This window comes from Arthrobacter sp. TWP1-1 (assembly GCF_049897845.1).
Lineage (GTDB): Bacteria > Actinomycetota > Actinomycetes > Actinomycetales > Micrococcaceae > Specibacter.
Map to the genome: position 1 here is coordinate 334,137 of NZ_JAFCXC010000001.1, position 57,671 is coordinate 391,807.

Genomic DNA, 57,671 nt, shown 5'->3' on the forward strand with positions numbered 1-57,671 from the left:
CCACGTTACACCCCCCCCCCCCCGGCGGCCCCCCGCCCCCCCCCCCCGGGGGGGGGGGCCCCCACTGTTGGTGCCCCCCCCCCGCCCCACTCTTGCGTCATTTTGGGATGACCATAATTGTCTGCGGCGCTGGATCCCGTGCCCAGGGAGCTAGCTCCGTGGAGTACTAATGTGTGAATCACCATCGACCAACTTCCAGGCGGCGTCCTGATTCAGCCTCACTCGTGGCAGACTCCAGCTCCTCCAGCACTCGGACTTGACCTGTGTTCGCTAAGGACAACGTCGCGGGCCCTATGGAACCGACACGCTTTGGACCAAAGCGTGCTGTGGCCCCCTCGCAGGAGTTCGAATCTCCATAGCTCCACACGAATGGCCCTCTGATCCGCGGTAAACCGTGGGTCGGGGGGCTTTTTGTTTGCCTACTTTGGGTCCAAGGAGACGGAAGTGGAGCGCTTTGGAGCCGGAGACGCGCATTGATTTGAATCCATGCGCAACGCCGAGCGCGTAGCGCAGTCCATTCGAATGCTGCTGACACTTCGCCTATTTTTTACGACAGGCCGTTTTATGTGTAGCGAGGTTATGCCGAGATGTTTGCCTGAGGATCAAGGGTGTCTAGAACCGATTCCGCTTAGCAGTGACCTGTAGCCTTCGATGTAGCTCGGGAACGTGAACTGGAAGTCGCTGGCTTTCAGACGACTGTTTGAACAGTATTTGTCGCCGCCGCGGGTGATGGGCACTGGCCCTGTCGGTGGTTCGTCGCAGGCCATTTCGTGAGCAAGGAACCGCAAGACTTCGCCCAGATCTACAGGATGTTCGTCTACGCCGAGATAGAGGTCATTAGGGTTCGGAACCGTGAGAAGGTGAACTGCCGCGGCTGCGGCGTCGTCGCGATGAATCCGGTTTGTCAGTCGAGGGCTGTTCGGGATGACGGCTGTTCGGTTCTTGACGAGATCGATGAGTCGCGTCCGGCCCGGACCGTATATTCCAGCCAAGCGTAAGACGATACTTTTCGTGGAATTTTCCGCGTATCGAGCGTGAAGCAGTTCCTCTGCTTCTAGGGTAATTTTGCCGCTGAAAGAGTTGGGTGTTGCGGGCGAGGTTTCATCGACATGGCCGGTCGTGTTTCCGTAGACAGTTGTAGATGAGATCAGAAGCACTCTTTCCGGCATAATCTGGTCCCGTTCGAGAGTATTCAGCACATTTGTCAGCCCCGCGATATGCGCTAAGTGATAGGCCTCTTCGGAGTGACTATCAGGGGCGACGGTCACGACAACGGTGCTGACGCTCTGAGGGATAGTTGGGAGCTTGTCAGCCAGATCCGCCGATACACGCTCAAATTCTTGGGGGAGTACATCGGCTTTGCGGCGCCAGGCAACGACGTCCTGCCCCGAGGCGACGAGTCGAAGCCCTATTTCGGTGCCGAGATCTCCGCATCCCACAATCAAAATAGCCATACGGTCATCCTGTCAGAAAGTGCACTGCAAGCGTCCCCTTGACAGCACGGAGGTAACGCGCGTAATCTAAATCACATCATCTAGTTGCGCGCGTTACTAGATGAGTATTACTGGAACACACCTAGCGCTGAAAGCTGGCACTACGTCCAGCATCAACGAAGATCATCGGAGCTTTCAATGGCGAATACCACCAACCTGAGCAAGGCCGCGGCCGTGCGTCAGCGGGCGGTCACCATGAAAGATGTCGCCAACCATGCTGGCGTCTCCAGGACAGCCGTCTCCTTCGTTCTAAATAATCGTCAAGACGCCAGTATCTCCGAGGACACCCGGGCCCGGATCAAAGATGCCGTGCAGGCTTTGGGGTACCGCCCCAACGCCGGCGCCCGTGCACTGGCCTCCCAACGCAGCGACTGGTACGGAATTGTCACTGAGATTGTGACGGCCCCCTTCGCCGTTGACACCATCAAAGGCGCCCAAGACCAAGCCTGGTTGGATCGCCGCTTCCTCCTGATTGCACCTTCTGACCAAGCCGATGCCGTAGGGCCAAACAAAGGCATGGAAGATGCAGCAATCGAAAAACTGCTGGAACAGCGCGTCGAAGGTCTGCTCTACGCTGCAACTTTCCACCGTGGTGTCCATGTTCCCCAAAGCGCACATGAAGTTCCCACCGTGCTGATCAACTGCTTTGATGTTGATGGCAAACTCCCCTCGATCGTTCCGGATGAACACGGAGGCGGCCGAGTGGCTATTGAACGCTTACTCAAGGCGGGTCACCAGCGCATTGGGGTAATCAACTTAGATCCCACCATTCCCGCCTCCGTTGGCCGCTTGGCAGGCGCCCGCGAAGCCCTTGCTGAAGCTGGCCTGGAACTGGACCCGGAACTTGTCGTGACCGGACATGCCACTGCCGACGGCGGCTATGACGCTGCGTGCCAGATTCTTGATCGCTACCCGGAAAAGGACCGCCCAACGGCGCTGTTCTGCCTCAATGACCGTATGGCCATGGGCGCTTACGACGCGATCAAGGAACGGGGATTACGAATCCCGGAGGACATTGCCGTGATCGGTTTCGACAACCAAGAGCTCATTGCGGCCTATCTCAGGCCCAAGCTCACAACGGTTGCGTTGCCCTTCCAAAAAATGGGCGCCCTCGGCGTCCAAACGCTCGCCATCCTTACAGCAGGACAGCCGATTATTGCCGACCAGCAACTAGTCGACTGTCCGCTGCTAGAACGCTCTTCGGTCTGACCGCGAAATCAATTTCGAAGAGCTAAACCCCCACCCACCCCTTCACCTTGCTGATGAAGAATAGGAAAGAGATAACTCCATCATGGCACAACTCAGATTTTTGACGTCTGCCCGCATCGCCGCGGCTGGACTGGCAGTCGGCGCAATGTTGCTGACAGGCTGCGTGGCCACCGTCGACAAACCCGCCGGCGCGGACGCCGCAGCGAACGCGAGTGCATTCCTCACCATTCCTCGCGAAGACATGAGCACCTTTGACAAGAACTTCAACCCCTTTGCCCCGGCCGTGAACCCCATGGTCAACCAGGCAATCTACGAACCCATGATGGTATTCAACCCGGCCAAGGGAGACACCACTCCGTGGCTCGCCACCGAATGGAAGCCCGCCGCTGATGGCAAATCCATTACCTTCACCCTGCGTGACGGTGTGAAGTGGTCTGATGGCAAGCCGCTCGTTGCTGACGACGTTGCTTACACCTTCGAGCTTCAGAAGAAGCTCAAGGGTGGTTTCGAATACCTCGTCGCCGCCAAGGCAGAAGGCGCCAACAAGGTTGTGTTCACCTTCAACAAGGCGTGGTCTCCAGCCCTCTACGAAGTAGGCCAGCTGCCCATCCTGCCCAAGCATATTTGGTCAGCAATCGCCGACCCGGGCAAGGACCCCAACGCCAAGCCCGTTGGCACTGGCCCGTACACCGAGGTCGACTCTTTCCAGGCTCAGTCATACGTGCTGAAGAAGAACCCCAACTACTGGCAGCCGGAGAAGCAGAAGATTGCCGGCATCAAGATGCTCGCCATGTCAGGCAACGATGCAGCCAACTTGGCAAGCGTAAGCGGAGACGTGGACTGGTCCAACCAGTACATCCCGAACATTGAAAAGACCTTTATCTCCAAGGATAAGGATCACCGCCACTACTGGTTCCCTCCCACAGGTTCCATGATCAACTGGCAGCTGAACACCACCAAGGCCCCGTTCAACGACCCCGAGGTCCGCAAGGCCTTGAGCATGGCCGTTGACCGCGACCAGGTGACCAAGATTGGTATGAGCGGTTACGCCCAGCCGGCTGACTGCACCGGCCTTTCCGGCAACTATGACAAGTGGAAGAACCCGGCAGTTAAGGACAACTGCACGTGGACCAAGCTGAACGTAGATGAGGCCAACAAGGCCCTCGACGCTGCCGGCTACCCCAAAGGGTCTGACGGCAAGCGCACCTTGAAGGACGGGAAGCCGTTCGAGTTCAAGATCTCCGTTGGTTCTTCCTCCTCGGATTGGCTCTCAGTAGCCAACGTGATCGCCCAGAACCTCCAGACAGTTGGCGTCACAGCCAAGGTTGACTCCCCTGACTGGGCCTCGGTTGTTGCCAGCTACGAGCAGGGCACCTTCGACACCGGTATTGTCTGGAGTGCCAACGATCCCAGCCCGTTCAAGTACTTCAACAACGCCATGGGCAGCGCCACCGTCAAGGCTGTTGGCACCCAAACCTTCGACAACTACCACCGTTTCGGCGACGAGAAGGCAGATGTGCTTTTGAACGAATTCGTTGCCGCCGGTGACGAAGCCAAGCAAAAGGACATTGCCAACAAGCTCCAGGAAGAATACAACGCCGCCGCCCCGCTGGTGCCGTTGTTCTCCGGTCCTGAATGGGGCAACTACACGGACATCCACTTCAGCGGATGGCCCACAGAAGAGAACCCCTACGCGACTCTGAGCGACCGTTCTCCCACCACGGTGCTAGTTCTCACCACCTTGGAACCCAGCAAGTAGCATTACCGCCGCCCGGTGGCGCGCCACTCACTGCACGTGAGCCGCGCCGCCACCGGGCGCGCACCATTACCGTCTCAAACACCAAACTTCTTGAGCCACAGCGTAATGGTCTCCCATCTATTCCGGCCGTGAACTCCCGCGGTTCCGGCCACCCGCACTTACCGAACGGAGGGAATCCGTGCGCTTTATCCTGCGCCGTCTGGGTTTCTACCTGATCGCCTTCTGGGCCTCAATCACCCTAAACTTTTTGCTTCCCCGCTTTATGCCGGGCGACCCCGTCTCACGCATGTTCGCCCGCACGCAGGGCAAGATGCAGCCGGAACAGCTCGACGCACTCCGCAAGTTACTCGGTGTGGACGACCGTCCCATTTGGGAACAATATATCGACTACCTGCACAACATCGTCACCGGCAACATGGGCATTTCCATTTCCCGCTTTCCCACCCCGGTCACAGAAGTCATCGCCGGACAGATTGGCTGGACGCTCCTCCTTGGCGGAACCTCACTGGTGATTGCCGCCGTTCTCGGTAACCTTCTCGGTATTTTGGCCGCATGGCGACGCGGCGGGACTATTGACTCCGCATTGCCGCCCATCTTGATCTTCATCGGATCCTTTCCCTACTTCTGGCTCGCCATGGGCGCCCTGTACCTTTTCGGTGTGATTCTGGGCTGGGCCCCGCTGCGGCACGCATTCAGCGACGGCCTGGAACCGAGCTTCTCGTTGGAATTCCTTTCCGACGTCGGAGCCCACCTTGTGCTCCCAGCATTGACGATAGTTTTGGTCTCCGTCGGTGGGTGGATGCTCGGTATGCGCAACACCATGATTGCCACCAACTCCGAGGACTACATCACCATGGCCGAGGCCAAGGGCCTTCGCCCGGGACGCATCATGTTCCGTTACGCAGCTCGCAACGCCATGCTCCCTTCCGTCACAAGCTTCGGCATGAGCCTTGGCTTCGTAGTCGGTGGCGCCATGCTCACCGAGGTGGTCTTCGCTTACCCCGGTGTTGGCTACCAACTCCTCACCGCAGTACAAGGCCTGGACTACCCGCTGATGCAAGGACTCTTCCTGACCATCACCGCCGCTGTACTGATAGCCAACTTCCTGGTGGACATCCTCTATGTCCGACTCGACCCGCGCGTACGCAGCAACTAGGGATCATCATGACCACACTTATTGAGCCCACTCCGGAGCTCCGCAAAACAAAACCAAAACAGGGCCTGGTTCACGGCTTGTTTACCAACACCAAAGCCATGGTCGGCGCCACCATCCTGCTGATCTTCATTGCTCTGGCATTGTTGGCACCGCTCCTGTTTCCAGGCGACCCTTCCCGAATCACGGACATGGCAAGTCTTGAACCCTCGCCCGAACACTGGCTTGGGACCACCGCCAAAGGCCAGGACGTTTTGGCCCTGACCGTGCACGGTTCCCGCAGCTCGCTGCTGGTGGGTCTGACGGTAGGCTTCGCCTCAACCTTCGTGGGTATTCTCGTGGGACTGGCATCGGCATACTTCGGCAAGTTCATTGACGAGTCTCTCTCGCTGATCACCAACGTATTCCTGCTCCTGCCCGGACTGCCCCTGCTGGTGATCCTTGCAGCATTCTTGCCGCCGGGACTGGGCACAGTCATTGTTGTCCTGATCATCACCGGTTGGGCCGGATCTGCTCGTGTGCTCCGCTCCCAAGCACTTTCCATCCGTTCCAAAGATTTCGTTGCAGCAGCAGTGGTCTCCGGTGAACGCGCCGGGCGGATTATGTTCCGTGAAATCTTGCCCAACATGGCCTCGATTGTCATGGGCACCCTGCTGGGCTGTGTCATCTACGGCATCGGCGCACAGGCTGGTCTGGAGTTCCTGGGCCTGGGTGACACCAGCACCGTCTCATGGGGGAACAACCTCTTCTGGGCCGGCAATGAAGGCGCACTCTTGACCGGCAGCTGGTGGGTATTTGTTCCCTCAGGTTTGTGCATCGCACTTGTGGCCTTCGCCTTGTCTCTGATCAATTACGCGGTCGACGAGGTAACCAACCCGCGCCTTCGCAAGATCAAGGCACCCAAGCCCACTGCCGTCGTCGTACCCGCAACCGCGGCAACCACACCCGAAAGGAGCGTCACAAAATGACAGTCTCCCAGACATCACTCGGCTCGCATGAGCCAGTTCTTGAGGTCAAAGATCTCACCGTGAAGTACATCGGCGACACCCGCTCCACCACCGCCGTGGACCGCGTCTCCTTCAGCATCGGCGCCGGCGAAATTTTTGGCCTGGCCGGCGAATCCGGTTGTGGTAAGTCGACCATTGCCAACTCGATCATGCGGCTACTCAAGGACCCGGCGAAGATTGCCGGCGGCAGCATCCGCTTCGGCGGCAAAGACGTCCTTGCCATGAACACCGAAGAGCTCCGGCGCTTCCGCTGGCAAGACGTGGCCATGGTTTTCCAGTCAGCCATGAACTCGCTCAACCCGGTGCTGACCATTGGTGAGCAGATCACTGACATCTACTCGACCCACGCCGGCTACTCCCGCAAAGAATCCCTGCAACGTGCGGGCCAACTGCTCGAACTCGTGAGGATCAACCCCTCACGTCTGAAATCCTATCCGCACCAACTTTCGGGCGGCATGCGCCAGCGTGCAGTCATCGCCATGGCCGTTGCGCTCAAACCGTCGCTGCTGATTTTGGATGAACCTACCACGGCACTTGACGTGGTGGTGCAGCAGGAAATCATGGCCCAGATCAAAGAACTGCAGCGTGAACTGGGTTTCTCGGTCCTGTTCATCACGCACGATATGTCCTTGATGGTGGAGCTTTCCCACCGCATGGGTGTGATGTACGGGGGCAGGATTGTGGAAACGGCCAAGGCATCTGAAATCCACGCCAACCCGCAGCATCCCTACACTCGAGCGCTCATGGGCGCTTTCCCTCCCTTGACCGGTCCGCGAGTTCCACTGACCGGCCTGGCCGAGGGTGTGAAGTTCCGCAATATCCCCGATCTTGCCGAAGTATTCCCCGGTCATTTTGTGGCCCCCTCCGGCGACTCGCCAGCGATCACCCCAGCCGCCCTCGAAGGAGCTGCACAATGAGCCACTCAACAGTGCCTACCTCAACTGGGCTCACAGATGGCACCCCGGCACTTGAAATCCGTGGCTTGGGTAAGCAGTTCCCCCTTGGTGGACTGTTCTCCAAGGAATCGGTCCGTGCTCTGCACGGCGTTGACTTGTCCTTGGACCGTGGCGAGATTGTGGCCCTCGTAGGCGAGTCAGGTTCCGGCAAAAGCACCCTGGCGCGCTGTGTTGCCCGCTTGGAGCGACCCACCACCGGAGAGATCCTGCTGGACGGTGTTGACGTTCTCAAACGCGATCGATTCCAGGCGTCCAGGGCATTCCGCGCTCAGGTTCAAATGGTGTTCCAGGACCCCTTTGGCTCATTGAACCCAGCTCATCGAATTGAGCACTTCTTGCGCCGCTCCTTGACGATCCACGGCAAAACCGGTGGCTCTGAGAAGGAAACCCAGCGACGCCTCGAAGAACTCATCACCACGGTTGGCCTGCAGCCAGACATGCTCAACTCTTACCCACACGAGCTCTCCGGCGGGCAGCGTCAACGCGTTGCTATTGCCCGAGCGCTCGCGGTGGAACCGGAAGTTATTCTGGCTGACGAACCCACCTCCATGTTGGATGTTTCGGTGCGGATCGGTGTGCTGAACCTGATGCGTAAACTGCGCGATGACAAGGGCATCTCGATGCTTTACATTACCCACGACCTCGCCTCCGCCCGTTATTTGGCCGACCGAATTGCAGTGATGTTCGCCGGGGAAATTGTTGAACAGGGCGAGTCGCTGGACCTTTTGGCCAACCCTGCCCACCCGTACACCCAGCTTTTGGTCTCGGCGGTGCCGGATCCGGCCCGTGCCGGCTCCTATGATCCTGTGCGCCGTGCAGAACTGCGCCAAGCAGTGATGGCCTCTACCTCGTGTGCTTTCGAAGGCGACCCGAACCAGGCTTGCTCTTCCGAAGAGCCCGTCCGCCACCAGGTGGGTGACCCGGGGAACCGTCACTGGGTGCGCTGTCACCTGTACCGTCCGTGGGCTGGCGCCGGCGGACACGCATTGGCAGGCGAACCTGCACTGCCCGCCGACGACACTGAAATGAAGGCTTCAGCATGACCGCAATTGCCCACCCGCTCGCTACCGTTCCGCAGGGTGAACTAATTGCACGGGCGGAGGCTGACCCGCTTCGACCGCGCTTTCACTTTGTTTCTCCCGCGGGCTGGCTCAACGATCCCAATGGCGTCAGCCAGTGGAATGGTACCTACCACCTCTTTTACCAGTACAACCCTGAAGGTGCTTTCCACCACCAGATCCAGTGGGGACACGCCACCAGCACAGACCTAGTGACGTGGAAGGACGTCCCGGTAGCTTTGGAACCGTCCGCGGGTCCGGACGCCGAGGGCTGCTGGTCAGGTGTTCTAGTGAACGACGGCGGGACACCCACCTTGGTGTACTCGGGACGCCTCGGCGAACGCGAACTGCCCTGTGTCGCTGTAGGTACCTCGGACCTATTGAACTGGACCAAAATTCCCGAAAACCCGGTTATTGCCGGGCCTCCCGCCGGCGTCGAGGTCACTGCATACCGTGATCATTGCGTGTGGCGTGAGGGTACCAAATGGCGCCAGCTGGTTGGGTCCGGTATTCGCGAACGGGGCGGAACGGCGTTCCTTTACGAGTCTGATGACTTGCGTTCTTGGGACTACATTGGACCCTTGTTCATTGGCGATGCCTCGCAAGGTGACCCTGCTGACACAGACTGGACCGGGACCATGTGGGAGTGTGTGGACTTGTTCCGCGCCGGAGGTGGATCCTTGGGTACTGCTGCAGAGGACGGCTCACCGGACGTGTTGGTTTTCTCAGCATGGGACGACGGCGACACTCGCCACTCGCTCTATTGGACAGGCCGCTACGCCGGGGACAGTTTTGAGCCAGCAGCGCTGCACCGTTTGGACTACGGCGGACGCTTCTTCTACGCGCCCCAATCGTTCCAGGACGAGTCCGGGCGCCGGGTGATGTTTGGCTGGATGCAAGAAGGCCGCAGCGATGAGGCAATGGTGGAAGCCGGCTGGTCCGGAGTGATGAGCTTGCCCCGGACAGCGACTGTAGCGAAGGACGGTTCGCTGTTCTTCGCCCCGGTTCCGGAAATTGAGCAATTGCGCCGGGATCACCGCAGTGTCGTCGCTCAGGGTTTAACTGACGCTTCGTTTCCTCTGGACAGCAAGTTCTCCGGTAACCAACTCGATCTGGAACTGGATCTTCAACTCCAGGCCGGTGCCGTGCTCAAGCTCGGAATTCTCGCCTCTGCCGAGCTGAATGACTCCGGGCGCCCTCGAGAAGAAACCATTATCGAGCTCGGATGCAGCACGGATGGATTGGCTGCAGGAACCTTGCGTCTGGACCGTACCCGCAGCAGCCTCGATTCCGAGGTTGATGTGGAGGACAAATTCGGACCGGTTTCCATGCCGGAGGGACGAGTTCACCTGCGCGTCATTGTGGACAGGTCTGCGGTGGAAATTTTCGCCAACGGCGTTGCCCTGACCGGCCGCATCTATCCCACCTTGGGCGGCGAATCCATCACGCTCACCGCCGAAGGTACAGCCGAATTGGTGCGCTTTGACGCATGGGACATGGCTGATTCACAGCAAGAATCCCGGACGCTCTTTCCTTAGACCGGGGCGTTACCTCTGATGAGGGCGCGGTTTCGCTGAAGCCGCGCCCTCATCAGATCATCGGACTGTCCACCGCCTTCGCCGCCCCAGCCAACGCGGCATCTACCCAAAAGCCCCGGGCGCTCTCCGCAGGAATCGGGTCAAGGCGTCCTGGCTACAACTTCAGCATTCCTGACAATTGGAAAAACGACCCCCAGCGCCCTGCAACCACCACCGACCATGTCACTTTCATTGATGCCGGCGTCGCGATTCCCGAAGTTCAGCAATGCCACGGTGACTGCTGGTCAGGATCGCTAGTAGCGGATGAGAGCACCACGGCAGGATTAGGTGCCGGGGCGATCGTAGCTTTGGTGACCTAGGCGCTCGCCGGGAAACAAGCACAATACCTTCGGGACTCCACCGATTGCGGAAACACCTTCCAATCCGGCGGCCTGGCACCAGCGGTTCCCATTCTGGGAGCTAATGACTTCGACAATCCCAAGGTCATCTGGGCTGCTGATCGTGCGCGGTGGTTTATGGTCACCCTACAAGGACAAAATCTAGTTTTTTATGCGTCCGCAACCACGTGACGTACTAGCACCGAGTGGGCGACATAGCGGTAGTGGGCACCCCTGACCTTGACGTTCGGGCAACGGCCTATGACCTCTCTTGCGAGCTGGTGTGGGGCCCGGCCGCATCTCCGGGCAAACATCGGCCTTGCGCTCTGCCGTGCACCGGGGCAGCGATTCACGAACTTAAGGTGACGCAATAGACCGACGCTCGAGAACCGTACTCTAACTCCGCGCAAACTCTTGTTTCCGTGTCGGCACGGGTATATCGTTAACTATCGTTCAGTATCGTTCACGATGTATTTAGGAGAACATGATGCATAATTCATTCCCTGCAGGGGGATTTATGGGCAACAACATCGACGGCGTGTGGCAGGCCGTCGAGGAGTTGCGTTCGAAGTTTGAAAAGCGCTCGGGCACCCGTGCCGGCCGTGGTGAGGTGCGCTCGGCTGTTCTGGCACTTTTGGCCGAGCGGCCGATGCACGGCTACCAGATTATCCACGAAATCGAGGAGCGCAGCGGCGGCAGCTGGAAGCCCAGTGCCGGCTCCGTTTATCCAACTCTCCAATTGCTGGCCGATGAAGGCTTGATCAGTGCCGAGGAGTCCAACGGCCGCAAGATCTACTCACTGACCGAAGCGGGCCGCGAGGCCGTGGCTGGTGACGACGGATCCGCACTTTGGGAATCTGCTGTTCCGACGTCGGGTGGAGGGTTTGCGGCCTTGCCCAAGGCCGGTATGGAACTGGCGCAGGCCGCAGCGCAGGTGGGCCGTACCGGATCTGCCAAGCAGGTGCAGGAAGCTGTTGAGGTCCTGAATGATGCTCGTCGGCGCCTGTACTCGATCCTCGCCCAGGACTGACAGGGTTGAAGTCGGTTCGCCGCGAGCAAGGAGGCCAGCAGGCTGGCGCCGCTGGCACCCGTGCTCGCTACCGTCGCATCCTGCGCTTCGCCGCATGGAATCTGACGGTGACGTGGTGGTTTGAGCTGTTCCTCCCGCGGCTTGGGCTGTCGAGAGTTGCCGAACGCACCAGAGCGAAGCGGATGCGGCGCTTCGCGCAACGCTTCCATGTTCTGGCCGTGGAGCTTGGCGGGCTGATGATCAAGGTGGGGCAGTACATGTCGTCAAGACTCGATGTGCTCCCGCCGGAAATCACCGCCGAGTTGGAAGGACTTCAGGATGAGGTGCCGCCTGTTCCGTTCCTTGAATTACGAGCTCTTGCCGAGGCTGAGCTGGGTGCGCCCCTGGAACTGGTATTTGCCTCGGTCGAGGAGAATCCCATCGCCGCTGCCTCCCTTGGGCAGGCACATCGAGCGAAACTCCTTCCAGGCAATGCCGCAGATACCGGACTTCAAACTGTGGTGTTGAAGGTGCAACGGCCAGGCATAGGTGCAATTGTCGACGTCGATCTAGCGGCGCTGCGCAAAGTGGGTGGCTGGCTGAGCCGCATCCGCATCGTGTCCAAACGGGCTAACGTCCCCGCATTGGTCGAGGAGTTTGCGAAGACAAGCCTTGAGGAGATCGACTACCTGAACGAGGCCGCGAATTTGGAACGGTTTGCTGCTGATTTCGCCACCGACAAGAGGGTGACTGTGCCCGGCGTCGTGTGGGAGCGAACCACGCGCCGGGTGCTGACGCTCGAAGATGTCACGGCGATCAAGATTACGGACTCGCAGGCGCTTATCGCTGCGGGGATCGACCCGGCCGAGGTTGCCCCGGTTTTCGCTGCGGTCATGTTCGATCAGTTGTTCACAAACGGCTTTTTCCACGCCGATCCGCACCCCGGCAATATCTTTGTCACCCCCGAAGCCGATCCCTCCGCGGATCACCCCTGGAAGCTGACGTTCATCGACTTTGGCATGATGGGCGAGGTTCCACCTGCGACGCGAAACGGCTTGCGGAAGCTGCTGATCGCGGCTGCATCGCGGGATGGGAAGGGGTTGGTGGCCGCCATCGGCGACATCGGCGTGCTGGTGCCGTCGGCCGATACTGCCGAGCTCGAGCGCGCGATGACGCACCTCTTCGCCAGATTTGGCGGGATGGGCTTCGCTGAGCTTCGAGACGTGGACCCTCGGGAGTTCCGTGATTTTGCGGCGGAGTTTGGTGATGTGGTTCGCTCGCTTCCGTTCCAGTTGCCGGAGAACTTCCTGCTCATCATCCGCGCCATGTCACTGACCTCGGGTGTATGCAGCTCGCTGGACGCCCGGTTCAATCTGTGGGATTCGGTTGAACCCTACGCGGCGCAACTGCTGCGCGATGAGCGCGGCAACATCATCAAGGATGTAGCTACCCAGGCGCTCGACGCCGCAGCAGTTACCTTGCGCCTGCCAAAACGCATGGACGGCCTGATCACCGACATCGAGAATGGTTCCTTGGCGGTCGCCAGCCCGCGCCTGGAACGGCAGCTGGCACGGCTCATCCGCACTGCGCATCTCGCAGTGGCCGCACTGATCTTCGGTTCATTGCTCATCGCAGGCTCCGTGGTCCGGGCGAATGACACCGTCCTTGGCGACGTCCTGATGATCGCCTCGACGCTTCCCCTCCTATATGGCCTATGGGCTGGACGCCGCCGCAGCTGATTCAGCAGGCGGCGCCGAACCAGGTTGGTAGATGACGGAGCAGGCTGTTCTGGTCCTTGCCGATCCAGGCGACGTGACCGTCTGGTCTCAGCAGGATCGCAGGAGCGGACAGTTCTCCACTGGCGAGCTGAATATGGTGGATTCGATCCGTCCAACCAGTCAAGGAGAGTTCACCGGTGGTGTCCAGTAGGAGTCCACGGCCATCGCGGCTGAGCTCGAAAAGGCGACCCTGACGCAGGGGGATGTCCCGCATACGCCTGCCCAGCAGCTCGGGGCCCTCACCGAAGTCGTAGCGAATCCCGATCCCGGTGATCTTCTCGGCGAGGAAACGGCTGACGTCATCGGCGTCCATGAGCTCGGTCAACAAACGGCGCACAGCCTGCGGGCCGGGCTCCGGCGAGATCAGTTCCGATTGGGCCCGGGTCAGAGTCAGCACACCTTCGGCCACGGGGTGACGCTCTGTGAAATAGCTGTCCAACAGCCCACTCGGCGCCCACCCCTGGATCTCGGCGGCGAGCTTCCAACCGAGGTTGAAGGCGTCTTGAATCCCCAGGTTCAGCCCCTGGCCGCCCAGCGGCGGGTGAACGTGCGCGGCATCGCCGGCGAGGAAAACACGGTCAACTCGGTAGCGTTCAGCCAGGCGTGTGGCATCACTGAACCGCGTCAACGAACGCGGCGAGTGCACACCAAAATCGGTCCCCGCGTAGGCTCGCAGCTGCGCACGGAACTCTTTCAGCGTTGGCGGAACCGTGCGATCCTCGGTAACAGTGGCTGCGGGAACTACGGCGCGGAAAAGGCCGTTTCCGGCCGGGCCAATGCCGAAGCCCTTGTGGGTCTTGCGAACCTCTTCCGCCACGGCGGCCAATTCCCCCGCCGGAGTGGTGACCTCAACCTCACCTAGTAGCCACTCGGTCTTTGCCGCCTCACCGGGGAAGCCGATGTTCAGGAGCCGGCGCACCAGGCTTCGTCCGCCGTCGCACGCCACGAGCCAGCGTGAGCGTAACTGCGTTCCGTCAGCGAGGTGGACACTGATGCCGTGCTCATCCTGCTCCAAACCCGTGACTTCCGTGCCGCGGCGGATTTGGGTACCGAGTTCGACGGCGCGTTCGGCCAGCAGCCGATCGGTCACGGGTTGGGGAATGCCCAGGATGTAATCGTGGGCGGTGTCCAACGTTATTGGCCGGGTTGGCTCGATCCCCGCAAACCGGCCGGCGCCGCCGGGATACTGCTGGCCGCGTGCCAGGAACCTTTCGAGCAGGCCGCGTTGATCCATGATCTCAATGCTGCGCGGGTGCAGGCCCAGTGAACGAACAGCCAGACTTGGCTCGGCGTCCTTCTCCAGAACGAGTACGTCAACGTTGTGCAGGCGCAGCTCGCTGGCGAGCATCATCCCGGTTGGCCCGCCACCACTAATAATTACGTCGAACAAGTCAAAACCCGCTTCCTGAAATTACCTGAACTTAAGCGTAAAGGGGCGTCCCACCAATTGGTGGAACGCCCCTCAGGTCAACGAAACTTAGATCGTTGCAGTATCAATCACGAAGCGGTAGCGGACATCCGACTTCAGGATGCGCTCGTAGGCGTCGTTGATCTGCGCGGCCTCGATCAGCTCCGTTTCCGGAGCGATGTTGTGCTCGGCACAGAAGTCCAGCATTTCCTGGGTCTCCGCGATGCTGCCAATTCCTGAGGCGGCGAAGGAGCGGCGGTTGCCCATGAGCGCAAAGACGGAGATCGGCAGCGGCTCGGCCGGGGCGCCTACATTGACCATGGTGCCGTCCAAGCGCAGCAAGGAGACGTAGGAGCCAAGGTCAACAGGTGCGCTGACGGTGTTGATGATCAGATCGAAGGTGTTCTTGAGCGTTTCGAACGTGCCGGCATCGCTTGTGGCGAAGTAGTGGTCGGCACCGAAACGCAAGCCATCTTCCTGCTTGCTCAATGACTGTGACAGCACGGTGACCTCGGCGCCCATGGCGTGGGCGATCTTGACGGCCATGTGGCCCAAGCCGCCCATGCCAACTACGGCAACCTTCTTGCCCGGGCCCGCATTCCAGTGAGCCAGGGGCGAGTAGGTGGTGATGCCAGCGCAGAGCAGCGGTGCCGCGGATTCGTACGGGATGCTCTCGGGGACGCGGAGCACGAAGTCCTCGTTGACAACAATGTTGGTGGCGTACCCACCCTGGGTGATGGTGCCGTCCAAGTCAGTGGAGGCATATGTACCAATGTTGCCGTTGAGGCAGTAGTTCTCCATGCCGGCCAGGCAGTTGACGCACTCGCGGCAGGAGTTGACCATGCAGCCAACGCCAACGCGGTCACCTAGGGTGTGGCGGGTGACGTCGGCACCCACTGCGGCGACGGTGCCCACGATTTCGTGGCCCACTACCTGCGGGTAAGCGATGGGTCCCCATTCGCCGCGAACGGTGTGAATGTCGGAGTGGCAGACACCTGCGTAGGCAATGTCGATCAAGATGTCGTGTGGTCCCACTTCACGGCGTTCGATGGTCGTAGCAACGAGCGGCTCGGTGGGGGAGGTGGCAGCGTAAGCGCGTGCGGTAGTCATGAAATCTCCAAGCGTGGGGTTAATCGGCGCCCAATGGCGCGTTCCGTCCTCGACGCTACAGGGTCAACGACGTCAAGAAAAGAGAAAATCGGCTAATCCGGGAGTGCTGGTTGATGGGGGCACTGCCAGTGACTGCCTCAATGGAGGTGCTGGGAAGTAAACTCGAATAAATGGACAACAAAACTGAGTTGCGCGAGTTCCTGACGTCCCGCCGCGCGAAGATTCGGCCGGAAGACTATGGTCTGCCGGCGGGCAGCAGCCGCCGGGTGCCAGGCCTGCGCCGAGAAGAGCTCGCGGCCCTGGCCGGCGTCAGCGTCAGTTGGTACACCCGGCTGGAACGAGGCAACGCTGTCGGCGCCTCGGATGCCGTCCTGGATGCCATTGCCCGCACTCTTCGGCTCGGTGAGATTGAGCGCCGCCATCTCTTTGATCTCACCCGTGGTGCCCACAGTGGCGGACCAAGACCAGTACGACGGCGCTCGCCGGCACCCGCCATCCGCACCACCCTCCAACTGGTCATGGACCAGATGACCGACTTGCCCGCCATCGTACAAAACGGCAGGGGTGACATTGTTGCCGTGAACGCGCTAGGCAAGGCACTGTATGCCGGGCTCATCGCGGGCTCCAACGGCACGCTGAATCATGCGCGCTACATCCATCTCGATCCAGGATCGCAGCGCTTCTACGTGGAGTGGGACCAGATCGCCAGCTACAGCGTTGCCATGCTCCACGTTGCCGCCGGCCGCAATCCACACGACAAGGACCTAACGAACCTGATCGGCGAACTGGCCACGGCGTCCGAAGATTTCCGGGTCAGATGGGCCACCCATGATCTTCACGAGCATCAGTCCGGAGTGAAGAAGGTTCACCATGACGTTGTGGGGGACATGGAGCTGATCTACGAGACGCTGTCCCTCCCCGGTGAGTCGGCGCTGAGCATGTTTATTTACACAGCCGAACCCGGAAGTCCCTCTGCCGATGCGCTGCGACTGCTGGCGGCGTGGCATGCGCCCTGCCCGCCCGAGCGGACCGATGGGGTGCTTGGCCGCCGCCGATAATTCGGCGATGGCCGCACACCCGCGCGAGGGTAGCAACTCTTGCCCGCGCCATCGCGCATTTTGATCCCCGTTTGGCTTTGACACCGGTCACATGTGTATTCTTATTTGGCTGCCACTTTTTGGCGGCTGTCATCGGGATTGTAACTTTCGGCAAGAACCTGAGACGCTACGGCCTCGCGCATCCATATGCAGGGGCCATCCGTCCGTCTTTGCCTGAGGGTCCCTCCATGACTACGCATTGCGCGTGGGCCGCCAACGTTGCCGCCCATTCCCGCATCATCTGCGTCTCTTCACGGAATTACAGGATCCCCAACGGCTCAGATTCTGGCTTGACGACGTCGTCATGCCTCGAGCGTAGGGAATTTTAGTGTTCAAGCAACTATCTAAGATCGGCAAGGCTTTCATGCTGCCGGTCGCCATTCTTCCCGCAGCAGGATTGCTGCTCGGTATTGGTGGAGCTCTCTCCAACCCCACCACGGTGGCCTCGTACCCCATCCTTGACAACCATGTTTTACAGGGCATCTTCGGCGTCATGTCGGCCGCCGGCTCAACTGTCTTTGAGAACCTGGCGATCCTTCTCGCCGTCGGCCTGTGTATTGGCCTGGCCAAGCGCGATAAGGGAACGGCCGCCCTGGCTGGCGTCGTCGGATACCTGGTCATGGTGGCAACCATCAAGTCATTGCTGGGGATCTTCACCCCGGATGCTGCTGCCATCGACACCGGTGTTGTGGGCGCCCTGGTAGTTGGTGGTGTGGCCGTCATGCTGCACAATCGCTTCCACAACATCCAGCTGCCAGCCATCCTTGGCTTCTTCGGTGGCTCACGCTTTGTCCCGATTGTCACGGCTTTCGCGGCCATCATTGTTGGCGCCGTGTTCTTCATCGTGTGGCCGCCCGTCCAGAACGCCTTGGTCGATGCCGGCACCGGCATCGCCAGCATGGGCGCCTTTGGTACCTTCCTCTACGGATCGCTGTTGCGCCTTAGCGGTGCCGCCGGTCTGCACCACATGATCTACCCCATGTTCTGGTACACCCCGCTGGGTGGCACCGAAATGGTCAACGGCGTCCAGGTGATCGGTGCGCAGAAGATCTTCTTCGCCCAGCTCGCCGACCCGAACCACGTTGGACTCTTTACCGAAGGCACCCGCTTCTTCGCCGGCCGCTTTGACACCATGATGTTCGGTCTCCCGGGCGCCTGCCTTGCCATGTGGCATGTGATCCCCAAGGGTCGCCGCGCCAAGTACACGGGCCTGTTCGCATCCGTTGCCCTGACATCCTTCATTACCGGCATCACCGAGCCCATCGAGTTCATGTTCCTGTTCGTGGCACCGATTCTCTACGTCATCCACGCTATCTTCGACGGTCTGTCCTTCCTTATTGCGGACCTGTTGAACATCAGCATCGGCAACACTTTCTCCGGTGGCCTGATCGACTTCCTGCTCTTCGGTGTCTTCCAAGGCAACGACCGCACCAACTGGCTCCTTGTCATCCCGGTCGGCATCGTCTGGTTCTTCCTGTACTACTTCACGTTCAAGTTCTTCATCAAGAAGTTCAAGTTCGGCACCCCGGGTCACCTCGAGGACACACTGGGGAACGACGCCGATGCCTCCTCCGCGGGCGACGCCGAGTTGGTCCCGGCCCTGGTTGGCGGTGCCGAAGAGGGCACACCCATCCAGCGCGAGGCCGCGCAGGTCCTGGCCGCACTGGGCGGGGCCGAAAACCTCGAGGAGGTTGACGCCTGCATCACCCGGCTGCGTGTTTCCGTCAAGGATCCCGGCCAGGTGGATAAGGACAGGCTTCGCCAGCTCGGCGCCGCCGGCGTTTTCGAGGTCAGCGGTGGCGTTCAGGCCGTCTTCGGTGGCAAGGCAGTTCTGTACAAAAGTGCGATTAATGAAAGTCTTGGCATTGACGACTAATTTCGCGCCAACCGCTTAACCACTCTAGGAGTCACATAAATGTTGAAAATGTTCAAGAAAAAGGGCGAGCAAATCTTCGCTCCCACAGCCGGTTCACTCATGGCGCTTGCCGATGTGCCGGACCCCGTGTTCGCCAGCGGCGCTGTTGGCGAGGGATTCGCCGTCGACCCTTCCGAGGGTAACTTTGTCAGCCCCGTTGACGGGGAACTGATCCTGGTCGCCAAGACCTTGCACGCCTTCGCGGTGCGCACGGCCGCTGGTGCGGAAATCCTGGTCCACGTTGGCATGGACACGGTCAAGCTGAAGGGCGAAGGCTTCACGGCCCACCGCGCCAAGGGGGAGAGCGTCAAGCAGGGCGATCTGATCATCAGCTGTGATCTGGCCGCGATGACACCGTTGGTTCCCTCCATGGTGACACCGGTTTTGGTGACCAACGGCAAGGACTTCGTGATTGCTGAGACCGAAATCGGCGCCAGCGCCGGAACCCCGGTCATCACCGTTCGGAAGAAATAACATGGTGCCCGTCATGGGCGCTGCCTGCGCCTTAGTCGCTGCTAGGATCGCATCCTTATGGACCTGACACGCGGAACATCTGCAACCATCAAAAGGGTTTACAACAACAACGTTCTCCTTGCCGAGCTTCACGACGGCAGCGAGATGGTTCTTGTTGGCAAGGGCATTGGGTTCGGGCACAAGCCCGGCGAGCCCATAGAACTTGACTCGGCGGATCAGCGCTTTGTCCCCGATGGCAGCTACGCCGCCAGCCACGTTGCTGGCGTACTAAGTGATGCCCCACTGGAGCAGATCGAACTAGCGCAGGAAATCACGGCGATGGCTCAGCTGGAACTGCGATTGGAACCACGGCAATCGCTGCTGGTCCCCATCCTTGACCATCTGGGTTTCGCGGTGCAGAGGGCCCGTGACGGCATCAAGGTTGACTTCCCACTGCGGTGGGAAGTTGCCCAGCTTTACCCGGCCGAGGGAAATTTGGGGCGGCGCGTTGTTGCCCTCATCATGCAGCGGCTGGGCGTGCAATTGCAGGAGGAAGAGTGGGTGGCGTTCGCGCTGCACTTCGTGAACCAGCAATGGTCCAAGTCAGATTTTTCCAAGACAGTTTCCATGACGGAAACCATTGCCCAAGTCTTCTCGCTGCTCTCGGTTCGGTGGGGTAGGAACATTGACGAGAATGCCCTGAGTGCTTCTCGTTTTGTGACCCATCTGCGCTATCTCTTTGCGCGGCCGACGGAGGCCACCAGCTCGGCAACGATCCGGGTTGATGTTCTGGCCTCCGTTCGGCAGGCCTACCCGGAGGCTGCCGATGCGGCCCTGGAGGTTGCCAAGCTCATTGGGGGCGCGCTGCGCCGGGACCTCGGAGATGACGAGGTCTCCTACTTGGCACTGCATACAAGTCGGCTCTATGTCGAGATGCTCAATACTTAGGATTTGAAATGATTGACACTGCTATTGTCACCACCGGAACAGGTGTTGTGGCAGGCCTTGGCTATGCGCCCGCGCTTTGGGTGAAGCCGGCGCCCGTACTCCCGCCGAGCTATGACGCTCCTCTTAGCGAGGAAGCCCGGGAGTCTGAGATTGAGCGCTGGAAAGCAGCCGTGGTTACGGTTGCCGAACGGCTCACTGCCCGTGCCTCAAACGCTTCCGGCGCTGCCGCCGAAGTTCTCGGCGCAACGGCGGCCCTGGCTGCGGACCGTGGCCTGCAGCGTGCAACGGCGAAGCTCATCTCTGCCGGTTCCACCGCTGAATCCGCCACGGTGGCGGCGATTGCGCAGTTCATCGAGAAGTTTGAAAAGCTCGGCGGGCTGATGGCGGAGCGCGTCACCGACCTTGGCGACATCCGCAACCGCGTGGTTTCCGAACTGCTCGGCCTGCCGGAACCCGGGGTGCCCACGCCCGAACGGCCCATCGTCCTGTTGGCTGAGGATCTAGCGCCGGCTGACACCGCAACGCTTGATCCGGCACTGATTCACGGGGTCGCCACCCGATTGGGTGGCCCCACCAGCCACACGGCCATCATTGCCCGCCAGCTGGGAATCCCCTGCATTGTTGCGGCTGCGGACTTGGCCAGCATTCAGGAAGGCGCCTTGGTTCTTCTTGATGGTGGCGCGGGAACTCTGTTTGTGGGCACCGATCCCGTGGAGGCCGAGGCTCGCGTCCTGGCCGACGCCGCACGCCGTGAGGCCGTGCAGTCGTGGACCGGACCGGGCCGCACCCAGGACGGCACCGCCGTCGAACTTCTGGCCAACGTCCAGGACGGGGCCGGAGCACGTGCGGCCGCCAAATTCCCGGCCCAGGGTGTGGGGTTGTTCCGCACGGAGCTGTGTTTTCTGTCTGCGCAGACCGAGCCTTCCGTGGCTGATCAGGCTGGTATCTATGGTGAAGTCCTGGCGGCTTTCCCTGATCAGAAGGTTGTGTTCCGCACCCTCGACGCCGGATCCGACAAGCCGGTGCCGTTTGTTCTCCACCCTGAAGAGGAGAACCCGGCACTGGGTGTCCGTGGCATCCGCTTGGGCCAGGCCGATCCGGGGTTGTTGGAGCGCCAGCTCGATGCCATTGCCCTGGCCGCAAAGCAGCAGGGTGTCACGAACGCCAAGGTCATGGCTCCCATGGTTGCCACGATCGATGAAGCACAGGACTTTGCCGCTGCCTGCCGGGCACGCCAGCTTTCGCCCGGCATCATGGTGGAGGTGCCCTCGGTTGCTTTGCTGGCCGAGGCGTTTCTGGAAGAGGTGGACTTTATGTCCGTCGGCACGAACGATCTGACCCAGTATGCGATGGCTGCGGACCGGATGGCTCCCTCCCTTGCCGCGCTGACCGATCCTTGGCAACCGGCCGTATTGCACTTGATCCGCTCCGCGGCAGCTGCTGGCGTCAGCAGCCAGAAGCCCGTGGGTGTTTGTGGTGAGGCCGCGGCGGATCCCTTCCTCGCCTGCATCCTGGTGGGTCTTGGCCTAAGCAGCCTGTCCATGGCACCCAACGCGTTGGCCGCCGTCGGACTTCAGCTGGGGTCCGTCTCGCTGGATCAATGCCAGCGGGCGGCTGCCGCGGTTCTTCGTTGCACCACCGCACGCGAGGCCCGTTCAACGGCCCACGAACTTCTGTCCTAGTTTTTCTTTCCCAGTAATACGTTTCAAGGAGTAGCTAAAATGAGCAAGCAAACTGTTGTTGTTGGATCCGCCGTGGGCCTGCACGCCCGCCCCGCCGCCATGATCGCCCAGGCCGCCGGCGCCTACGAGGAAGAGATCCTGTTGACCCTCGACGGCGAAGAAGTGGACGCCACCTCGTCATTGATGATCATGACCCTGGGCGCAGATTTTGGTGCAAGCGTCACGGTCGAGTCAGAGAACGCTGAAGCAGTTGCCGAGATCGCCGCGCTGATTGCACGGGATCTGGACGCCTAACCTAGTTTTCTGCACCGGGCGCCGGTCAAAGCGCCGCGATGCTCCACTGGGCATCGTGGCGTTGACCGGGGACGAGACTGACCAGATCGGTGCCTGAGTTGAAGGCATCGGGAGGGCAGCTCATGGGCTCAACGGCCAGCCCGATCCGGTTCAATTCTGCTTCGGGCCGGTCTGCTGTGTGGACTTGCACCCACGGCAGAACCGTACCGTTCCAGCGCATGAGCACGCCGGTGCCTTCGGGAGAAACGACGCGTACTTCGACGTCGCCCGTGCTTTGGCCGCTATCCGCGCTAGCCTGCAGGCCCGTAAATGCGTGGTCAATTTCGGTAGTGTCCAACTCTCGCGGCCGCTGAAAATCGAAGTAGCCCGCCCTAGTGGTTGCAACATCGTCAAGAGTGGTGGGAAGCAGCCGCTCAGGCGAAACGCTGAGGACCTGTGCGGCCGGTAACTCAAGCGTCCACCGGTCAACCGTTCCGCTGCCCGCCACCAAATACGGGTGAGGTCCGACGCCGTAGGGAGCCGGATCGGTGCCGGCACCAATGTTCGTGGCCGAGATGCGCCACGTCATCCCCTGCTCGCTGAGCGTGTAAGCAGCCTCGATGGCCAGGCGGTGCGGGTACCCTTCCTGGGGCTCGATGACCGCGCCAAACGTCGCACTTTGCGGTGTCTGCTCCACTAGCTCCCACTCATTCCAGATGACCAGCCCGTGCAGTGCAGTCAGCCTGTCAATCTCGTTGACGGGCAACTGATAGCGCTCACCGCCAGAGGTGTAGGCGCCGTCGGCAATCCTGTTGGGCCAGGGTGCAAGGTTCGCTCCGCGGTATCCTGGGCGAATTTCATCTGCTTCAAAGGGGACCACTAAATTGCGTCCACGGTGGGTGAGCAAGCGCAGCGATGCACCCACCGACGCGATCACGGCCTGGTAATCGCCGGCATTCAGGATTGTTTGCGTTCCCGAAACCGGGCGGTTGGAATTGCTTTGCATGCGTTCTCCTCTGCGAGAATGTGATTATGAGCGAAAATGTGTCGGCAAATGCGCACCCGCCTGTCATGGCGGACGTGGCAGCCAAGGCAGGCGTTTCACATCAGACGGTCTCACGGGTGATCAACAACCATCCCAATGTAAGCGCCAAGACTCGCACCGTGGTGGAGGCTGCCATTGCCGAGCTGGGCTACCGGCGAAACACCGCGGCGCGGCAATTGGTGACCCGCCGTTCGGAGACGTTGGGCGTGGTTGCGCACAATATGGGGCACTTCGGTCCGGCACATATTCTGTTGGGAATTCAGGAAGCTGCCCATGCTTCCGGGTACGCGGTCAACACAGTCGGGCTGCCTGATGTCAGTGAAAAGGCCATTAGGGACACGGTTGAATACCACTTGGCACATCAGGTGGACGGGCTGGTGGTCATTGCCCCGCAGGAAGAAATTGTGCGCACCATCGAGCGGCTGAACCCGGGTGTTCCGCTGGTTGCCATCGGTGACATCGGTGCTGCCGGTGTGCAAAACGTCGGTGTTGACCAGCAGCGCGGCGGCTGGTTGGCCACCAAACATCTGATCGATCACGGCCACCGGAGAATTGCCCACATCATGGGGCCGGTGGATTGGCTTGACGCTCAAGCCCGGCGCCGCGGCTGGGAAGCTGCTTTGGCCAGCGCAGGTTTGGAACCGGGCACCTTGTTCGTGGGGGACTGGAGCGCAGAGTCCGGCTACGAAGCCGGCAAGGCCCTGATCGACAGTGGCGAGTGCACAGCGGTTTTTGTTGCTAACGATCAAATGTCCCTCGGCGTGATGCGTGCAGCGTACGAGCGCAAGCTGACGCTCCCGCGCGATCTTTCCATTGTTGGATTTGATGACAGCCCCGAATCTGGTTTTTACTACCCGCCGCTGACAACCATCCGACAGGATTTTGCTGAATTGGGCCGGCGCTGTGTAGGCATGCTCCTGGACGGGATCGCTGGCAATGATCCCTTGTTCTCGGTGCGCATTCAGCCGCACTTGATGGTGCGCGGCAGCACCGGGCCACGGCCCGCGGCACTGACGCGCAGCTAGCCTTCAACGCTGCTTGCACAGTGATTCCGGCAGCTTCCAGGCGCACTTTCTGGTCTTAAAATGCATCTTCTCTTGCATTGCAATTGTTAGCGTTCACAGATTTCATGTCAAGCGTTGCTCGATGAAGGCGTTGCGTGAGATGCGCATCACGGCAAACTATTAGCCAGTCTCTCCGGTAAGCCGCCGGCCCTGGGACTTTCGATTCGCCCTGGATTTCCGTAGCTGTAAGGAATTTTTCGTCCGGAAATGTGGAAAGCGACAACTGTTCAGCCCTCCACCCTCTTGACTTGGCTCGGCATTTCGGTAATGTTAGCGTTCACAACTAGTTTTCTTCCGGGTCGCCAAAGGAGGCGCGCCGGTCGCATTGGCTGAGAGGAACGCAAGGTGACGCAGGATTCATACGTAATCGGGGTTGATTACGGCACGCTGTCCGGACGGGCCGTGGTGGTTCGGGTGAGCGACGGCGCGGAGCTGGCCTCCGCCGTCGTCGAGTATCCGCATGGAGTAGTGGAGCGCTCCCTTCCGGGATCCCAAGACAGGCTGCCCCCGGAATGGGCTCTGCAGGTTCCTGAGGATTACCGGCAAGTGCTTAAGCAAGCGGTTCCGGCCGCCATTGCCCAGGCCGGCATTGACCCGGCCGACGTGAAGGCTATCGGTACGGACTTCACGGCGTGCACCATGGTTCCCACCACCGAAGATGGCACCCCGTTGTGCGAACTTCCCGAGTGGGCCAATGAGCCGCACGCATTTGTGAAACTTTGGCGTCATCACGCCGCGCAGCCCCAGGCTGAGCGCATCAACGAGCTGGCACGGGCACGTAAGGAAAGCTGGCTGCCGCGTTACGGCGGGCTGATCTCCTCGGAATGGGAATTCGCCAAGGGTCTGCAGCTGTTGGAGGAAGCTCCCGCGGTTTACGCGGCCATGGAGCACTGGGTGGAAGCCGCCGACTGGATCGTGTGGCAGCTGACCGGCAGCTACGTCCGCAATGCTTGCACGGCTGGCTACAAGGGAATTCTGCAGGATGGCAGCTACCCCTCCGTTGAATTCTTGGAGGCCCTGAACCCGGGTTTTGGCCGCTTTGTCATGGACAAGGTGGACCATCCCATTGGCAGCCTTGGCGATGTTGCCGGCCATCTGAGCGCCGAAGCCGCTGCATGGACCGGATTGCCTGAAGGTATCCCGGTTGCCGTAGGAAATGTTGACGCTCACGTCACGGCTCCTGCTGCGAAGGCCGTGCATCCCGGCCAGATGGTGGCCATCATGGGCACCTCCACCTGCCATGTCATGAGCTCTGCTCAATTGCGCGAGGTCCCGGGCATGTGCGGCGTTGTCGACGGCGGCATCATTCCCGGACTGTACGGCTACGAAGCCGGCCAGAGCGGCGTTGGCGACATCTTCGGTTGGTTTATCAAAAACTCTGTTCCAGCCAGCTACCTTGAGCAGGCAGCCAAGCAGGGCTTGGGCATTCACGAATACCTGACCTCACTGGCCGAGCGCCAAAACATTGGCGAACACGGTCTAGTCGCACTGGACTGGCACAGCGGAAACCGCTCGGTCCTTGTTGACCACGAGCTCTCCGGCGTTGTAGTTGGGCAGACTCTCGCAACCACACCCGAGGACGGTTACCGGGCGCTGCTGGAAGCGACAGCATTCGGCGCTCGCGTCATTGTTGAGACGTTCAATGCCGCAGGTGTTCCCGTGACGGAATTCATCGTTGCTGGCGGACTCATGAAGAACCAGTTGCTCATGCAGATCTACGCTGACGTACTGAATTTGCCGCTGTCCACGATCGGCTCGAACCAGGGCCCCGCCCTTGGATCTGCAATCCACGCGGCTGTGGCCGCCGGGCTGTACCCGGACATCATGGCAGCCTCGGAAGCCATGGGCAGCGTCAACAAGGCTGTTGTCAGCCCCATCGCAGAAAATGTTTCTGCCTACAACGCACTCTTCGCCGAATACACCCTGCTGCATGACTACTTTGGCCGCGGTGCCAATGAGGTCATGCACAGGCTCAAGGCGATCGCCCGCGAGGCGCAGACTACGTCCTCACTCAAGGCGGAGGTGAACGCGTGAGCTACTCAGCCGAAACCACTGCCGCAATTGCGGTCCTTCGTGAGGAATTGTGCACGCTTCATGCCGAGCTTGTCCGCTACGAACTCGTCGTGTGGACCGCCGGAAACGTCTCCGCCCGGGTCCCCGGCGCGGAGCTGATGGTGATCAAACCATCTGGAATTGACTATGACGCGCTGACGCCGGAATCCATGGTTGTCACCGACCTTTACGGAACCCCAGTGGACGGTGAGTGGGGCAATCCTGCACTGGCGCCGTCGTCCGATACGGCCGCGCACGCCTATGTCTACCGGCACATGCCCGAGGTGGGCGGTGTGGTGCACACGCACTCAAGCTACGCGACGGCATGGGCCGTGCGGGGCGAAGCCATTCCCTGCGTCTTGACCATGATGGGCGACGAATTTGGTGGCGAAATCCCGGTGGGGCCCTTTGCCTTGATCGGCGACGACTCCATTGGTCGCGGCATTGTTCAGACGCTGGAAGGCTCCCGATCGCCGGCCGTGCTGATGCAAAACCATGGGCCCTTCACCATCGGCGCCAGTGCCAAGGCCGCAGTGAAGGCCGCCGTGCTCTGTGAAGAAGTTGCCCGCACGGTGCACCTGTCACGCGAGCTTGGCCCCATGATTCCCATTGATAGCGCACACATCGACAGCCTTCACCAGCGCTACCAAAACGTCTACGGACAGTAACCCCTAATCACATCTCTTGTTTCGAAGGAATGAACATGTCTTCGCAGTTGAATAACTCTTTGTCTGAATACGAAGTTTGGTTTCTGACCGGAAGCCAGAACCTCTATGGCGAGGAAACGCTTCGTCAGGTGGCCGAGCAGTCGGCCGAGGTCGCCAAGACCTTGCAGGAATCGACCGAGATTCCCGTACGCGTGGTCTTCAAGGACGTGCTGAAGGATTCCGAATCCATCCGCCGTGCCGCCCTTGACGCCAATGCCGATAACAAGGTCATCGGCCTGATCGCTTGGATGCACACGTTCTCACCGGCCAAAATGTGGATTCGCGGGCTTGCCGAACTGAACAAGCCGCTCCTGCACCTGCATACTCAGGCGAATGTTGCCCTACCGTGGGCCGAGATCGATTTCGATTTCATGAACCTGAACCAGGCCGCACACGGTGACCGCGAATTTGGCTACATGCAGTCGCGCATGGGTATCAGCCGCAAGACCGTCGTTGGCCATGTGTCCAACCCGCTCGTGCGCGAAAAGATCGGAACCTGGACGCGCGCCGCCGCCGCCGTAGCCCAGATCCGGACCCTGAAAGTTGCCCGTTTTGGCGACAACATGCGCAACGTAGCCGTCACCGAGGGGGACAAAACCGAGGCCGAAATCCGCTTTGGCGTCTCGGTGAACAGCTGGTCCGTCAACGAACTCGCCGAGGCTGTGGATGCGTCCTCTGAGGCTGATGTTGATGAACTGATTGCCGAATACCTGCGCCTGTACGATGTGGCTCCCGAGCTCCACCCCGGCGCCGAGCGTCACGAGTCATTGCGCTACGGTGCCAAGATCGAACTGGGCCTGCGCAGCTTCCTGGAAGCCGGCGACTTTGGCGCCTTCACCACCAACTTCGAGGATCTTGGCGGCCTGCGCCAGCTCCCCGGCCTGGCCGTGCAGCGGCTCATGGCCGACGGTTACGGTTTCGGCGCGGAGGGCGATTGGAAGACTGCCGTGCTCATTCGTGCGGCCAAGGTCATGGGGGAGGGCCTGCCCGGCGGAGCCTCCCTCATGGAGGATTACACCTACCATTTGGTCCCCGGCCAGGAAAAAATCCTCGGCGCCCACATGCTCGAGGTCTGCCCCAGCCTGACCACCAGCAAGCCCTCCCTCGAGGTGCACCCGCTGGGTATCGGCGGCCGCGAAGATCCCGTCCGTCTGGTGTTCGACGCCGATCCCGGAATGGGCGTCGTCGTGGCCCTATCAGACATGCGCGAACGCTTCCGTCTCACTGCCAACAAGGTTGAGGTGGTTCCGCTGGATGAGCCGCTCCCCAACCTGCCCGTCGCCCGCGCCGTCTGGAAGCCGCTGCCCGACTTCGCAACCTCGGCCGCTGCCTGGCTTGAGGCCGGCGCCGCGCACCACACCGTCATGAGCACGGCCGTGGGTATCGAAGCGTTCCAGGACTTTGCCGACATCTTCGAGGCCGAACTTCTGGTCATCGATGAGGACACCACCCAACGCGGCTTTGTCCGGGAAATCCGTTGGAACCAGGCCTACTACCGCTTGGCCCAGGGCTTCTAGATAGTGAGCCTCTAGGAAACAAAGCGGCGCCCGTCCAGTTCCTCTGGACGGGCGCCGCTTTTCTATGGGAGTTTTCTATGTGAGATTTCTATGGTGAGTTAGGGAACGCTGAACATTTGGCACGGGCACGCAGCGGCGGGAGGTAGACGGTCAACATCCACCTGCCACCTGTCTTGAGGCTGCCAGCCAAGATCTGATAGGGCGTTGCTGGTATCCCAGCGCGTTGCCGAGTCCAGCGAAACAGCGTTGTAGATGCCAAATCCCGGGGGCCGGTCAAGGGCTGCCTGCACCAGCCGAAGCAGATCGGCCGCGGATAGCCACGTTTGGGCATATTGCTGCTCCGTGAGTGGCCACCCCGTGAGACCCAAACGCAGGCACGAGACCGCGCCGCCGACGGCCTCGTGATGTTCCCTGGCTAACGCTTCAATGGCCACTTTGCCAGCGCCATAAGGGCAGCAGGGCCGGGAAGTGTTTAGCGGACTGATGCCTTGTGAACCATCGCGGTACTCTAGGCCGTTGGCGTGCACGGAACTGGCTATCACCAGGCGTTCGACCTTGTATTCAGCGGCGGCCTTGAAGACATTCTCAGCCATGACCACATTCCCCCTAGCCTCGGTGGCCGAAGCGGTCGGGGAGGCGTTGGCGGCAAGGTGAATAACGACGTCGGACCTCCTGACGCACGCTCTGGCGAAGGCGGGGTCCAGCAGATCGCCCACGAGCAACTCGTCCTCGGCAAACACACTTCCAGAGGGCGAGCCAGAGGGCGGGGCCGTGCGGTCCGTGATGCGGAGGTGGTAGTCGCGCCGCAATTCGGCCTGCAAGAGCTGTCCCACAGTGCCCAATCCGCCCGTAAGCAAAAGCCGTCGTTTCACGCCCGGCCCATCCCTTCGTGTTACTTGCTGATGCCGACAGTCATGCCTTCAACTATGCGACGCCCAAGCCAGATAAACAAAGCCAGAACAGGCGTGACCACGAGGACGATGCCGGCAAACAACCCGCCCCAATCGGCCCCGTTGAACTGGGACTGGTCAAGGAAAGCGAGCAGCGCAATGGGAAGGGTCCGATTCTCCGCCGTGGTGAGCATGACCAGCGAGAACAGTGTCTCATTCCAGCCGCTGATCACCGCCAGCATGAACGCCGTGACCAAGCCAGAGCGGGCCAGTGGCAAAACGATCTGAATGAAGGTGCGGATGCCGGAGGATCCGTCAATGGCGGCGGCCTCCTCAATTTCCACGGGCAGTGAGCGGAAGAACCCCGCCAGCAGAAAGACCGTGAACGGTATGCCCAACCCCACCATGACCACAATGAGGCCCTGGATACTGTTGATCATTTTCAGGTGGGAGAGATCCTGGAACTTGGCCATCATGACGTAGATCGGCACCAGCAACACCTGTCCCGGAACACCCAGACCCAGCACGAACATCAAAGTGAATGTCGAAGACAACCTCCGTGTGGACTTGGCCAACACGTACGCGGCCGGCGCGGCGATGGCCACCACCAACAAGGAAGACACCACGGTGGCCACTACAGAGTTAATGGCGGCAATGCCGAAACCTCCGGTGTTCCAGGCCGTGGCGAAGTTTTCCCAGTGAGGCTGGGTGGGCAGGCCCAGAGGATCGCGGGCGATGTCGCGGGTATCGCGCAGCGACGTCATCACCATCCAGACAACCAAGAAGAGGTTGAAGGCCACCAAGAGCCAGACAATGGCCCGGCCGATCATCCCGCCGATGGTGGGCCGGGACTTCATACTTGACTTGCGCCGTCGAACTTTCAGCGGCGGACGGGTCGCCACTGACTCCGCCACAGGGGCCGTCGGGGACTGTGTTAGAACCTGATTCACTGCTGCACCCTTTGCTTGCTAGATTTCAATGGCTTCACGGCGCAGCATGCGTCGCAGGCCGATGGTCAGAACGGTCACCAGCGCAAGACTGACGATTGCGGCCGCCGCGGAAACACCGAATTCGCGGGATCCGCCGCCGAAGGCAGCTTGGTAGACATAGAGCGCTGTAGACCAGGTACTGGCCGGAGGGGCCTGCGCGGTGGATCCGCCAAATACCAGGATCAGCTCGAAAACCTTGACCGAGCTCATGGTCCATAGAACAGCGCAAACCGAGATGACGTCCCAGGCAAGGGGGAGCGTCACGTGGCGGAACTTGGCCCAAGGGCCTGCACCGTCAAGGCCGGCGGCCTCGTAGTAGTAGGCCGGGATTTGGTCGACGGCGGACATGATGATGGTGGTGAAGTAGCCCGTGGCGCTCCAGATCATCACGATCATGATCAGGTTGAAGAGGTTGTCTTGGGCAAGCCACTTGGGCGGGTCGGTGACTCCCACTGCGGCAAGGATCTTGTTCAATGGCCCGGCTGGGCTGAACAGGAAGCCGGCAAAGATGCCGAACACCATGGCGTTGATCAGGGTGGGGAAAAAGAGGACGCTGCGGACAAATTTCCGCCCCGTCATGTCCCTCAGGATCATGGTCAACGCGAAGGCAAACACAAACGTGACGATTCCGACAACGAAAAGGATCTTCAGCGTATTGCCAATGGACCCAACAAAGATGGGGTCCTTGGCCAGCTGAATGTAGTTCTCTGCTCCACGCCACTTGAGCTCGTTGATGCCGTCCCACGTGTGCAGGCTAAGCCAGCCGGCGTAGAGGATCGGGACAACGTAAAACAAGACCATTAAGATCAACGCGGGCAGCAACATGGGCCAGTACAAACGACGCCTGCTGCGTTCAATGGCGGACATGCCGGCACGCGGACGGCCAGTGTTGCGTCCGCGTGCCGGGAGAATAGCTGGAGCAACCACGGTTAGCCCTTGGCGTTCCAGTAGGCGATGGATGCCGCTTTGGCTTCCTTGACGTATTCCTCAGCGGTGACCTTGCCAAGGAACAACTTGTCGAACGTGGGGTTGAAGCCCTTGTCGATGATGTCGCTGGAAATGCCATCGGTTGGCAGCCTGGTTGGGTTGTCGGCCAGGATGCTGGCAACGTCTGCCAACTGCGCGGGCGCTTCAACATCGGGGCGCGCCGAGAGGTTGTTGGCCTCTGTTGAGATCCCGCCCATGCGGTCCTTGTTGCTGAAGTAGCTAATGAACTGCTTTGCCGCTTCAGGATGTGCAGCCTTCTTCGGGACTGTGAAGCCGAAGAGCAGGGTGTCGTTCGCCGTCGTGGAGCTGGCGGATGTCGTGGGGAAGTTGAACGCACCGTAGTCGAAGCCCTCGGCGGCATACTTTTCAGTCTCGGCCGGGGCCCAGCTGCCCATCAGGAAGTACAGGGCCTTGTTGGCTGCCCAGGCGTTCTGCTGTTCGGGGTACTTGGACGCGTCATAGCCCTTGATGACGTAGCCCTTGCTGACAAGTTCCTGAATCTGCTGGGCGGACTTGAGCACGCCGGCATCGTCCCAGGCAGCGCCGGTCTTGTCTTCCATCAACTTCTGGAATGCGCCGTCGCCCATGTTTCGGTTGATCAGGTAATCAAACCAGTAGGAGTTGGCCCAGGTGGCGTCACCGTCAGCGGCGATGCAACCCATCTTGGCATCAACTGCCTTCTGGCAGTTGGCCAACAGTTCTTCCCACGTTGTGGGCGCAGTGGGTGCCACGGTGTTGGCTTTGTTGTAGAACACGGAGACATTCGAGACCGAATACGGCACCATGTAGTTCTTCACATCGCCGCCATAGGTGGGCAGGATGTCAAAGTATTTTGCGGGGATCACATCAGCAACCGTGTGCTCATCTTCACCGGGAATCTTGGTGGCAAGGACGTCCGTCAAATCTGCCGCTTGATTGGTTGCTGCCAGTGCCGGACCGATCTTGTCGTAAGCCTGGTCAACGAGGTCCGGCACGTCGCCGGAGAGCAGCCCGGTGGTCACCTTTTCTAGGACCTTGCGGCCCTGCCACTGGACATCGACCTTGATGCCCGTTTCCTTCGCGAACTCATCCAACGACGTCTTCAGGACGGCAGCCTGGGGTTCGGTCTCGGTCCACATGGACCAGTAGGTCAGTGACTTGCCGCTGTCGTCAGGGGAAGCTGATGTGGTGGTGCAGCCGGAGGCCGTAAACGCCACGGAGGTCGCCAGAATGGCGCCGGTGGCAACCTTGAGCCACGCATTTCGGTGAGTCATTGGTGGTTCCTTCGAATAGGTCCGATGTGGTGGATGCCCCTAGCCGGAGGCCGGCGTGGTGCTGTGTGAGTATAGTCACAGGATTCCTTGACTTGTCAATTCAAATTACAGTTAATTCATCCCATGTCATAACTATCTGCCCTTATTTTTACCATGTTACGCGTAACTCCGTAGTTGTGAAACGTATTCTGTAAAAAGAATTGACAGCTCCTGAACAAGGTGACACATTGAACTCCACGTTCTACGTGCCGTTTGTGCCGTTTGCTCGGCGCGCTGGTGGCCCCTTTGATGTGCCGCCCACAAGACCTGACCCATGGGAGAAGCATGAAGATTACCAAGATAGAAACCTTCCAGGTCCCCCCGCGTTGGTTGTTCTTACGTATGGAAACTGACGAAGGAGTGGTGGGCTGGGGCGAGCCCGTCGTCGAAGGCCGTGCCGATAGCGTGGCCGCGGCAGTCAACGAGATGTCCGGCTATCTCATCGGTCAGGACGCCACCAGGATCGAGGATCACTGGCAGGTGCTGACCAAGGGCGGCTTCTACCGAGGAGGACCAGTCTTCTCCAGCGCAGTTGCAGGTATCGATCAGGCGCTATGGGATATCAAGGGAAAATCGTTGGGCGTGCCGATCTATGAGCTGCTGGGTGGGCCGGTCCGGGACAAGGTGCGGATGTACACCTGGATCCATGGGGACAGCCCAGAGCAGTTGGCCGAATCCACCCGCATGGCCATGGCCGCCGGATTCGACGCCGTGAAGTTTTGTCCTGCCACGAAAGTCCTGCCGCTGGATACCGCGGCTTCCATTCGGAGCATGGTCAAGAATCTTGCTGCCGTCAGGGAGGCCGGAGGCGACGAGCTTGACATTGCCCTGGATCTCCACGGCCGCTTTACCCCGGCCATGTCCCGCCGCGTGCTTCCGTTGATGGAGGAGTACCTCCCCCTCTTTGCCGAGGAGGTGGTGGTTCCTGAACTTTCTGCCGATCTTGGCCCGATCGCGCAGGCAACCTCCATTCCACTAGCCATCGGTGAACGGCTCTATTCGCGCTGGGACTTCAGGGCCGTACTTGGCAATGGGGTCAGCGTTGTACAGCCGGATCTCAGCCATGCCGGAGGTATCTCCGAGGTTCGCCGCATCGCCGCAATGGCGGAGGCCTATGGTGCACTTTTGGCGCCGCATTGCCCCCTTGGCCCCATTGCGCTGGCCGCCAGTTTGCAGGTGGATATAGCCAGCCCCAACTTCCTGATTCAGGAACAAAGCCATGGCGCTGGATATGCACAAGGACCGAATCTCTTCGATTACCTCCTCGACCCGGGCGTCTTGGACATGAGCTCGGGGTGGATTGATCGCCCACAGGCGCCAGGTCTTGGCATCGAGATTGACGAGGAAAAGGTCCGGTTTGAGTCCAAAACACCCCATCACTGGCGCAATGCGGTGTGGCGCCAGTCGGACAACTCCTTCCTGGAATGGTGACGAACGTGCCACGAATATTTACAGCCACACCGGCCAGCGAATTGCGTGCCGAACTCGGGGAAACCCCGCGGCTTGATCCGCGGACAGGGGAGGTCATCTGGACCGACATCACCGCTGGCAAGGTTCATTTTGGTGCTGTGCGAGAAGACCGGATTGAGTGGCTGCGCAGCTTTGACGTTGGCGGAATGTCCGGCCCCGTGACACCGCTGCCCGATGCCGGCGCCGGCTGGATCATGGCCAGGGAACAGGAACTTGTCCATGTTGCGCAGGACGGGTCCCTAGAATCCCTGGCTACCCCTGAAGCCGGCCGCAACACGGGCTTCAATGACGGCGCCGCCGACCACCGGGGGAATCTGTGGGTTGGTTCCATGGGCCGCGATGGCCTCCTCGGCGCTGGCCGGCTCTGGCGCATCGACCTTCGCGGAAACGCCACTATGGCCATGGACGGGATTGGCATTTCCAACGGCCTGGACTTCACCTCCGACGGCGGCACTGCCTATTACGTTGATACCGTGACGCGCACCCTCGAACGCTTGGAGCTCAGCCCCGACGGCACCATTGCCGCGCGGCACTGCCTCGTGGAATTCCTGCCCGGGGAGGGCGACCCCGATGGCTTGGCCATGGACGATGAGGGCTGCATCTGGGTGGCCATGTGGGATGGCTGGGCTGTGCGCCGCTACTCGCCCGGTGGTGAGCTACTCGCCGTCGTGCAGGTTCCAGTTGCCAGACCAACAGCGGTTTGCTTTGTCGATGAGCTGTTGCTCATCACCACCTGCGGTGCCTGGCTGCCGGAAGGTTGGGAGCAGGAGCAGCCCGACGCCGGCCGAATGTTCTCCGCGCGGGTGGGTGTCAGCGGGGCGCCGGCCAGGCCTTATCGAGGTCAGCTCCAGATCACCGTGCCGCCAGAGGACATTTCATGATTGACGTCATGACCTTGGGGGAGACCATGGCCGTTGTGGCTCCCGAGCCCGCCGGACCGCTCGAGACGGCTGTGTCCTTCACGCTCGGCACGGCAGGCGCCGAGAGCAATGTTGCCCAATATCTAGCCGAACGCGGACACGCGGTGGCTTGGGCAAGCCGGGTGGGGGATGATGCCTTGGGCAGACGTGTTTCGAGTGAACTTTCCCGCAGCGGCGTCGACCTCTCCTACCTTGGAATCGATGCCAGCGCCCCCACCGGCGTGATGTTCAAGGACCCCGGTGCCGGGTCCACGCGCGTGCAGTACTACCGCGCCAATTCGGCGGCCTCGAGGATGGGACCGCAGCTGGTGGACGGGCTGCCGTGGGCGCGGATGGGGCTGCTGCATCTTTCCGGCATCACGCCTGCGCTTTCCGCCAGTTGCCATTCGCTCATGCTTGCGTTGTTCGCCCGCGCAGCGCAAGAAGGCGTCGGCATTTCCTTCGACGTCAATTACCGGGCCGGACTGTGGCCTGTTGCCGTAGCCGCGCCGGTGCTGCTTGAGTTTGCCGAGCAATCCGACATTGTTTTCGTTGGGCTCGATGAGGCGCAGTTGCTGTGGCCAGGCCTGACAGCTGCCGATGACGTGCGTGCACTCATTCCTGGCGCCGGCCGGCTCATTGTCAAGGACGGCGCTATTGGGGCCACCGAATTTGAGGGTGAGGAAGCCACTTTTGTGCCGGCCAATACCGTGGATGTGGTGGAGGCGGTGGGTGCCGGTGACGCTTTTGCCGCCGGCTATCTCTCTGCCATGCTCGACGGCGGATCACCCACCCAACGCTTGGGTCGGGGCCATGAGTTTGCCGGCCGGGCACTGGCCAGCACAAACGATTTTCAAGCGACAAATGAAGCGGTGGTCTGCAATGAGTAATGAGTATTTCGACAGCATGTTTTCCACGACCCCCGTCATGGCGATCCTGCGGGGAATGGGCGCCGAACGCACACTGAAGCTGGCACACCTCGCGTGGGATCTGGGGATCGAGTCCGTTGAAGTTCCCATCCAATCGCCGAGGGATCTTGAGGCTCTTCGGGCCGTGGCCGCTGCCGGCCGGGAGCGGGGCTTTTCCGTCGGTGCCGGAACGGTTGTCACGGTGGACCATGTTTCCCAAGCTGTGGACTTCGGTGCCGCGTTTGCCGTGAGTCCAGGCACCGACAGGGTGATCGTTCAGGCCTGCCTCGACGCTGGCCTGCCACAGCTGCCCGGTGTCGCCACAGCAAGTGACATTCAGCTAGCGGCCAGCATGGGTCTTGGCTGGGTCAAGGCGTTCCCGGCTTCGGTGCTTGGAACGGCGTGGTTGAAGGCCATGAAAGGACCATTCCCGGGCATCAATTTTGTGGCGACCGGAGGGATGGACGCCCACAACGCGGGCGACTATCTGGGTGCCGGTGCCAAGGTTGTGGCGGTAGGTTCTGCATTGGAAGACCCGTTGCAGCTTGAGCTTCTGAGTCGATTGGCGGCTGGGCGGTTTGACAGTCTAGGACTGCAAGGGAAAGATTCAACAAATGCAGACTAAAGGCGGCGCCCTCAAGGGACTGCGAACCAACAATAGGCGCCAGGTGCTGGAGCTGCTACTCAATGAGGGGCCCATGCACAGGGCCGAGCTCGCACGACGCATGAAGACGTCCCGGACTACCATCACGAACATCACCAACGAGCTGCTGGAACGTGAAATTGTTCTGAACCGGGCCCCCGACGATTCGGGGCATGGTCATGAACTCATTGCCATCAATCCGGGCGCCGGCTACAGCTTGGGCATGGATTTCACGCTGGACAAGGTGGCCATCAACGTCTCCGACCTCGCCAGCAATACCGTGGCCGAGACCTCCTTGGCCGTGGATGTCACCGACACGGCTGAGACCCGAGTTGCGGCAGCGGCCGCCGTCGTGCGGGAATTGCTGTCTTCCTCGGGCATTGCCGATTCAAGTGTCGTGGGCATCGGGGTTGGTGTGCCGGGTCAGATCGACAGGCGCACGGACCGGGTGGGCGGTTCCATCCCGGGCCAGGCGTGGTCCTTGGTGGATGTTCGCACGACGCTTGCCAATCACCTGCCGTTCCCCATTTTTCTAGAGAACAACTCACGGCTTGAGGGCTTCGCCGAGAAGCAATGGGGAGCCGGCAAGGACAGCGAAAACATGCTGTACCTCAACTTTTCCAGCGGCGTGGGGATGGCGCTCTTCGACGACGGCCGCCTGTTCCGTGGCAGTATCGGGGCAGCCGGCGAGGTGGGGCACATGTCAACGGACTTGAATGGCCCGGTCTGCCCGTGCGGCAACCGGGGCTGCTTGGTCCTGCGTACCGGAACGGCCCATGTGCTGGCGCTGTTGCGCCCGGCTCTTGGCGCAACAGCCACCTGGGACGATGTGTTGACTGAAACGCAGGCCGGCAACGTCACCTGTCTGTCCGTGTTGTCCGAAATCGGTACCATGACCGGCCGTTTCCTCGCCGGTATCTCCAATTTGTTGGACCCCGAGCTGATGGTCATTGGCGGAGAGCTGGCCCAAACCGGCGAACCGTTCATGGGCCCGCTAGCATCCGCCTTGAAGCTTCACACTCTGCCGCTGACAGGTTCGCACGTCACGGTTGTCCAGGCTGCGCTACCACCGGGTGCGGCCACCGGGGCCCGTGGTGGTGCCGCCTTGGCGCTACGTGAAATGGCGGGAACTTCCTCGATCGACAGGCTCGGCGCTTAGCGGCTTAGCGACTCAGGGGCCTAGCCGAAGTCCACCTCAACAATTTGATCATCATCGGGCCCAGGGTTGCCCCTGCCATCGCTGTTGTTGGTGATGACCCAGATGGTTCCCTCGGGAGAAACCACAACGTCCCGGAGGCGGCCGAGTTTGCCCTGAAAGTAGTCCGTAGCTGTGCTCGGGTTCGCAACGGGAACGGTGCGCAGAACCTCACCCCGCAGATTGGCAAGGTAGAGGGCTCCGTCCAGATAGGCCATGCCGCTGGGGCTGGCCGTCTCGGGTGTCCACTGCTGGACGGGGTCGGTGAAGTCGCCGGTGGTGGCGATCCCCACAACCGTTGGCCACCCGTAATTGGCGCCGGCCGTGATGATGTTCAGCTCATCCCACGCGTTCTGCCCGAACTCGGTAGCGAACATGGTGCCGTCATCGGCCCAGGTCAGGCCTTGCGGGTTCCGGTGTCCGTAGCTGTACACGAGGGATCCGGGGAAGGGATTGTCCGTGGGCACACCGCCGTCGGGCGTCATGCGCAGAATCTTGCCGCTCAGGGAGTCCACGTCTTGGGCGTTCTCTCTCTGCCCTGCATCGCCCACCGTGGCGTAGAGAAAACCGTCCGGGCCGAAGGCGAGACGGCCGCCGTTATGGTTGTTGGCCTTGGGGATCCCCTCGAGGATGGTCTCCGGCGAACCCAGCACCAGCTGCCCGGGCGTTCCTGAAACGGTGAAGCGCTGGATGCGGTTTCCCGCGGCGCCGGTCGAATATGCATAGAGGCGATCTTGATCGTCAACGGCCAGACCCAACAGTCCACCCTCACCCGCGGCAGCCACACCCGGGACCGTGCCAATCGCGCGGGACGTCCCGCCGTCGGACAATTCCAAAATCCGGCCGCTGTCACGCTCGCTGACCAGGGGCGTGCCGTTGCGGAACACCACAGACCAGGGCGCATCGAGCCCCGTCGTCACCGTTTTAATGTTCGACGTCGGCACCTGGCTCCCGCTTTCCGGCGTCGGGCGCTGTGGCGCGGGAGTTGTGCAGCCGGCCAGGGCCAGCAATGTTGCCAGCGAAACTGCCATGAATTGCTTTCGTGGCATGGTGTTCTCCTTCTCGGCGGATACCTTATATACAGTGTGGCGAGGTCGGTGGCGAAGCGATAGCAGTATCTGCACAGGAGCTAATGGCGCGCCGGAAACGCTGAGCGTCGTGCGGTGACGACGATGACCAATGCAGCAATGGCAAGCCCAATCATCAGGGCAGGCAGGACCATTCCGTCGTAGACGGTGATCAGCACGGCGCCGAGAACGCCAGCCGCAAAGATCGCGATGTTGAAGGCCACTCCGAGTAGGGAGTTGGCCATATCGGCATTTTCACCGCTGGCCTCGCTGATGGCCGTCTGCAACTGCGGGGCCGCACCGCCAAAGGCAACTCCCCACAGAACCAAAGCCAGAAGTACGGCGATGAGTGAGTGGCTGCCCAGCAAGAAGATCACGCCGGCAATCATGAAGAGCGAGACGCTGGCAAGGACAAGCAGACGAGGGGCGCGGTCGATGAGTGAGCCGGTGATCCAGAGCCCGATCAGGGCGGACACGCCAAACACAACCAGGGCGACGTCGACCGTCAGGGACATGCCCGCGGCGCGAAGGTACGAGGCGATGTACGTGTAGACGGTGTTGTGCGCGAGCATCCAGACAAAGATGACCACCAGGATGACGGCAACGCCGGGGATGGTGAAGACCTTGGCAATGGAGATTCGGGATTCGGCCCGCTGGCCCGGGGCATTGGGGATGATGATCAGGGCTAGGACTGCCGTGAGGATCGTCAGGGCAGAGAGAATACCGAAGGACCAGCGCCAGCCAAATGTTGTGCCCAGCCAGGATCCCAAGGGTGTGCCTACGGCCAGGCCGAGCGGGGTTCCGATGGAGGCGATGGCGAGTGCCCGGCCGGCCAACTCAGGGGCCGTGATGCGGCGGGCGTATCCGGCCAACATTCCCCACAGCAAACCGGAGAATGCTCCGGCAACAAAACGTGCGGCCAACGTCAGCGCAATATCAGCGGAGATGGCTGCAACGGTGTTAGCGAGGAAAAATCCCAGGATGCCCACGAGGAAAACCGGTTTGCGCGCCATTCCGCGCGTCAACGCCATGGCGGGGAGAGTCAGTACCACGGTGCCCAAAGCGTAGGCGCTAACGAGCTGACCGGCGGTCCCTTCCGTCACATTCAGGCCATGCGCGATCTGCGGCAAAAGGCCAGCCGGCATGGTCTCGGTCGCGATCAGGATGAACCCCATCAGCGCCATGATCAGGAGGGCGGCTAAGGGCAGACGGCGCCCGGGTTTCGGCATGATTCCGCGCGCGGAAGGGGTGGATACTGAAGTCAAGGTAGCGGATTCTTCCTCTTGGTGTGATTACCTCCAGTTAACAGTGTTTGCCAGCTGCGGGGGAGTCCCTGTTGTGAGGGGCACCGTCAGGGACCCCTTTGGCCTTGGCCGGCCGGCAGGATGCAGAATCCGTGGCCGGGACTGGACGGTAAAGTGGAAGCGGGTGTTTTTCGCCCCATACATCTCTGTACTAAAGGACCATACCCATGAGCTTGATCCGCCTCAATGACGTTTCCGTGCGCTTCGACAAGGTGCAGGTGCTCCGGGAGGCCTTCTTCAAGCTCGAAGCAGGCGACCGGGTGGGTATGATCGGCCGCAACGGTTCGGGAAAGTCAACGCTCCTGAAACTCGTCATGGATCAGGTGGAGCCCGATTCCGGAACTGTCTCCGTGGAACTTGGCACCAAGATTGGCTACTTCTCCCAGTTCTCAGAGCTCAACGGGGCATCCTCCATCCTCCAGGTGCTAGAGGAAGTGTTCGCCCACGTTCTCGAGATTGAGGCCGAGCTTGCACAGATCGATGCCGCGCTCGCCGTCGATCAGCCCGAAGCGGAAATGGACCGACTGATCCATCGCCAGTCCGAGCTCTTTGCCGACATGGATCGCCTGGACGGCTGGGATTACCAGCGCTCCATCGACAAGGTCCTCACCACGCTGGGCTTCAATGAAGCTCACCGCGTCTGCCCCATCGACGACCTCTCGGGCGGCTGGCGTAACCGTGCGGCCCTTGCGAAGATCCTGCTCGAGGCACCGGATGTTCTGCTTCTGGATGAGCCCACCAACTATCTTGACGTTGCCGGTGTGGAATGGCTGGAGGCGTGGTTCAAGAACTTCAAGGGTGCGGCAATCATCGTCTCGCACGATCGCAAGTTCCTTGACGCCGTTGTCACCCGGATCATCGAGCTGGAGAACTTCCACCTGCACGAATACCCGGGCAACTTTGCTGAGTATGTGGTGGCCAAGCAGTTCCGGCTCAAGACGCTGGAGAGCCAGTTCATGCACGAGTCCGAGCTGCTGGCCTTTGAAGCCGAAGGCATCTCCGACCGGCGCGAGGCTGCGAAGGCTGCTACGAAGGGCCTGGATTCCAAGCTTTCAAAAATCAAGAAGTCCCGGGCCCCGCGCCCTGTGGATAAGATCATTACGGAAATTTACGGCGGGCTGCACGTCAAGGACGTGCTGTGCCGGGTGGAGTCCCTGACCAAGTCGTATGGTGACCGGACGCTTTTCGGTGATCTCAGCTTTGAGATCCGCCGCGGCAACCGGATTGTGGTGCTGGGTTCCAACGGTTCCGGTAAGTCAACGCTGCTACGTGCCCTGACAGGGGAGGAGCCGGCCGATTCCGGTTACGTTACGTGGGCCAAGGGTGGTGGGCTGGTCTCCTACAACCAAGTCCTCGATGAACTGGACCCCGAGGACACCGTCACGCACGCCGTCAACGCCATGCCAGACAGCCTCGCCCTGACCGCAACGAAGAAGTCCGTGAACAGGTTCCTGGCCATGTTCCAGTTCTCCGAGGCTGATCTGAAGCAGCGCATCGGCAACCTTTCCGGTGGTCAGCGCGCTCGTGTGGCTATGGCCCAGTGCCTGCTTTCCGGCGCCTCGGTTCTGGTGCTCGATGAGCCCACCAACCACCTCGACATGTCCAGCACCCAGGTCATGGAACGGGCGTTGCTGCACTTCCCCGGCGCCGTCCTGGTGGTCAGCCACGACCGCTTCTTCACCGACAAGATCGCCAACCGCAAACTGGTGTTCAGCGCGGACAACCCCGGCGTGGTGGCCGTCACCGGCGGTTAATCCCGCGCGGTGGTCGAGCTTGTCGAGACCCCGTGCCCCGCTGATCCCCGCGTGTCCCCGTTGGTCGAGCCTGTCGAGACCCCGTGCCCCGCTGATCCCCGTTGGTCGAGCCTGCCTCCGTCGGCCGGGCCGTTCCCGTTGGTCGAGCTTGTCGAGACCCCGGGTTCTGCCCTCGTACTATTTGTTAGAATATTTCTTCTACTATCTATTGCGGTGGGGTTACGGTTTCGGTAGTGTTGTTGTATGAGTAGTCGGGAGTGTTTCCCCGGGGACCGGGGTGATGAGGCCACACAGGATGTGGCTGCGCTGCTTGCTGGGATTACTCTTCCTAGTGTTGAACCCTTTGGCTCTGACAGTCCTACTTTGGTGGGGTTGGAGGGGCATTTTCCTTTTCCGGTGCCGGTTCCTGAGCCGTTGACCCGGTTGGTCGTCGCCCGGGGTGTGTATGACGCCGGGATCGCTGCGTTGTTGGTGGTGAAGGGTTTGGAGGATGCTCTGGCTGCGTGTAAAGCGGCGTTGATGGATCGCATCCTGGGCGCGGCCTCGGTGGAGGCTGTAGCGATGGAGCTGGATCCTTGGCAGTCAGGAATCGCGGAGTCCAGTGCAGTGACGAATATGGCGTTGGTTTTACGGATCCCTGAGGTCACGGCCGCGGCGTTGGCTCATCACAGTGTTGACCTTTTACGACACCACCCGGACACCTATGCGGCGCTGGAAGCCGGGGTGTTGTCGTGGCGGCATGCGTGCATCATGCTCAATGAAATCGGGACCTTGCAGGAAACCTTGGGGGTTACCGGGGAGGATGTGGCCGGGTTCGAGGCGAGGTTGTTGGTGTTAGCGGTCGGGTCTACGGCGGCCGGGTTCGCTTCTAAAGCACGCCGGGCTAGGGAGTCTTTGTTTCCGGGATCGATCAGTGTCCGGGTGAAGAAAGCGTTCGCTCAGCGCAGGTTGAGTTGTGAGTCGGGTCGGGATGGGATGTCGTGGATGACGTTTTATCTCCCGACGGTCGCGGCGGAACCGATTATGACCCGGTGTACCAGGATTGCTAGAGCGATCAAGGACGACGCCCGCCGAGAACACCGCGCCGCCAACCATGCCCACCGGGGTGAAGAGGGTGCCGGTGAGGATTTGCTGGAGCACCGGACTTTGGCTCAGCTGCGTGTTGATATCGCGGCCCAGTTACTGATGGGCCAAGACCTCCCGAGTAATAGCTACACCAACCCCACCACCACCAACCCCTCCACTAACGCCGGCTCTTTCGCCTCGGATGCTTTCACCTCGGATACTTCCACAGCGGATCCCTTTGCCGGGGATACTTCTAAGCCATCGAGCGGTGCCGGTGGTGGGGGTTTCTTCCGCAGCGGTAGTCCCCACGGCGCCAGGCAAGACACTGGTGGGCAGGGTTTCGGTGGCCCGGAATCGGGTGCCCCTACTTCGGGTGAGCTTCCGGGTGAAAGCCTCGGCCGCAGCGGTAGGCACAACGGCGCCAGTCAGGGCACCAGTGGTCAAGACTCCAGCGGGCAGAACCCTGGAGATCAGGGTTTTGGTGGGGTGAGGTTGATTGATGAAGAGCCTGTTTGGGCGCACAGGGACCCAGAGCAACCTACCGGGCGGATTCCGACCCCAGGTGACGGTACCGAGGCGAACACTAACCCTGCCAGCGAGTGTGGTGCCGCGAATCCGGCCAGCCCTCCTGCTGATCCACTCGAACCACCGGCCGAACGACCATCCGGCGAAGCACCGGACCGTGGGCCCGGCGGGCCGCTACTCGAAGAGCCCGAGTCACCGGAGCCGCCCGAGGTTCTGTGCGGTCAGCTCCTGGCCGGGTTGCCCGAGGAACCACCCACTGGCGAGCTGTCTGGCGATTTGCCTGTCGATGAGGATGGGGTGGTGTTGTTGGTGGGTGAGGTAGTGGGGGATGGGTCTGGGTATGTCGACGGGGTTGTTGATGGGGTGGTGGAAGATCCGGGGCAGGAGTACCTGAATCAGCTCAAGGAGTTGCGGGTTGGTGGTGTGGTGGCGGGTCCGCGGTTGCCGCAAGCGATCGTGTTGGTCACGGTCCCGTTGATGGGGTTGTTGAACCTCACCGAAGAACCGGGTGAACTTGTTGGTCCTGGGGGTGGGCCGATCCCTGCCGACATTGCTAGGGAGCTGTTGGCTGGTTCCTCGACGTTCCTGCGGGTCTTCACGGATCCGGTGACGGGTGAGATGTTGCCGTTGAATCCGGAGCGGTACACGCTTCGAGAAGCGGAGCGGGAGGTGTTGCGGGCTATGGCGGGGAGTTGTTATTTCCCGAATTGTTCGAATCCGATCCTGGATACCGAGTTCGATCACCTCGTGCCCTTTGAGCGGGGTGGGAAGACGACCCGGGAGAACGCGCGTCCGGCGTGTAGGAAGCATCATGGGCTCAAGCACTTCAAGGATGACAAGGATAAACACGGGGCGTATCGCCGGTTCAAGGAACCACAGCGTGAAGGGATTCGGATTCGTGGGTGGACACCGACACTGACTCAGGATGGGCGGGTCGGCTGGATCACCCCGACCGGAGCGTATGAACCACCCCAGGAAGAACAAACCCGGCCCACGAGATACCCCAGATGGCTAAAGAAACGCATCACCTGGCAACGCATCACCAGGCTCCGCAAAGACCAGGGGCACAAAGAGGGCTAGGACGATGGAAGCTCTGGCGGGAGCGGTGAGAGACTTAACTACCGAACTTTGGACAGAAGAGTGCCGCCGTCGGCCCTTGATAAGGTTCGACGGCGGCACGAGACTTCGCGAGACCTACTGTCCGGTCCGAACTAGCGCCGGGCCGGGTCCAGCGGCTCGGACTTGCCTTCTTTCGCCAATAAACCCTGCCCGAATCTGGCAGACTTTGCGGGCCACCATACGCGGTCGCCAAGGTCGTAGCTCAATGCGGGCACCAGCAGGGTTCGAACAATTACGGTGTCGAGCAGCACGCCGAAGGCAACGATGAACGCCAGCTGAGCAAGGAACAGCAGCGGAATGATGCCCAATGCGGCGAATGTCGCAGCCAGCACCACGCCGGCGGAGGTGATGACCCCGCCCGTCTTGCCCAAGCCGCGCAACACTCCGGCACGGGTGCCCATGATTAGGGACTCTTCACGGACTCGGGTCATGAGGAAGATGTTGTAGTCCACGCCAAGAGCGACCAGGAAGACGAAGCCAAACAGCGGGACCGTTGCGTCAGCACCCGGAAAGCCAAAGACATGGTTGAACACGAGCGCAGACACGCCCATCGTGGCGACGTAGGACAACACCACGGTGCCAATCAACAGCAACGGCGCAACTACTGACCGCAGCAGGAGTATCAGGACGATGAGGATGACCAGCAGTACCAACGGCACAATCTTGAATAAATCACTCTGTGCCGTGACGTTGGTGTCCAGGGCAATCGCGGATACTCCGCCAACCAGAACGCTCGAATCAACCTGAGGCAATTGCTTCCGGAGCTCCACAACCACCTGTTCAGCGGATTCCGAATCGGCCTGATCCTTCAAGGTTGCATTGATCAGGACACGGCCATCCTTGACCACGGGCTCGGCAGTAGCGTCGGGACGGCCGCTTCCGGTGTAGAGGCTGGCCTCGGTAATGCCTTCGGTACGTTCGACGGCGGCTAGGACCTGATCCTTGCTGCCCTGGTCCGCGATGATCAGAACAGGACTGCCGCTGCCGCCATCAAAGTGTTCTGCGAGTGCCCGCTGGCCGTCAACGGCATTGCTTTGGCCAAGAATCACCTCTGTCTGTGAGACGCCATTGGCCTGCAGCTGGACGATCCCGGTGCTCGCAGCGAGGAGGAGCACCAAAGTAACGACCCACGTCAGACGCGGCTTCCGGGCAATCAATAGCCCAATGCGGCGCCAGACGCCGCCGACTCCGGCTAGACCCCGCTCCACGTCGTTGCTGGTCTCCGAGGTCATACCCGCAGTCATACCGGCGCTCAGGCCGGCGGCGCCGCCGGCTGTGTGCTTGTGTCTGTGCCCATGTCCGGATTCAACCTTGGGCATGAAGGGCCAGAAAGAAACGCGTCCGAAGGCAACTAACAGTGCTGGCAGGCAGGTCAGGGCTGCCAGCAGGGAGAAAAGGATTCCGATGGCGGCGATCGGGCCAAGGCTGCGGTTGGAGTTCAAATCTGAGAACAACAGGCAGAGCATGGCCAAAATGACGGTGGAACCAGAGGCAACGATGGGTTCCCACGCGCCACGAAATGCTTGGCGCAGGGCTGTCCACTTCGAATCGACCTGCGAAAGGGCCTCGCGGAATCGTGCAACGAAAAGCAGTGAATAGTCGGTGGCTGCACCAATGACAAGAATGGACAAGATGCCCTGACTTTGGCCACTGAGCTTGATCCAGTCCCAGCTGGCCATGTAGTAAACAACCAGGATGGATGCACAAAGAGCAAAAACCGATGTGAACAGCACCAGAAGCGGCAGCACTACGGAACGGTAGACCACGAGCAGAATTACAAATACTGCCAGCAGTGCCACCAGCAGCAAGACCCCGTCGATCCCGCCAAAGGCGCTGACGAGATCAGCCGTAAGGCCGGCTGGACCTGTCACATAGACACTTAAATCTTCGGGGGCCGAGGCGTCCAACTCTGCGCGCAGCTCGGCAACGACCCTCTTGATTTCACCGGTGTCTGAGATGGGCACGAGGAATTCCACCGCCTTGGCGTCCTGAGATGGAATCGGGCCGGCGATAGTGGTCGTGGCCGGAGCCGTGGGTTTCTGCACGCCGGGGACCGCGCCCATTTTTTGTGACAGGCCAGCGATTTCAACCAGCTGGTCCTGCGTCAACGGCTCTTCGCTGGTCAGCAGCACCACGGCCGGAATTACGTTGCTGTCCACGAACTTTAGCTGCCAGTCGCGGGCAACAGTTGATTCCGCGCTGGCAGGTAGGAAGCTGGCTTGATCGTTGGTGGAAACGTCAGAAATTTTGCCAAAGGTGGGTCCGCCAAGTCCTGCCGCAAGGAGCCATACGACGATCAAGACTGCAGGAAGAGCAATGCGGAGCCAACGTTGTGGAGACCAGTCGGTGTTCTTCATGCTCAAAATAATACTTCCATTGTGGAGATAAAATGAAATGCTGGAGAGTCGACTTCAAAGAAGCGGAAATTTTAGAGAGATGATTGACGTCATGATGCCATCCCAGAGCCACGCTGACCTTTTGGCGGCAATGCGTGAGTTCGCCCTCGAGTCCGACCGCTATGTGGACCGGGCCGCGGCCGTGCATGGCCTGCACCGAACCCACCTGAATGCCCTAGGTTTCCTGGTCAGCCCGGGACCAAATGCACCGACGCCAGGAAAGTTGGGTCAGGCGCTGAACTTGAGCTCTCCAGCAGTGACAGCCCTTGTCGACAGGCTGGAGCATTCGGGTCACGTAATCCGCCAGCGAGGGCAGGTGGACCGGCGGCAGGTTGAGCTGGCCATGACGGAAAGCGCGCGCATTATTGGCCGCCAGTTGTTCATGCCCCTTGCCGCACGCTTAAGCCAAGCACTGGACAGCTACTCGCCCGAGGAACTCGCGCTGGTGGAGCGCTTCCTTAATGAGATGACAAATGCGACCGCCGAAGCTAAAGGAAACCTTCAGGCGGCACCGCCAGCAACTGAAGCGCTATAGGCAGGCGGCCCTGAGGCTTGAGACTTGCCTAGACGGCAGCGGCAGTGGTGGCGTCAATATCCCGTGTCCTCGCCACGGCGCACGCGAAGTCTCCGCATTGGGCGCGGTAGTGGGTAGGCTGAGTCACATATCAACGTCAGGGAGCCCATGATTCGCCGCGTCACAGTTCTGTTGCTTGCCCTTAGCCTGGTCCTTGGTGGAGCTGCCTGCTCCGCCCCCGATGATGGAACGTCCACGGCCGATGCGCTGGCCAAAGCCCTTTCCTCCCACACCGTGGGTGAGCTTGGCTTTGACAAGTCCGGGGCTGAGGTCCAAAAGGAATTGACCGAACTCGCCGAGGGCATCGACCCCGTGTGGCCGGAGGTCACCGTTAGTGGCGTGGAGGTCACCGACGACACCGCTCGCGTTTCCCTGAACTACGCTTGGAAGCTTCCCAATCTTGAGAAGCCGTGGACGTATGCAACGGGCGCCGATATGAAACGCAACGGCAAATCCTGGACCATTACGTGGTCCCCGGAAATGGTTGAGCCGAAGCTCGCGGCGGGCGAACGCATCGCCATCTCCACCAAGTACGGTCAGCGGGCCAGCATACTTTCTGCCGATGGCGAGGCGATTGTGAAGGACCGCCCCGTGCGAACGGTGGGCATCAACAAGGACGGACTCACCGCCTCCGGGGCGAAAACCTCCGCCGATGCGCTGGCCACGCTGCTGGATATTGATGTTACTGCTTATCAGGCCAAGGTCGAGGCGTACGGTCCGGTGGCATTTGTTGACGCCGTCACCCTGCGCGAAGAAGCCTTCAACGCGCTTGACCAAGGCAAGCTCAAAGCGATTGACGGCCTCCTCGCTACCCCGGGCACGCTGCCGCTGGCACCCTCACGCACCTTCGCCTCGGCGATTTTGGGCACCGTGCATGAGGCCACAGCCGAGGACATTGAAAAGTCCGAAGGCAAGGTGGTTGCGGGGCAGATCGTGGGTTCCGGCGGACTGCAGTCTGCCTTCAACGCTCAGCTTTCGGGTACACCCGGGGTGACAGTTACCGCCGTCGCAGCTCCTGCCGCGGCGACCAGAACTGCCGCTCCCACGGACGACGCCGGGACGTCACCGACCGATCCCAACGCACCGGCCAAAGTCCTTTACACCGCTGATCCCGTTGACGGCAAGGATGTGAAAACCACCTTGGTGCCGGGGCTGCAAAGCGCGGCCGAAGATGCCCTTGGCAGTGTGAAGACGCCTAGTTCGATCGTGGTGATGCGCCCGTCCACCGGCGCCATCCTTGCCTCGGCCAACGGTCCGGACAGCAACGGTTACAACACCGCGTTCCTTGGCCAATACGCACCAGGCTCCACGTTCAAGATCGCCACATCGCTGGGATTGTTCCGGCTGGGCATGAATCCGGCGTCCACCGTGAGCTGCACAACCGAATACACGGCGGATGGAAAAAAGTTCCTCAACGCGCCGGGCTACGCGGCCGAGGCGACGGGTGAGGTGTCCCTGACAACCGCCGTCGCCCATTCCTGCAACACCGCATTTGTCAGCCAATTTGAAAAGCTCGCACAGGACAAGCTGGCGGACGCGGCAGGCGCCCTCGGCATCGGTATGACCAACGATCTTGGCTTGGACGCTTTCACCGGTGCTGTGCCGCGCGATTCCGCCGGTACCGAACATGCTGCTTCCATGATCGGTCAGGGCAAGATCCTGGTTTCGCCGCTCGCCATGGCCTCTCTGATGTCCACAGTGGTCAAAGGTTCGACCGTGGCGCCGGTCCTGATCGACGGCCATGACGGCAAGGCCAAGCCCGCCGACGGCGCTGTTCTGACGGCCAAGGAGGCCGGGGACTTGCGCACCCTGATGCGTGCCGTTGTCACTGACGGGTATCTGGACAGTCTGGCTGACCTGCCTGGTGCGGAGGCCATCGGCAAGACCGGTACGGCTGAGTATGGAACCGATGATCCGCCCCGCACCCACTCGTGGGTCATCGCGGCGCAGGGTGATATTGCGGTAGCAGTTTTTGTTGAAGATGGTGACCTTGGGGCCGTTACTGGCGGGCCATTGGCGAAGACCATGTTGGCGGCAGCGGCAGGCTAGTTCGCCAGCTCAAGTTCACGAGGGGACTGTTATTGAGTTCGGCGTTAGAGTAGGCGGGAACCTAAAAATGCGGATGATTGACGCACCGCCATACGCAAAGGCAGGACCATGAAAAGCTCAGAGATCGCCACCACCAAGTTTTCTACGACGAAATTCCGTGAGGGATATTCCATGCCTGAGGTGGACGCTTTTCTCGATGACATCCGAGGGTCCCTGACCGCGTGGGAGTCCGGCCGGCCAGGGCCGGTGACTGCCGCAGCCGTCGCTGAAGCGCGGTTTCCCATGACGAAATTTCGTGCAGGTTACGACCAGGACCAGGTAGACACTTTTCTGGACGAGGCAGCGGCCGCCCTGAAGGAGTTCGAAAGCGGCGTGTATCCCACGTTCGGATAATCAGTCGGCTGTGACGTCCCGTGTGCGGAAGCGCCAGAACCCCAGTGTCGCTAGGACCGCCGCGATGATGGTCAAGACAGCCAGGGGTGCAAGCGTGAAGTCCTCGGCGGGAATGCGGGGGACTGCGCCGAAGGGGGTTGCCTTGATGGCTGCCTCGGACAGTGAAAAGAGACCGCCGAACATGGCGATGCCCATGGAAAGTCCATACACGGCCCAGGAGATGCTCACACTTAGACGAGGCAGAAATCCGCTGAGGAACAGCATCATGCCCAGCATCACCAGCACCGCTGGCCAATAGGCGAACGATGCGGCCGCCAGCTGACCTCCCGTGGCAGCGCCACTGGAAGCGGCTCCGGTGAGGTATCCGCTCACGAGCAGCATCAGGGCGGATCCGACGGCGGCCATCGCCACCTGCGCGAGCAACCAAGTGTTGCGCGAAATGGCCCCGGCGAGCTGGGATTCGAGCCGGCCGCTGGCTTCCTCGCCACGGACTCCGGCCAGACATTGCACGGCGAAGGCTCCCGCAAGCAGGCCGTTAAAGAGGACAAAGATGCCTAGAATGCCGTCGAGCATGCTGGTCGAGCTGCCTACAAATGAGGTGGCGAAGGGGTTGGCTGGGTCCAGCACACTCGTCATGGTTTGGGCCACGCTGCCAAAGAACGCCCCGGCCACCACTGCGCCGGTTAACCAGCCGATCAAGCTGCCGCGTTGCAACCTCAGCGCAAGGCCCACCGGGTGGGTAAGAAACGCCGATGCCCGTGAAGGGCCACGTTGTTCTGGCAGCAGCCCCATGCCGAGATCGCGGCTGGTCTCAATGCGCAGGGCCGCCGCACATCCCAGGATCGTCAAGGTAAGCAAAGCAAGCAGCGGCCACCAGGAGTCTTGCCCGAAGGCCCGCATGTTTTGCGCCCACCCGATCGGTGAGAACCAACTGAGAGGACTTGGGTCAATGCCGTTGGCCTGTAGATCGGCCCCGGCCCTGATGAAATAGAACAGCGCCATGACGGCGACACCGAGCGAGTTGGCGCCCCTGCTGGTTGAACTCAGCTGTCCGCAGAGGGCAGCAACGGCAATGAATGCCAAGCCAGTTCCGGCAATCGAGGCACCCATGACAAGTGATCCTGCCACGGGAAGTTTCACAGCTAGGCACAACAACGAAATCAGCATTCCGGTCACTATGCTCAAGGCGCCGGCCACCACGTAATTGGCCATGCTGTAAGCGTGGCGTCCAAGAGCTGCAGATCTGAGTAATTCGATGCGGCCGGATTCCTCATCGGCCCGGCCGTTACGGGTCACAAGGAAGATCGAGGCAAAGCCGAGGGCAACAGCAAGCGTCATCCAAATCTTGATGACAAGGATGCCGCCCAATGATCCCGCGGCATACGGGAGCCCGGTCATGGCAGCAACGGCGGGAGTATTGGCCACCTGGGCATAAGCGTCCCTAGCCGTTTGCGTAGGGAAGGCCTGCTGCTGGGAATCGTAAACAACCGGAATCATGATGGCCAAGACTGCTGCCCAGACAAGCAGGCGAACCCAGTTGCGGCCGAGAATGAAGCGGACGCAGATCACAAAACCTGTCATGGAATCACGCAGTGGCAGCGCCGGGGCGCCCCCGTGCAGCGAGCTGGACCCGCCAACTGTGGCCGCGCTCATCGTGCACCAGCAATCTGCGTTGGAGTGACTTTAGCGGGGGTATCAACCGCAGTGCCGCTGTAGTGGCGCAGGAACAAGTCCTCAAGGGATGGTGGACTCGAGACCAATGAAGTCGGCGAATATGCCGAAAGAGCCAGGAGGACCCCGCCCAGTTCGCTCCCGCCGACAGTGAAGGTGGCCTGTGGCCCGTCAACCACCAGATCATTGACCCCAGGAACCTGTGCCAGCACCGACGCGTCCCTATCCAAAACAATGGACACCGTTGTCCGGTGCAGATGCCGGAGAGCATCGAGCCGCCCGGCCTCCACCGTTTGGCCCTCCCTGATGATGGTGACGGTATCGCACAGCTTTTCCACCTCAGCAAAGACATGGCTGGACAGAAGAACACTGCGACCATCTGCCTTGACTTCGCGGATGCACTCGGTGAAGACCTGTTCCATCAAGGGGTCAAGGCCCGAGGTTGGCTCGTCGAGGATCAAGAGCTCTGCGTTGGATGCCAGACCGGCCACGAGGGCAACCTTTTGCCGGTTCCCCTTGGAATAGCTGCGCGCCTTTTTCGTTGGATCCAGTGCAAAACGCTCCAGCAGCCCATCCCGCTTGATGTTATCCACGCCGCCCCGCAGGCGGGAGAGGATGTCGATGGCCTGCCCACCTGTGAGGTTGGGCCACAAGCTGACATCGCCGGGCACATAGGCGATGCGCCGGTGAAGTTCGACGGCGTCACGCCAGGGATCGCCGCCCAGCAGACGGGCGGTCCCGCCGTCGGACTTCAACAGACCGAGCAGGATGCGGATGGTGGTCGATTTTCCGGAACCATTAGGACCTAGAAATCCGGCAACTGTGCCGCGATCCACTCGCAGGTCCAGACCCGCAAGAGCCGTGGTCCGGCCAAAGCGCTTTTGCAGTCCGGACACCAGGATGGCGGGATTATTTTCGGGATCGGTGGTGGCCGGAAGATGCGATGACATAGCTTTTCCTTAGCGAGGGGGTAATTCTCCCGCTGGTTCCGCGGGTGGGTTGGCGGCCAGATACGCGAGGTACTGGTCCAGGTAGCTGCGGCTGGTGAAGAGCCCCTCGGTGTAGAGCTCGAGTGTGGGCAGCATGGCATCCGCGTAGAACTGGGCCATGACGCCCTCAAAATCATCCAGCGCAGTGTCGGGGTGCATGGCCAAGCGGACGACCAAGGCGCCGATCGATTGGTGGACAAGGAACCGGACGCGGGCTTCCTCATCGCGACTGGGAACCACGATCCCACGCGCAACAGCATCAAGGGAGAATTCAAGCGATTCGGACACCATGTGCTCGATGAACTCACGCCCGGCCGCACCGCCTTCTCGGACGCTGCGCAGGATGTAGACCAAGAGAATGCCACCCTCTTTCGAGGACGGGAACTGTGCAAACAGCTGGGTCGGGTCGGCGTTCATGCTCGCGGTCTTCAGGGTGCGGTATCGCTGGAGCACGGTGGCGTCACATTCGGCACGCAACTGTTCCTTGGAGCCAAAGTGGTGCCTGACCATCCCCGCGGTGACGCCGGCGCGTGCGGCGATCGCGCGAAGGGATTCGTTGAATCCTCGCGCTGCAAAGCACTCGATTGCGGCATCCCGCAGCCGGGCCTTTCCGGTTGAATCATCCTGAGATGTACCCATAAACAGCACACTACTCGCGTGTATAGCCCCCGGCAATCATTGATTTTCCGTCGATTCTTCGCTGGTGATGACGGTCGGGATGCGGGCCAGACTAGGCTGGCAGCATGGAAGCACTTGTACCGCTGGAGGATGCCTGCACAGTTGTTCTGCTGCGCGACGGCGACGCTGGGCTGGAAACGTTGATGCTTGAAAGGCCGCATGCCAGCAGGGCCTTTGGCGGAGCTTGGGTGTTTCCCGGGGGAAAAGTTGACCCCGAGGACAGGCTGGACAGAAACGGCGGCCCGGTCGATGACTTCACGGCGGCGCAGCGTGCCGGCCTGCGCGAAGTGGCCGAGGAAACCGGACAGCGGCTCAGCGGCGCCGATCTGGTCTGGCTTTCACAGTGGACGCCGATGCAGAGCCTTCCTCGACGTTTCAGGACCTGGTTCATGCTGGCACCGGCGTCGTCGGTGACTGTGGAGTTGAACTCCGAAGAGCACTCAAACTTTGCGTGGCTGGCGCCTGCCGATGCCCTTGCCCTCCATGTCAAGGGCGAGATGATGCTGTTGCCACCTACCTGGGTCACCCTGCACCACCTGGCAGCCCTGAAAACGGTGTCGCAAGCCCTCGCAACGGCAAAGGCCAGTGAGCCCTTTGCGTACAACACGCATGTTTTGATGCCAGACGGTGCGGCCGCCGTGGATGCCCGCCCCTCCGGAGTCATGTGGTCCGGTGATACGGCTTATCCGGGACCATCACATGTCAGTCCCAGGGCCCGCCACAGGTTAACCACTACCGCGCTGCCCTGGGTCTTCGAACAGACCGCTCCGTGACAACGCGGGCCGGTTACAGCAATCCGCACCAATCTCAATCGGAAGGAACCGTCATGGCAGCAAAGAAGCGCTGGAGTGAATTGAGCAGGGGGCGCCGCGGTGCCCTCATTGCAGTCGGAGCAGTGCAGGTGGCCTTGCAGTTGGCTGCTCTACGGGACATCTTCCAAAGGACTCCGGAACAAATCAATGGCAGCAAACGGGTTTGGGTGGCGGCGTCTTTCCTTAACTTTGCCGGGCCCATCGCATGGTTCCTGCGCGGGCGGAAAGACTAGATCGCGCTGAACCGCACTCGTGCGCCCGGGGCCAGTTGCGCCGCTTTGTCGAGGTCCTCGCCCAGCACCACACCGAGCACCGGGTATCCACCCGTTACGGGGTGATCGGCGAGGAAGAGCATCGGAAGGCCCGACGGCGGCACTTGGATTGCGCCGTTGGCCATCCCCTCGCTTGGGAGCTCAGCGCCAGCTGCCGATGCGCTGCGTTGCAGGGGTGTTCCGGTCAGGCGCAGCCCAATCCTGTTGGATTGGGCGCCAACCTCCCATATTTGCGCTTCGAAGTGGGCCAGCGATTGCGGAGTAAACCAGTCATCCCGCGGCCCAGGCAGGTACTTCAAATTGGTCACCTCAAGTGGCGGCGACAACGCCGCCTCGGGGGCGCCAACAATGCTGCCGGCCGGGGCTGGCGCCACGGGAAGAAACACGCCGGCTGCGATGGGATCCGGTCCCAGACCAGAAAGGACATCCGTAGAACGGCTGCCCAAAACTGGTGGCAGGTCAAGGCCGCCTCGCACGGCGAGATAGCTGCGGAAGCCTGCCGTGCTTTTCAAACGAGTGGCCGGCAAAAGGGTGAGCGGCCGCAGGGTGAGCGTTTCGCCGTCGAGCAGTAGAAACGGCGCATTGGCCGGGGCTTCGCGTTCATCACCATGGAGATCAGCAATGAACGGCACCGCGGAGGTGCCGGCCACGGCTACGATGTGAGCGCCCACTGCCCTGAAGCTCAGCCCGGACAGGACAACTTCCAACCCGGCGGCCCCAAGATTCCCATTGCCAACCATCCGGTTGGCGCGGCGCAGTGCAGCCCGGTCCAGGGCACCCGATTCAGGTACGCCCAGATGGGCGTAACCCTGCCGACCCAGATCCTGAACCGTGGTGTGGACACCGGCCGCCAGCACCTGCAGACCAGAGGGGCCGTGGCTTCGCGGAGTCACGACGGTTGGTTTGGCCACGCCCACCTCGATCAGTTCGCGGACGGGCATGAACTCAACTGCGTCACCGGGTTCGATGAGTGCAGGCTGCTCCCGCCCGGCATCCCACAGGATGTCGGCGCAGCGGCCAAGCAGTTGCCACCCGCCGGGAGTCGGGCCCGGATACACGGCCGAAAATTCCCCTCCGACGGCCACCGAGCCGGCCGGGACAACTGTTCGGGGCGTGGATAGGCGGGCGACCAGTAAGCTGTGCTCCGCAGCTGCGAGGTACATAAAGCCTGGGGCAAATCCACCAAAGGCGGCCAGCCACTGTTGCCCGCTGTGCCAAGCAACGAGGGCCTCAGAGCTGAGCCCTGAAAGCCGGGCAGCATCGGTGAGGTCGGCGCCGTCGTACGTGGTCTTTAGCCTATGTACCGTGCCCGGGATAGGAGTCTGTATTTGGGTGTCTGTTGCGGCGAGGAACTCCCTGACACCGCGTACGGCGGAAGGGGAATTGCAGCTGATAAGGATAGTCTCGGCGGCGGCCACGATCCCGATCACACCGGGAAGGTTTTGCTGACGTAGCAGGGTCTGGAGACCCATGACGTGGGCCAGGGAATCGAGCTCAACAAGGATGCCCGTCTCGCCCACGGTACGGATGTGCAGCTGCTGGTTCATGGGGTTGGCGCTACGGGACGAAGCTGGTGATCGTGACGCCGGCGTCGCGCAAGGCAGTGCGGACGGCAGCGGCCATGGCCACGGCACCCGGAGTGTCACCGTGCACGCACAGGCTTTGCACGTCTACGGCAATGCGGCGGCCATCGATGGCCGTGACTTCTTGGTGCAGGGCGATGTCCAGGCTTTGGGCCACCACCGCCTCGATGCTGTGCAGGACTGCGCCGGGCTGGGTGCGGGCCACAAGCGTGCCGTCCGGATTGTAGGCGCGGTCGGCGAAAGCCTCGGTCACCACGGTGAGTCCGGCGGCGAGCGCCAGTCGCTGGACCTCCGAGTTTGGCGCCACCAGTAACGGCAGGTCAATGATCGTCATGGCGGTCACCACGGCTTCGGCCTGTGCTGTGTGGTGGACTATCGCGTTGTAGAGGGCGCCGTGCGGCTTTACATAGCTCACGGTGGTTCCCTCTGCCCGGGCCATGGCCTGCAGCGCGCCGATCTGGTAGATCAGTTCATTGCTGAGCTCGCGGGGAGCAATGTCCATGAAGCGCCGTCCGAACCCGGCCAGATCCCGGTAGCTGGGATGGGCGCCGATACTCACGCCCTTGGCCGCTGCGGTGGCGCAACTTTGACGCATGGTGCTTGGATCGCCCGCATGGAAGCCGCAGGCGATGCTGACGCTGGAAACCTGATCCATGATGGCCGCATCGTCGCCGAGTGTCCACTGCCCGAACGATTCGCCGACGTCGGCATTGAGGTCCATGCGCAAGGGAGTGCGTGAGCGTGTCAGAGCAGGCCCAATTCCGTGACGGCGTCGCGCTCCGAAACCAGTTCCGCCACGGAGGCGTCGATCCTGGTGCGGGAGAATTCGCTGATGGCCAGGTCCGGGACGATGGCGTAGTCGCCGCCGCTGGTGGTGACGGGGAAGGAGCTGACCAAGCCCTCCGGTACGCCATAGGAACCATCGGAGGGGACTGCCATGCTGGTCCAGTCGCCGTCCGGCGTGCCTTGCACCCAAAGCCGCATATGTTCGACGGCGGCATTGGCGGCCGACGCTGCCGAGGAGCCTCCGCGTACGGCGATGATCTCGGCGCCGCGCTTGGCCACGCGCGGAATGAACTCATCCGCGATCCAGGACTGTTCCACCAACGATGTTGCCGGGGTGCCGGCAACGATCGCGTGGGTGATGTCCGGGTACTGGGACGCAGAGTGGTTGCCCCAGATGGCAAGCTTGCTGATGCTGCTGACGGGGGCGCCGGTCTTGGCTGCCAGTTGTGCCACAGCCCTGTCGTGGTCCAGCCGGGTCATGGCGGTAAAGCGTTGCGCAGGGATGTCACGAGCGTGTGATGCCGCAATCAAGGCGTTGGTGTTGGCCGGGTTGCCCACGACAACAACCTTCACATCGCTGGCTGCTCCCGCATTGAGGGCCCTGCCCTGCACGGAGAAGATGCCTCCGTTGGCGCTGAGGAGATCGGCTCGTTCCATCCCTGGGCCGCGCGGACGGGCACCGACGAGCAGTGCGATGTTGACGCCGTCGAACGCTTTGGTGGGATCGTCAAAAACCTCAAAGCCGGCGACCAG

The 57,671-nt window shown here is 61.1% G+C and carries 48 protein-coding genes (1 of these 48 only partly in view); 31 read left to right on the forward strand and 17 right to left on the reverse strand.

The window, feature by feature from the left end:
* Nucleotides 1–602: 602 nt before the first annotated feature.
* The gene (locus ACP7B9_RS01635; RefSeq protein ID WP_425860137.1) at nt 603–1,454 is read right to left on the reverse strand and encodes an NAD-dependent epimerase/dehydratase family protein; all 852 of its coding nucleotides are present in this window, start codon (nt 1,452–1,454) and stop codon (nt 603–605) included.
* A 177-nt stretch (nt 1,455–1,631) separates the two neighbouring features.
* On the opposite strand from ACP7B9_RS01635, the gene ACP7B9_RS01640 reads away from it, so the two are divergent.
* From ACP7B9_RS01640 to ACP7B9_RS01680, 9 genes are all read left to right on the forward strand, one after another.
* The gene (locus ACP7B9_RS01640) at nt 1,632–2,702 is read left to right on the forward strand and encodes a LacI family DNA-binding transcriptional regulator (protein WP_425860139.1); all 1,071 of its coding nucleotides are present in this window, start codon (nt 1,632–1,634) and stop codon (nt 2,700–2,702) included.
* A gap of 82 nt (nt 2,703–2,784) precedes the next feature.
* The gene (locus ACP7B9_RS01645) at nt 2,785–4,461 is read left to right on the forward strand and encodes an ABC transporter substrate-binding protein (protein WP_425860141.1); all 1,677 of its coding nucleotides are present in this window, start codon (nt 2,785–2,787) and stop codon (nt 4,459–4,461) included.
* 178 nt (nt 4,462–4,639) lie between these two features.
* Nucleotides 4,640–5,617: an ABC transporter permease gene (locus ACP7B9_RS01650; RefSeq protein ID WP_425860143.1), complete on the forward strand. Its 978-nt coding sequence runs from the start codon at nt 4,640–4,642 to the stop codon at nt 5,615–5,617.
* Nucleotides 5,618–5,625: 8 nt separating this feature from the next.
* On the forward strand, nt 5,626–6,582 hold the full coding sequence (locus ACP7B9_RS01655) for an ABC transporter permease (protein ID WP_425860144.1): 957 nt from the start codon (nt 5,626–5,628) through the stop codon (nt 6,580–6,582).
* Nucleotides 6,579–7,538 (forward strand): ABC transporter ATP-binding protein, encoded by a 960-nt coding sequence (locus tag ACP7B9_RS01660; RefSeq protein WP_425860145.1) that lies wholly within the window; start codon nt 6,579–6,581, stop codon nt 7,536–7,538. The genes ACP7B9_RS01655 and ACP7B9_RS01660 overlap by 4 nt, the downstream gene beginning before the upstream one ends.
* Nucleotides 7,535–8,620 carry an ATP-binding cassette domain-containing protein gene (locus ACP7B9_RS01665; RefSeq protein WP_425860147.1) on the forward strand — a complete coding sequence of 362 codons (1,086 nt, stop codon included), beginning with the start codon at nt 7,535–7,537 and terminating at the stop codon, nt 8,618–8,620. The genes ACP7B9_RS01660 and ACP7B9_RS01665 overlap by 4 nt, the downstream gene beginning before the upstream one ends.
* Nucleotides 8,617–10,173: a glycoside hydrolase family 32 protein gene (locus tag ACP7B9_RS01670; RefSeq protein ID WP_425860149.1), complete on the forward strand. Its 1,557-nt coding sequence runs from the start codon at nt 8,617–8,619 to the stop codon at nt 10,171–10,173. Before ACP7B9_RS01665 ends, ACP7B9_RS01670 begins: the two co-directional genes overlap by 4 nt.
* 864 nt (nt 10,174–11,037) lie before the next feature.
* The gene (locus tag ACP7B9_RS01675; RefSeq protein ID WP_425860151.1) at nt 11,038–11,580 is read left to right on the forward strand and encodes a PadR family transcriptional regulator; all 543 of its coding nucleotides are present in this window, start codon (nt 11,038–11,040) and stop codon (nt 11,578–11,580) included.
* Nucleotides 11,581–11,585: 5 nt separating this feature from the next.
* Complete coding sequence (locus tag ACP7B9_RS01680) at nt 11,586–13,298, forward strand: ABC1 kinase family protein (protein WP_425860153.1); 1,713 nt, start codon at nt 11,586–11,588, stop codon at nt 13,296–13,298.
* 1 nt (nt 13,299) lies between these two features.
* Here ACP7B9_RS01680 and rox read toward each other — a convergent pair whose 3' ends face one another.
* Entirely contained in the window at nt 13,300–14,727 is a 1,428-nt protein-coding gene (gene rox, locus ACP7B9_RS01685; RefSeq protein ID WP_425860155.1) for a rifampin monooxygenase, read from the reverse strand.
* An 87-nt stretch (nt 14,728–14,814) separates the two neighbouring features.
* Entirely contained in the window at nt 14,815–15,855 is a 1,041-nt protein-coding gene (locus ACP7B9_RS01690; protein ID WP_425860156.1) for an NAD(P)-dependent alcohol dehydrogenase, read from the reverse strand.
* Nucleotides 15,856–16,025: 170 nt separating this feature from the next.
* Here ACP7B9_RS01690 and ACP7B9_RS01695 point away from each other — a divergent pair, with 170 nt between their 5' ends.
* From ACP7B9_RS01695 to ACP7B9_RS01720, 6 genes are all read left to right on the forward strand, one after another.
* Nucleotides 16,026–16,913, forward strand: coding sequence for a helix-turn-helix transcriptional regulator (locus ACP7B9_RS01695; RefSeq protein ID WP_425860158.1), 888 nt, complete (start codon nt 16,026–16,028; stop codon nt 16,911–16,913).
* Between the two features lie 367 nt (nt 16,914–17,280).
* Nucleotides 17,281–18,828 (forward strand): PTS transporter subunit EIIC, encoded by a 1,548-nt coding sequence (locus ACP7B9_RS01700; RefSeq protein ID WP_425860160.1) that lies wholly within the window; start codon nt 17,281–17,283, stop codon nt 18,826–18,828.
* Nucleotides 18,829–18,867: 39 nt separating this feature from the next.
* Nucleotides 18,868–19,341 (forward strand): PTS sugar transporter subunit IIA, encoded by a 474-nt coding sequence (locus ACP7B9_RS01705; RefSeq protein WP_425860161.1) that lies wholly within the window; start codon nt 18,868–18,870, stop codon nt 19,339–19,341.
* 57 nt (nt 19,342–19,398) lie between these two features.
* Nucleotides 19,399–20,268 carry a PRD domain-containing protein gene (locus ACP7B9_RS01710; protein WP_425860162.1) on the forward strand — a complete coding sequence of 290 codons (870 nt, stop codon included), beginning with the start codon at nt 19,399–19,401 and terminating at the stop codon, nt 20,266–20,268.
* Between the two features lie 8 nt (nt 20,269–20,276).
* Nucleotides 20,277–21,950 (forward strand): phosphoenolpyruvate--protein phosphotransferase, encoded by a 1,674-nt coding sequence (ptsP, locus tag ACP7B9_RS01715; RefSeq protein WP_425860164.1) that lies wholly within the window; start codon nt 20,277–20,279, stop codon nt 21,948–21,950.
* Nucleotides 21,951–21,989: 39 nt separating this feature from the next.
* Entirely contained in the window at nt 21,990–22,244 is a 255-nt protein-coding gene (locus tag ACP7B9_RS01720; protein ID WP_425860166.1) for an HPr family phosphocarrier protein, read from the forward strand.
* Between the two features lie 25 nt (nt 22,245–22,269).
* Here ACP7B9_RS01720 and ACP7B9_RS01725 read toward each other — a convergent pair whose 3' ends face one another.
* Entirely contained in the window at nt 22,270–23,229 is a 960-nt protein-coding gene (locus tag ACP7B9_RS01725) for an aldose 1-epimerase family protein (protein ID WP_425860168.1), read from the reverse strand.
* Nucleotides 23,230–23,255: 26 nt separating this feature from the next.
* On the opposite strand from ACP7B9_RS01725, the gene ACP7B9_RS01730 reads away from it, so the two are divergent.
* The 4 genes from ACP7B9_RS01730 to araA all read left to right on the forward strand — a co-directional run bounded on the left by ACP7B9_RS01730 (nt 23,256) and on the right by araA (nt 28,608).
* Nucleotides 23,256–24,293 carry a LacI family DNA-binding transcriptional regulator gene (locus tag ACP7B9_RS01730; RefSeq protein WP_425860169.1) on the forward strand — a complete coding sequence of 346 codons (1,038 nt, stop codon included), beginning with the start codon at nt 23,256–23,258 and terminating at the stop codon, nt 24,291–24,293.
* Nucleotides 24,294–24,677: 384 nt separating this feature from the next.
* The gene (araB, locus tag ACP7B9_RS01735) at nt 24,678–26,366 is read left to right on the forward strand and encodes a ribulokinase (protein ID WP_425860170.1); all 1,689 of its coding nucleotides are present in this window, start codon (nt 24,678–24,680) and stop codon (nt 26,364–26,366) included.
* The gene (locus tag ACP7B9_RS01740) at nt 26,363–27,052 is read left to right on the forward strand and encodes an L-ribulose-5-phosphate 4-epimerase (RefSeq protein WP_425860172.1); all 690 of its coding nucleotides are present in this window, start codon (nt 26,363–26,365) and stop codon (nt 27,050–27,052) included. The genes araB and ACP7B9_RS01740 overlap by 4 nt, the downstream gene beginning before the upstream one ends.
* A gap of 35 nt (nt 27,053–27,087) precedes the next feature.
* The gene (gene araA, locus ACP7B9_RS01745) at nt 27,088–28,608 is read left to right on the forward strand and encodes an L-arabinose isomerase (protein ID WP_425860174.1); all 1,521 of its coding nucleotides are present in this window, start codon (nt 27,088–27,090) and stop codon (nt 28,606–28,608) included.
* Nucleotides 28,609–28,706: 98 nt separating this feature from the next.
* Here araA and ACP7B9_RS01750 read toward each other — a convergent pair whose 3' ends face one another.
* The 4 genes from ACP7B9_RS01750 to ACP7B9_RS01765 are packed head-to-tail and all read right to left on the reverse strand — an operon-like array spanning nt 28,707 to nt 32,727.
* Nucleotides 28,707–29,480, reverse strand: a complete 774-nt coding sequence (locus tag ACP7B9_RS01750) for an NAD-dependent epimerase/dehydratase family protein (protein WP_425860176.1) — start codon at nt 29,478–29,480, stop codon at nt 28,707–28,709.
* A gap of 20 nt (nt 29,481–29,500) precedes the next feature.
* A complete protein-coding gene (locus ACP7B9_RS01755) occupies nt 29,501–30,448 on the reverse strand; it encodes a carbohydrate ABC transporter permease (RefSeq protein WP_425860178.1) in 948 nt (315 codons plus the stop codon).
* Between the two features lie 18 nt (nt 30,449–30,466).
* Nucleotides 30,467–31,414, reverse strand: a complete 948-nt coding sequence (locus ACP7B9_RS01760; protein WP_425860180.1) for a carbohydrate ABC transporter permease — start codon at nt 31,412–31,414, stop codon at nt 30,467–30,469.
* Nucleotides 31,415–31,416: 2 nt separating this feature from the next.
* The gene (locus ACP7B9_RS01765; protein WP_425860182.1) at nt 31,417–32,727 is read right to left on the reverse strand and encodes an ABC transporter substrate-binding protein; all 1,311 of its coding nucleotides are present in this window, start codon (nt 32,725–32,727) and stop codon (nt 31,417–31,419) included.
* Between the two features lie 324 nt (nt 32,728–33,051).
* Here ACP7B9_RS01765 and dgoD point away from each other — a divergent pair, with 324 nt between their 5' ends.
* The 5 genes from dgoD to ACP7B9_RS01790 are packed head-to-tail and all read left to right on the forward strand — an operon-like array spanning nt 33,052 to nt 37,845.
* Nucleotides 33,052–34,197, forward strand: coding sequence for a galactonate dehydratase (gene dgoD, locus ACP7B9_RS01770; protein WP_425860184.1), 1,146 nt, complete (start codon nt 33,052–33,054; stop codon nt 34,195–34,197).
* Nucleotides 34,198–34,202: 5 nt separating this feature from the next.
* Nucleotides 34,203–35,117: an SMP-30/gluconolactonase/LRE family protein gene (locus ACP7B9_RS01775; RefSeq protein ID WP_425860185.1), complete on the forward strand. Its 915-nt coding sequence runs from the start codon at nt 34,203–34,205 to the stop codon at nt 35,115–35,117.
* Entirely contained in the window at nt 35,114–36,025 is a 912-nt protein-coding gene (locus tag ACP7B9_RS01780; protein ID WP_425860187.1) for a sugar kinase, read from the forward strand. The genes ACP7B9_RS01775 and ACP7B9_RS01780 overlap by 4 nt, the downstream gene beginning before the upstream one ends.
* 16 nt (nt 36,026–36,041) lie before the next feature.
* The gene (locus ACP7B9_RS01785) at nt 36,042–36,668 is read left to right on the forward strand and encodes a bifunctional 4-hydroxy-2-oxoglutarate aldolase/2-dehydro-3-deoxy-phosphogluconate aldolase (protein WP_425860189.1); all 627 of its coding nucleotides are present in this window, start codon (nt 36,042–36,044) and stop codon (nt 36,666–36,668) included.
* A complete protein-coding gene (locus tag ACP7B9_RS01790; RefSeq protein WP_425860190.1) occupies nt 36,658–37,845 on the forward strand; it encodes an ROK family transcriptional regulator in 1,188 nt (395 codons plus the stop codon). Before ACP7B9_RS01785 ends, ACP7B9_RS01790 begins: the two co-directional genes overlap by 11 nt.
* 20 nt (nt 37,846–37,865) lie before the next feature.
* Here ACP7B9_RS01790 and ACP7B9_RS01795 read toward each other — a convergent pair whose 3' ends face one another.
* Nucleotides 37,866–38,930 (reverse strand): PQQ-dependent sugar dehydrogenase, encoded by a 1,065-nt coding sequence (locus tag ACP7B9_RS01795; protein WP_425860192.1) that lies wholly within the window; start codon nt 38,928–38,930, stop codon nt 37,866–37,868.
* A gap of 80 nt (nt 38,931–39,010) precedes the next feature.
* Entirely contained in the window at nt 39,011–40,213 is a 1,203-nt protein-coding gene (locus ACP7B9_RS01800; RefSeq protein ID WP_425860194.1) for an MFS transporter, read from the reverse strand.
* Nucleotides 40,214–40,419: 206 nt separating this feature from the next.
* On the opposite strand from ACP7B9_RS01800, the gene ACP7B9_RS01805 reads away from it, so the two are divergent.
* A complete protein-coding gene (locus ACP7B9_RS01805; protein ID WP_425860196.1) occupies nt 40,420–42,006 on the forward strand; it encodes an ABC-F family ATP-binding cassette domain-containing protein in 1,587 nt (528 codons plus the stop codon).
* Between the two features lie 243 nt (nt 42,007–42,249).
* On the forward strand, nt 42,250–44,676 hold the full coding sequence (locus ACP7B9_RS01810; protein WP_425860198.1) for an HNH endonuclease: 2,427 nt from the start codon (nt 42,250–42,252) through the stop codon (nt 44,674–44,676).
* A 131-nt stretch (nt 44,677–44,807) separates the two neighbouring features.
* Here the strand turns inward: ACP7B9_RS01810 and ACP7B9_RS01815 are convergent, their stop codons facing one another.
* The gene (locus ACP7B9_RS01815) at nt 44,808–47,072 is read right to left on the reverse strand and encodes an MMPL family transporter (RefSeq protein ID WP_425860199.1); all 2,265 of its coding nucleotides are present in this window, start codon (nt 47,070–47,072) and stop codon (nt 44,808–44,810) included.
* A 91-nt stretch (nt 47,073–47,163) separates the two neighbouring features.
* Between ACP7B9_RS01815 and ACP7B9_RS01820 the strand changes: the two genes are divergently transcribed.
* From ACP7B9_RS01820 to ACP7B9_RS01830, 3 genes are all read left to right on the forward strand, one after another.
* Nucleotides 47,164–47,646, forward strand: a complete 483-nt coding sequence (locus ACP7B9_RS01820) for a MarR family winged helix-turn-helix transcriptional regulator (protein ID WP_425860200.1) — start codon at nt 47,164–47,166, stop codon at nt 47,644–47,646.
* Nucleotides 47,647–47,793: 147 nt separating this feature from the next.
* Nucleotides 47,794–49,734, forward strand: a complete 1,941-nt coding sequence (locus ACP7B9_RS01825) for a penicillin-binding transpeptidase domain-containing protein (protein ID WP_425860201.1) — start codon at nt 47,794–47,796, stop codon at nt 49,732–49,734.
* Between the two features lie 108 nt (nt 49,735–49,842).
* Nucleotides 49,843–50,127 (forward strand): DivIVA domain-containing protein, encoded by a 285-nt coding sequence (locus ACP7B9_RS01830; protein WP_425860203.1) that lies wholly within the window; start codon nt 49,843–49,845, stop codon nt 50,125–50,127.
* Here the strand turns inward: ACP7B9_RS01830 and ACP7B9_RS01835 are convergent, their stop codons facing one another.
* From ACP7B9_RS01835 to ACP7B9_RS01845, 3 genes are read right to left on the reverse strand one after another with little or no spacing between them, the layout of a single operon-like run.
* The gene (locus tag ACP7B9_RS01835) at nt 50,128–51,780 is read right to left on the reverse strand and encodes an ABC transporter permease (RefSeq protein ID WP_425860205.1); all 1,653 of its coding nucleotides are present in this window, start codon (nt 51,778–51,780) and stop codon (nt 50,128–50,130) included. It lies immediately after the preceding gene.
* Nucleotides 51,777–52,748 carry an ATP-binding cassette domain-containing protein gene (locus tag ACP7B9_RS01840; protein ID WP_425860207.1) on the reverse strand — a complete coding sequence of 324 codons (972 nt, stop codon included), beginning with the start codon at nt 52,746–52,748 and terminating at the stop codon, nt 51,777–51,779. Before ACP7B9_RS01840 ends, ACP7B9_RS01835 begins: the two co-directional genes overlap by 4 nt.
* 9 nt (nt 52,749–52,757) lie before the next feature.
* A complete protein-coding gene (locus tag ACP7B9_RS01845; protein WP_425860208.1) occupies nt 52,758–53,426 on the reverse strand; it encodes a TetR family transcriptional regulator in 669 nt (222 codons plus the stop codon).
* A 104-nt stretch (nt 53,427–53,530) separates the two neighbouring features.
* Between ACP7B9_RS01845 and ACP7B9_RS01850 the strand changes: the two genes are divergently transcribed.
* Both ACP7B9_RS01850 and ACP7B9_RS01855 read left to right on the forward strand, forming a co-directional pair.
* Nucleotides 53,531–54,238, forward strand: a complete 708-nt coding sequence (locus tag ACP7B9_RS01850) for an NUDIX hydrolase (protein WP_425860210.1) — start codon at nt 53,531–53,533, stop codon at nt 54,236–54,238.
* Between the two features lie 53 nt (nt 54,239–54,291).
* Nucleotides 54,292–54,510 carry a PLDc N-terminal domain-containing protein gene (locus ACP7B9_RS01855; protein ID WP_425860212.1) on the forward strand — a complete coding sequence of 73 codons (219 nt, stop codon included), beginning with the start codon at nt 54,292–54,294 and terminating at the stop codon, nt 54,508–54,510.
* On the opposite strand, the gene ACP7B9_RS01860 is transcribed toward ACP7B9_RS01855, so the two are convergent.
* The 3 genes in view from ACP7B9_RS01860 to ACP7B9_RS01870 are tightly spaced (at most 23 nt apart) and all read right to left on the reverse strand, a layout consistent with a single transcriptional unit that may run on beyond the window.
* Nucleotides 54,507–56,096 (reverse strand): 5-oxoprolinase/urea amidolyase family protein, encoded by a 1,590-nt coding sequence (locus tag ACP7B9_RS01860; RefSeq protein ID WP_425860214.1) that lies wholly within the window; start codon nt 56,094–56,096, stop codon nt 54,507–54,509. The two genes, ACP7B9_RS01855 and ACP7B9_RS01860, sit on opposite strands and share 4 nt — an antisense overlap.
* A 10-nt stretch (nt 56,097–56,106) precedes the next feature.
* Nucleotides 56,107–56,853: a LamB/YcsF family protein gene (locus tag ACP7B9_RS01865; protein ID WP_425860216.1), complete on the reverse strand. Its 747-nt coding sequence runs from the start codon at nt 56,851–56,853 to the stop codon at nt 56,107–56,109.
* 23 nt (nt 56,854–56,876) lie between these two features.
* Nucleotides 56,877–57,671: the 3' portion of a malate dehydrogenase gene (locus tag ACP7B9_RS01870; RefSeq protein WP_425860218.1), read on the reverse strand. Its footprint extends 201 nt past the window's final position; only the last 795 of its 996 coding nucleotides appear in the window; the start codon falls outside the window, past its right edge — the gene reads right to left on this strand; it ends in the stop codon at nt 56,877–56,879.

Excerpts from the sequence above, each read along its gene's own strand:
- ACP7B9_RS01675 (WP_425860151.1), top strand. The coding sequence starts at position 11,038 with ATGCATAATTCATTCCCTGCAGGGGGATTTATGGGCAACAACATCGAC.
- ACP7B9_RS01810 (WP_425860198.1), top strand. The coding sequence starts at position 42,250 with ATGAGTAGTCGGGAGTGTTTCCCCGGGGACCGGGGTGATGAGGCCACA.
- ACP7B9_RS01690 (WP_425860156.1), bottom strand. The coding sequence starts at position 15,855 with ATGACTACCGCACGCGCTTACGCTGCCACCTCCCCCACCGAGCCGCTC.
- ACP7B9_RS01665 (WP_425860147.1), top strand. The coding sequence starts at position 7,535 with ATGAGCCACTCAACAGTGCCTACCTCAACTGGGCTCACAGATGGCACC.
- ACP7B9_RS01705 (WP_425860161.1), top strand. The coding sequence starts at position 18,868 with ATGTTGAAAATGTTCAAGAAAAAGGGCGAGCAAATCTTCGCTCCCACA.
- ACP7B9_RS01795 (WP_425860192.1), bottom strand. The coding sequence starts at position 38,930 with ATGCCACGAAAGCAATTCATGGCAGTTTCGCTGGCAACATTGCTGGCC.
- ACP7B9_RS01860 (WP_425860214.1), bottom strand. The coding sequence starts at position 56,096 with ATGAACCAGCAGCTGCACATCCGTACCGTGGGCGAGACGGGCATCCTT.
- ACP7B9_RS01660 (WP_425860145.1), top strand. The coding sequence starts at position 6,579 with ATGACAGTCTCCCAGACATCACTCGGCTCGCATGAGCCAGTTCTTGAG.
- ACP7B9_RS01850 (WP_425860210.1), top strand. The coding sequence starts at position 53,531 with ATGGAAGCACTTGTACCGCTGGAGGATGCCTGCACAGTTGTTCTGCTG.
- dgoD (WP_425860184.1), top strand. The coding sequence starts at position 33,052 with ATGAAGATTACCAAGATAGAAACCTTCCAGGTCCCCCCGCGTTGGTTG.
- ACP7B9_RS01790 (WP_425860190.1), top strand. The coding sequence starts at position 36,658 with ATGCAGACTAAAGGCGGCGCCCTCAAGGGACTGCGAACCAACAATAGG.
- ACP7B9_RS01765 (WP_425860182.1), bottom strand. The coding sequence starts at position 32,727 with ATGACTCACCGAAATGCGTGGCTCAAGGTTGCCACCGGCGCCATTCTG.
- ACP7B9_RS01865 (WP_425860216.1), bottom strand. The coding sequence starts at position 56,853 with ATGGACCTCAATGCCGACGTCGGCGAATCGTTCGGGCAGTGGACACTC.
- ACP7B9_RS01805 (WP_425860196.1), top strand. The coding sequence starts at position 40,420 with ATGAGCTTGATCCGCCTCAATGACGTTTCCGTGCGCTTCGACAAGGTG.
- ACP7B9_RS01815 (WP_425860199.1), bottom strand. The coding sequence starts at position 47,072 with ATGAAGAACACCGACTGGTCTCCACAACGTTGGCTCCGCATTGCTCTT.
- ACP7B9_RS01785 (WP_425860189.1), top strand. The coding sequence starts at position 36,042 with ATGTTTTCCACGACCCCCGTCATGGCGATCCTGCGGGGAATGGGCGCC.
- ACP7B9_RS01670 (WP_425860149.1), top strand. The coding sequence starts at position 8,617 with ATGACCGCAATTGCCCACCCGCTCGCTACCGTTCCGCAGGGTGAACTA.
- ACP7B9_RS01780 (WP_425860187.1), top strand. The coding sequence starts at position 35,114 with ATGATTGACGTCATGACCTTGGGGGAGACCATGGCCGTTGTGGCTCCC.
- araA (WP_425860174.1), top strand. The coding sequence starts at position 27,088 with ATGTCTTCGCAGTTGAATAACTCTTTGTCTGAATACGAAGTTTGGTTT.
- ptsP (WP_425860164.1), top strand. The coding sequence starts at position 20,277 with ATGATTGACACTGCTATTGTCACCACCGGAACAGGTGTTGTGGCAGGC.
- ACP7B9_RS01695 (WP_425860158.1), top strand. The coding sequence starts at position 16,026 with ATGGACAACAAAACTGAGTTGCGCGAGTTCCTGACGTCCCGCCGCGCG.
- ACP7B9_RS01840 (WP_425860207.1), bottom strand. The coding sequence starts at position 52,748 with ATGTCATCGCATCTTCCGGCCACCACCGATCCCGAAAATAATCCCGCC.
- ACP7B9_RS01655 (WP_425860144.1), top strand. The coding sequence starts at position 5,626 with ATGACCACACTTATTGAGCCCACTCCGGAGCTCCGCAAAACAAAACCA.
- ACP7B9_RS01830 (WP_425860203.1), top strand. The coding sequence starts at position 49,843 with ATGAAAAGCTCAGAGATCGCCACCACCAAGTTTTCTACGACGAAATTC.
- ACP7B9_RS01730 (WP_425860169.1), top strand. The coding sequence starts at position 23,256 with ATGAGCGAAAATGTGTCGGCAAATGCGCACCCGCCTGTCATGGCGGAC.
- ACP7B9_RS01710 (WP_425860162.1), top strand. The coding sequence starts at position 19,399 with ATGGACCTGACACGCGGAACATCTGCAACCATCAAAAGGGTTTACAAC.
- ACP7B9_RS01855 (WP_425860212.1), top strand. The coding sequence starts at position 54,292 with ATGGCAGCAAAGAAGCGCTGGAGTGAATTGAGCAGGGGGCGCCGCGGT.
- ACP7B9_RS01645 (WP_425860141.1), top strand. The coding sequence starts at position 2,785 with ATGGCACAACTCAGATTTTTGACGTCTGCCCGCATCGCCGCGGCTGGA.
- ACP7B9_RS01820 (WP_425860200.1), top strand. The coding sequence starts at position 47,164 with ATGATGCCATCCCAGAGCCACGCTGACCTTTTGGCGGCAATGCGTGAG.
- ACP7B9_RS01845 (WP_425860208.1), bottom strand. The coding sequence starts at position 53,426 with ATGGGTACATCTCAGGATGATTCAACCGGAAAGGCCCGGCTGCGGGAT.
- ACP7B9_RS01635 (WP_425860137.1), bottom strand. The coding sequence starts at position 1,454 with ATGGCTATTTTGATTGTGGGATGCGGAGATCTCGGCACCGAAATAGGG.
- ACP7B9_RS01640 (WP_425860139.1), top strand. The coding sequence starts at position 1,632 with ATGGCGAATACCACCAACCTGAGCAAGGCCGCGGCCGTGCGTCAGCGG.
- ACP7B9_RS01725 (WP_425860168.1), bottom strand. The coding sequence starts at position 23,229 with ATGCAAAGCAATTCCAACCGCCCGGTTTCGGGAACGCAAACAATCCTG.
- ACP7B9_RS01825 (WP_425860201.1), top strand. The coding sequence starts at position 47,794 with ATGATTCGCCGCGTCACAGTTCTGTTGCTTGCCCTTAGCCTGGTCCTT.
- ACP7B9_RS01835 (WP_425860205.1), bottom strand. The coding sequence starts at position 51,780 with ATGAGCGCGGCCACAGTTGGCGGGTCCAGCTCGCTGCACGGGGGCGCC.
- ACP7B9_RS01720 (WP_425860166.1), top strand. The coding sequence starts at position 21,990 with ATGAGCAAGCAAACTGTTGTTGTTGGATCCGCCGTGGGCCTGCACGCC.